General features: G+C 35.0%; 37 protein-coding genes (1 of these 37 cut by a window edge). 23 read left to right on the forward strand and 14 right to left on the reverse strand.

The features are described from left to right. The first annotated feature begins 90 nt into the window (after positions 1-90). Genes AC3IS6_RS02510 through mobB form a run of 3 tightly spaced genes read left to right on the forward strand, consistent with a single transcriptional unit; the run spans position 91 to position 2,055 of the window. On the forward strand, positions 91-306 hold the full coding sequence (locus tag AC3IS6_RS02510) for a hypothetical protein (protein ID WP_489163324.1): 216 nt from the start codon (positions 91-93) through the stop codon (positions 304-306). An 11-nt stretch (positions 307-317) separates the two neighbouring features. After that, complete coding sequence (gene mobA / locus AC3IS6_RS02515; protein WP_068841429.1) at positions 318-755, forward strand: conjugal transfer protein MobA; 438 nt, start codon at positions 318-320, stop codon at positions 753-755. A gap of 1 nt (position 756) precedes the next feature. Further along, positions 757-2,055 carry a conjugal transfer protein MobB gene (gene mobB, locus AC3IS6_RS02520; protein ID WP_489163326.1) on the forward strand — a complete coding sequence of 433 codons (1,299 nt, stop codon included), beginning with the start codon at positions 757-759 and terminating at the stop codon, positions 2,053-2,055. Positions 2,056-2,080: 25 nt separating this feature from the next. On the opposite strand, the gene AC3IS6_RS02525 is transcribed toward mobB, so the two are convergent. Then, positions 2,081-2,638 (reverse strand): hypothetical protein, encoded by a 558-nt coding sequence (locus AC3IS6_RS02525; RefSeq protein WP_073411131.1) that lies wholly within the window; start codon positions 2,636-2,638, stop codon positions 2,081-2,083. A 202-nt stretch (positions 2,639-2,840) separates the two neighbouring features. On the opposite strand from AC3IS6_RS02525, the gene mobC reads away from it, so the two are divergent. Then, complete coding sequence (gene mobC, locus AC3IS6_RS02530) at positions 2,841-4,865, forward strand: conjugal transfer protein MobC (RefSeq protein WP_489163328.1); 2,025 nt, start codon at positions 2,841-2,843, stop codon at positions 4,863-4,865. A gap of 167 nt (positions 4,866-5,032) precedes the next feature. After that, on the forward strand, positions 5,033-7,375 hold the full coding sequence (locus AC3IS6_RS02535) for a hypothetical protein (protein ID WP_489163330.1): 2,343 nt from the start codon (positions 5,033-5,035) through the stop codon (positions 7,373-7,375). A gap of 8 nt (positions 7,376-7,383) precedes the next feature. Here AC3IS6_RS02535 and AC3IS6_RS02540 read toward each other — a convergent pair whose 3' ends face one another. The 3 genes from AC3IS6_RS02540 to AC3IS6_RS02550 all read right to left on the reverse strand — a co-directional run bounded on the left by AC3IS6_RS02540 (position 7,384) and on the right by AC3IS6_RS02550 (position 15,776). Next, entirely contained in the window at positions 7,384-12,711 is a 5,328-nt protein-coding gene (locus tag AC3IS6_RS02540; RefSeq protein ID WP_489163332.1) for an N-6 DNA methylase, read from the reverse strand. Then, positions 12,698-13,132 carry a DUF1896 domain-containing protein gene (locus tag AC3IS6_RS02545; RefSeq protein WP_489163334.1) on the reverse strand — a complete coding sequence of 145 codons (435 nt, stop codon included), beginning with the start codon at positions 13,130-13,132 and terminating at the stop codon, positions 12,698-12,700. The genes AC3IS6_RS02540 and AC3IS6_RS02545 overlap by 14 nt, the downstream gene beginning before the upstream one ends. A 217-nt stretch (positions 13,133-13,349) precedes the next feature. After that, positions 13,350-15,776: an aminotransferase class I/II-fold pyridoxal phosphate-dependent enzyme gene (locus AC3IS6_RS02550; protein ID WP_489163336.1), complete on the reverse strand. Its 2,427-nt coding sequence runs from the start codon at positions 15,774-15,776 to the stop codon at positions 13,350-13,352. Between the two features lie 235 nt (positions 15,777-16,011). On the opposite strand from AC3IS6_RS02550, the gene AC3IS6_RS02555 reads away from it, so the two are divergent. The 4 genes from AC3IS6_RS02555 (at position 16,012) to AC3IS6_RS02570 (ending at position 19,334) form a co-directional block, all read left to right on the forward strand. Beyond that, the gene (locus AC3IS6_RS02555) at positions 16,012-16,392 is read left to right on the forward strand and encodes a DUF7793 family protein (protein ID WP_073411117.1); all 381 of its coding nucleotides are present in this window, start codon (positions 16,012-16,014) and stop codon (positions 16,390-16,392) included. A 27-nt stretch (positions 16,393-16,419) separates the two neighbouring features. Continuing rightward, positions 16,420-17,334: a helix-turn-helix domain-containing protein gene (locus tag AC3IS6_RS02560; protein ID WP_489163337.1), complete on the forward strand. Its 915-nt coding sequence runs from the start codon at positions 16,420-16,422 to the stop codon at positions 17,332-17,334. Between the two features lie 130 nt (positions 17,335-17,464). Beyond that, the gene (locus tag AC3IS6_RS02565; protein ID WP_073411113.1) at positions 17,465-18,949 is read left to right on the forward strand and encodes a MauE/DoxX family redox-associated membrane protein; all 1,485 of its coding nucleotides are present in this window, start codon (positions 17,465-17,467) and stop codon (positions 18,947-18,949) included. A gap of 100 nt (positions 18,950-19,049) precedes the next feature. After that, the gene (locus AC3IS6_RS02570) at positions 19,050-19,334 is read left to right on the forward strand and encodes a DUF6520 family protein (protein ID WP_073411111.1); all 285 of its coding nucleotides are present in this window, start codon (positions 19,050-19,052) and stop codon (positions 19,332-19,334) included. A 62-nt stretch (positions 19,335-19,396) separates the two neighbouring features. Here the strand turns inward: AC3IS6_RS02570 and AC3IS6_RS02575 are convergent, their stop codons facing one another. The 3 genes from AC3IS6_RS02575 to AC3IS6_RS02585 are packed head-to-tail and all read right to left on the reverse strand — an operon-like array spanning position 19,397 to position 26,523. Continuing rightward, on the reverse strand, positions 19,397-22,054 hold the full coding sequence (locus AC3IS6_RS02575) for a S9 family peptidase (protein ID WP_083558732.1): 2,658 nt from the start codon (positions 22,052-22,054) through the stop codon (positions 19,397-19,399). Between the two features lie 10 nt (positions 22,055-22,064). Further along, positions 22,065-23,483 carry a RagB/SusD family nutrient uptake outer membrane protein gene (locus tag AC3IS6_RS02580; RefSeq protein ID WP_489163340.1) on the reverse strand — a complete coding sequence of 473 codons (1,419 nt, stop codon included), beginning with the start codon at positions 23,481-23,483 and terminating at the stop codon, positions 22,065-22,067. 16 nt (positions 23,484-23,499) lie between these two features. Then, positions 23,500-26,523 (reverse strand): SusC/RagA family TonB-linked outer membrane protein, encoded by a 3,024-nt coding sequence (locus tag AC3IS6_RS02585; protein ID WP_489163342.1) that lies wholly within the window; start codon positions 26,521-26,523, stop codon positions 23,500-23,502. A 623-nt stretch (positions 26,524-27,146) separates the two neighbouring features. Between AC3IS6_RS02585 and AC3IS6_RS02590 the strand changes: the two genes are divergently transcribed. After that, positions 27,147-27,578 (forward strand): hypothetical protein, encoded by a 432-nt coding sequence (locus tag AC3IS6_RS02590; RefSeq protein ID WP_489163343.1) that lies wholly within the window; start codon positions 27,147-27,149, stop codon positions 27,576-27,578. A gap of 233 nt (positions 27,579-27,811) precedes the next feature. On the opposite strand, the gene AC3IS6_RS02595 is transcribed toward AC3IS6_RS02590, so the two are convergent. The 6 genes from AC3IS6_RS02595 to AC3IS6_RS02620 all read right to left on the reverse strand — a co-directional run bounded on the left by AC3IS6_RS02595 (position 27,812) and on the right by AC3IS6_RS02620 (position 34,816). Next, complete coding sequence (locus tag AC3IS6_RS02595) at positions 27,812-29,881, reverse strand: type IA DNA topoisomerase (RefSeq protein WP_489163345.1); 2,070 nt, start codon at positions 29,879-29,881, stop codon at positions 27,812-27,814. An 18-nt stretch (positions 29,882-29,899) separates the two neighbouring features. Beyond that, positions 29,900-31,345 carry a DUF3945 domain-containing protein gene (locus tag AC3IS6_RS02600; RefSeq protein WP_073411099.1) on the reverse strand — a complete coding sequence of 482 codons (1,446 nt, stop codon included), beginning with the start codon at positions 31,343-31,345 and terminating at the stop codon, positions 29,900-29,902. Positions 31,346-31,424: 79 nt separating this feature from the next. After that, positions 31,425-31,742 carry a helix-turn-helix domain-containing protein gene (locus AC3IS6_RS02605; protein ID WP_149207351.1) on the reverse strand — a complete coding sequence of 106 codons (318 nt, stop codon included), beginning with the start codon at positions 31,740-31,742 and terminating at the stop codon, positions 31,425-31,427. A gap of 277 nt (positions 31,743-32,019) precedes the next feature. After that, the gene (locus AC3IS6_RS02610; protein ID WP_073411095.1) at positions 32,020-32,868 is read right to left on the reverse strand and encodes an RteC domain-containing protein; all 849 of its coding nucleotides are present in this window, start codon (positions 32,866-32,868) and stop codon (positions 32,020-32,022) included. Positions 32,869-32,907: 39 nt separating this feature from the next. After that, positions 32,908-33,531, reverse strand: a complete 624-nt coding sequence (locus AC3IS6_RS02615) for a helix-turn-helix domain-containing protein (RefSeq protein WP_162268776.1) — start codon at positions 33,529-33,531, stop codon at positions 32,908-32,910. A 574-nt stretch (positions 33,532-34,105) separates the two neighbouring features. Then, positions 34,106-34,816 (reverse strand): hypothetical protein, encoded by a 711-nt coding sequence (locus AC3IS6_RS02620; protein ID WP_073411089.1) that lies wholly within the window; start codon positions 34,814-34,816, stop codon positions 34,106-34,108. Positions 34,817-35,170: 354 nt separating this feature from the next. Here AC3IS6_RS02620 and AC3IS6_RS02625 point away from each other — a divergent pair, with 354 nt between their 5' ends. The 10 genes from AC3IS6_RS02625 (at position 35,171) to AC3IS6_RS02670 (ending at position 54,021) form a co-directional block, all read left to right on the forward strand. Continuing rightward, positions 35,171-36,868 carry an AraC family transcriptional regulator gene (locus tag AC3IS6_RS02625; protein WP_073411079.1) on the forward strand — a complete coding sequence of 566 codons (1,698 nt, stop codon included), beginning with the start codon at positions 35,171-35,173 and terminating at the stop codon, positions 36,866-36,868. Positions 36,869-37,192: 324 nt separating this feature from the next. After that, positions 37,193-37,891: an outer membrane beta-barrel protein gene (locus tag AC3IS6_RS02630; protein ID WP_489163348.1), complete on the forward strand. Its 699-nt coding sequence runs from the start codon at positions 37,193-37,195 to the stop codon at positions 37,889-37,891. A gap of 14 nt (positions 37,892-37,905) precedes the next feature. Beyond that, on the forward strand, positions 37,906-38,637 hold the full coding sequence (locus AC3IS6_RS02635; RefSeq protein WP_489163349.1) for an outer membrane beta-barrel protein: 732 nt from the start codon (positions 37,906-37,908) through the stop codon (positions 38,635-38,637). Between the two features lie 31 nt (positions 38,638-38,668). After that, positions 38,669-40,633 carry a T9SS type A sorting domain-containing protein gene (locus tag AC3IS6_RS02640; protein WP_489163351.1) on the forward strand — a complete coding sequence of 655 codons (1,965 nt, stop codon included), beginning with the start codon at positions 38,669-38,671 and terminating at the stop codon, positions 40,631-40,633. 42 nt (positions 40,634-40,675) lie between these two features. Then, positions 40,676-50,485: a SpvB/TcaC N-terminal domain-containing protein gene (locus AC3IS6_RS02645; RefSeq protein WP_489163353.1), complete on the forward strand. Its 9,810-nt coding sequence runs from the start codon at positions 40,676-40,678 to the stop codon at positions 50,483-50,485. A 25-nt stretch (positions 50,486-50,510) separates the two neighbouring features. Next, on the forward strand, positions 50,511-51,287 hold the full coding sequence (locus AC3IS6_RS02650) for a hypothetical protein (protein WP_489163354.1): 777 nt from the start codon (positions 50,511-50,513) through the stop codon (positions 51,285-51,287). A gap of 258 nt (positions 51,288-51,545) precedes the next feature. Next, positions 51,546-52,163, forward strand: a complete 618-nt coding sequence (locus AC3IS6_RS02655) for a hypothetical protein (RefSeq protein WP_489163355.1) — start codon at positions 51,546-51,548, stop codon at positions 52,161-52,163. An 88-nt stretch (positions 52,164-52,251) separates the two neighbouring features. After that, positions 52,252-52,746, forward strand: coding sequence for a hypothetical protein (locus tag AC3IS6_RS02660; RefSeq protein WP_073410548.1), 495 nt, complete (start codon positions 52,252-52,254; stop codon positions 52,744-52,746). A 131-nt stretch (positions 52,747-52,877) separates the two neighbouring features. Beyond that, on the forward strand, positions 52,878-53,348 hold the full coding sequence (locus tag AC3IS6_RS02665; RefSeq protein WP_489163357.1) for a hypothetical protein: 471 nt from the start codon (positions 52,878-52,880) through the stop codon (positions 53,346-53,348). A gap of 28 nt (positions 53,349-53,376) precedes the next feature. Next, entirely contained in the window at positions 53,377-54,021 is a 645-nt protein-coding gene (locus tag AC3IS6_RS02670; protein WP_489163359.1) for a hypothetical protein, read from the forward strand. 352 nt (positions 54,022-54,373) lie between these two features. On the opposite strand, the gene AC3IS6_RS02675 is transcribed toward AC3IS6_RS02670, so the two are convergent. Further along, positions 54,374-54,640, reverse strand: a complete 267-nt coding sequence (locus AC3IS6_RS02675; RefSeq protein WP_073410545.1) for a hypothetical protein — start codon at positions 54,638-54,640, stop codon at positions 54,374-54,376. 276 nt (positions 54,641-54,916) lie between these two features. Between AC3IS6_RS02675 and AC3IS6_RS02680 the strand changes: the two genes are divergently transcribed. From AC3IS6_RS02680 to AC3IS6_RS02690, 3 genes are all read left to right on the forward strand, one after another. Further along, entirely contained in the window at positions 54,917-55,168 is a 252-nt protein-coding gene (locus AC3IS6_RS02680) for a hypothetical protein (RefSeq protein ID WP_073410544.1), read from the forward strand. A 13-nt stretch (positions 55,169-55,181) separates the two neighbouring features. Continuing rightward, positions 55,182-55,811, forward strand: a complete 630-nt coding sequence (locus AC3IS6_RS02685; protein WP_315242731.1) for a hypothetical protein — start codon at positions 55,182-55,184, stop codon at positions 55,809-55,811. Between the two features lie 116 nt (positions 55,812-55,927). Beyond that, positions 55,928-57,671 carry the 5' portion of a DUF262 domain-containing protein gene (locus AC3IS6_RS02690; RefSeq protein WP_073410542.1) on the forward strand. The gene runs 155 nt beyond the window's last position, so only the first 1,744 of its 1,899 coding nucleotides appear in the window; it begins with the start codon at positions 55,928-55,930; the stop codon falls past the right edge of the window.

Raw genomic sequence — 57,671 nt, forward strand, 5'->3', positions numbered from 1 at the left:
CATTCAAAGGCTGTTTTTGGCACTGCAACACATTGCATTACTCTTATAAAGAGCACTTTACTTTGTAAAATGATTTTCACTAACATGTTTATGAAAAAGCATTATGCCATATCGGGTAAGAAAGTGAACGTCCAAAAGCCGTTTTCCCTGCTTACTTTAATCCGCCTGAAAGAGCGGATTTTCCTTTCACCAGAAAGGAGCAAGTTGTGTTTTGAGCTGCTGGAAATGAATTCCGCTGCTCAAAACAACTTGCCCCGCCGGGGGCTGGAAAACATTCTCCAAAGTCGATGTTTTATAAAATTATAATTGGATTTATTATGGATCAAAATAATAACAGACAACCCCGCAAATCAGGGCGTAATCCTAAAAAGGATCCTGCCATATTTCGCTATTCCATATCATTGAATGCGGAAGAAAACGCCCGTTTTCTTTCTCTTTTTGAACAGTCCCAAATGAATGTAATGGCACATTTTATCACTGCCTGCATCTTTCAGAAGACCATTAAAACAGTCAAAATCGATAAAGCTGCAATGGATTATTATATGCGGTTAACCACTTTGTATGGACAATTCCGGAGCGTTGGAGTGAATTATAACCAAATCGTAAAACTACTTTATCGCAATTTCTCCGAGAAAAAAGCGGCCGCTTATCTTTATAAACTCGAAAAGCATACAGCTGAAATGGCAGTATTATGTCAAAAAATCATTCAGATTACCGGAGAATTTGAAGCAAAATATATTAAAAACAACAAGTAAAATGGTAGCTAAAATTGGCAGAGGACAAAACTTGACAGGCGTACTTAACTATAATCAGCTAAAAGTCGAGAAGGAAAATGGGGAGATTCTCTTTACCCATAAGATGCAGGAAACTCCTGATGGACATTATTCTGTAGCCCAGCTACTGGGTTCTTTTGAACCTTATTTGCTGGCGAATCGTAAAACAGAAAAAATGGTTCTGCATATTTCGCTCAATCCCGATCCTAAAGACAATGTGAGTGATGAAAAATTTAATACCGTTGCACAGGAGTATATGGAAAAAATGGGATACGGCGAGCAGCCCTACGTAGTGTTCAAACATACCGACATTGAACGTACTCATATCCATATCGTTTCGGTTTGTGTAGATGAACAAGGCAGGAAAATATCGGATAGTTATGAACGTAGACGTTCGATGGATATCTGCCGGGAGCTTGAACAAAAACACCAATTAGCCTGCGCTGCTCAAAAAGAGTCCAAACAAGACGAAAAGGCATTTCTTGTCGTGGATTACAAGAGTAATGATCTTAAAGGCCAGATCGCTTCGGTGGTACGGTATCTGCCTAAAAAATATGACTTTCAAAGTTTTGGGGAATACAATGCCTTGTTATCGCTTTTTAATATTACAGCCGAAGAGGTCAAGGGCGAATTACATGGGAAACCCAAACAAGGGCTGGTCTATTTTGTTCTGAATGAAAATGGGGAAAAAGCTAGCAACCCATTTAAAGCATCTCTTTTTGGAAAAAGTGCAGGATACATCGAGCTTCAAAATCATTTTACAGCATCCAAAGTGGCACTTAAAGAAAGTGATGTGAGACCTGCAATTAGAAAAACAATTGAAACAACCCTACGGGCGGCCATTGACGAACAGGACTTTAAAAAACAGCTGACAGAAAAAGGCATTAACGTGATTATTCGTAAAAGCTACACAGATCGTATTTATGGAATTACATTCATAGACCATAATTCCAAATCGGTATGGAACGGTTCGCGTTTGGGAAAAGAATTTTCAGCGAATGTATTTAACGACTGGTGGAATAATGGGCTACAACCGGAAATTAAAAATAGTGAGGATACCAAAACAATTTTAATAAAAACAGTATCGGAAAGTCTACCAGCTGAGAAGCCTCACGATTTATTTGATTTTCTAAGTAATCAAAGTACTATTCAATCTAACAATATCCATAGTAGTATAGAAGGTTTTGGCGGGTTATTGCCGGAAGCTCAGGGAGAAGATTACCAGGAACAGGATTTTGCCAATAAGATGAAAAAGAAAAAGAAACGTAAGAGAGGTCAATAGGTTTGTTATTCGTTATAACTTTCGGTCATAAAGACAATTTCAATCCCCAAGCATAGCTCCAATGCAAAACCTTCGGAACAGTTGGTGTTTTGAACTGATAGATATCATAGACGTATAATGAAAACAGTATAAATGCTGCCCAACTAATCCCTACGCACAGCATACCTTGTCTATCCCTCACATGGAACATACCAGCAACTACTGATTTTACTATAAATGCAGGGACAATACAGCATAACAACACGCACATTACCCACGGTAATATCCATAACTTACGGTTGTTTGCGCGCAATCCGATGATAGTTCCTTTAAAGAAATAAATGATGCAGAAAATAAGATAGGTAAATAATAGAGAGAAAACCCAAAATTTGACTTTGTTAGTTTCTTCTCCCCACAACTTTTGCGACAGCAAGAATCCGGCATAAAAGAACATGCCGAAAATTGCAGCCATTTTTAAGACGAAAATAAAAACCCCGGCAATGCCAAACATTAATCCTGTTGCAGATTTACTTTCTTCAGTTTTCCGCGCCTCATATTCTTGTTCACTTTCACCTGGATCCATATCAGGATTATAGTAATTCATATTATTTTTCTTTAATGTTGATCTGAGATACCCAAAATAATTTTCAGGACTATAAATTTAATAAAAAAAGCGATTTAAAATCTAAGCATGATTGGAACTACTTGAGCGCCAAACACTGCCACGCACTTCCAATGCCTGCCACATTTTTACAGCCATGCCTCAAAGCCTTTAAATTCACGCCCAAACATTTAATAATTAGAAAATGCAGGGAGAAGATGACTTAAGAGGATTAGCCAAAATTATGGAGTTTATGAGAGCAGTCAGTATTTTATTAGTACTGATGCACTGCTATTGGTTTTGTTACGAGTTCTTCAAAGAAGAACAATGGACATTATCTGTCATTGATAAAATATTGGGAAACTTTCAGCGCACAGCAGGACTGTTTTCCCACACGCTGTATACGAAACTATTTGCTTTGGTTCTTCTGGCATTAAGCTGTTTGGGCAGTAAGGGTGTTAAAAATGAAAAGATTACCTGGAGCAAAATCTATATAGCGCTCGTAATAGGCTTTATTTTTTTCTTCCTCAATACGCCATTACTTAGACTGCCCATTGAAATGGCCGCATTTTTATATGTTTTCACCCTGAGTTTGGGGTATATTTCACTGCTGATGGCAGGTGTATGGATGAGCAGGTTACTCAAAAATAACCTTATGGAGGATGTATTTAATAGGGAAAATGAAAGTTTCATGCAGGAAACCCGGTTGCTGCAAAATGAGTATTCCATAAATCTGCCTACTAAATTCTGGTATCGCAAAAAACAGCACAATGGATGGATAAATATTGTAAATCCTTTCCGCGCGACTATCGTATTAGGCACCCCTGGTTCTGGTAAATCCTATGCCATTGTAAACAACTACATTAAACAGCAAATCGAGAAAGGTTTTTCGATGTATATCTATGATTTCAAGTTTGATGACCTTTCTACCATTGCGTACAACCATCTATTACAACATACCGACAAATACAAAGTCAAACCAAAGTTTTACGTCATCAATTTTGATGATCCCAGAAGAAGCCATCGATGCAATCCGATCAATCCTGATTTTATGACTGACATATCTGATGCTTACGAATCAGCCTATACCATTATGCTGAACCTGAACCGTTCGTGGATTCAAAAACAGGGTGATTTCTTTGTCGAAAGCCCGATTATTCTTTTGGCGGCTATCATCTGGTTTTTAAAGATTTATGATAATGGAAAGTATTGTACTTTTCCTCATGCTATTGAACTGCTTAACAAAAAATATGCAGATGTTTTTACCATTTTAACTACCTATTCCGAACTGGAAAATTATCTATCGCCGTTTATGGATGCCTGGCAGGGAGGTGCTCAGGACCAATTACAAGGCCAGATAGCATCAGCAAAAATACCATTGTCACGTATGATATCTCCAAGCCTTTATTGGGTAATGACTGGTGATGATTTTTCATTGGACATCAACAATCCTGCAGCGCCAAAAATCCTTTGCGTGGGCAATAATCCCGACAGGCAGAATATTTATTCCGCTGCATTGGGTTTGTACAATTCACGAATCGTAAAACTCATCAATAAAAAGGGACAGCTCAAAAGTTCGGTAATCATTGACGAGCTTCCCACAATTTACTTCAGGGGCCTGGACAATCTGATTGCTACGGCAAGGAGCAATAAGGTAGCGGTATGTCTGGGATTTCAGGATTACTCCCAATTGACCCGAGATTATGGGGATAAAGAAAGTAAGGTAATTCAGAATACCGTAGGGAATATATTCAGCGGTCAGGTTGTCGGGGAAACAGCTAAAAACCTTTCGGAACGCTTCGGAAAAATACTGCAGCAGCGTCAGAGTATGACCATCAATCGGAATGATAAATCAACTTCTATTTCCACGCAGCTGGAAAGCCTAATTCCCGCTTCCAAAATATCAACCCTTACACAAGGAATGTTTGTTGGGGCAGTTTCCGATAACTTTGAGGAGCGTATCGAACAAAAGATCTTTCATGCGGAGATTGTGGTCGATAATGAGAAAGTGGCTGCTGAAACTAAAACATACCAGAAAATCCCGGAAATACTTTCATTTGTAAATGAAGAAGGAGAAGATAGGATGAAGGCTGAAATTGAGGCCAATTACAAACAAATCAAACTGGATATTGTCTCAATAGTAGCAGATGAACTGGAACGGATTAAGAACGATCCGAAACTGCAGCATTTAATACCAAAAACAACTGATAAAAAAAGTAAAGATGAATAGAATCAAAACCTTTGACATAAAGAATTTTATATTCAATAATTGACTAAATAATTTAATGTTAATTTGTCAAATAATTGCTATTATAAGTTCATCTATGATTCAAAAACTTAAGATTTGTTGATGAATTATTATATATTTAAGCTCTTTTAATATATAATAATTGTACTATGCCAGTAAGCCGTAAGAGAAAGATTGTAAAAAAAAATAAATCTTCTAAGAAAAAATATAAACCTTACGAAGCAGTTACACAAAATCTTTACAGAATTGACAATCCTTTTCAAGAAGAAATAAGTTTTGAGCAAAGAATAAAACCATTTTTAGAGCTAGCTGAAAGATCGACTATTGAATTTGAAATTGAGTTTCAAAAATTGCAAGAGTATTTTAAAGACTATGATCCTCTATACTTATGTTCTTTTTGCGTTTTTTATTTTATTGCTGAAAAAGAAGGAATAGATAAAGAAGCAATTGATGGTAGACTAGATTTTCATATGTTTTATTTAGAGATTCTACAGTGTTATTCCTTATATCAAGAGAGGACTCTTAGTGCAATGCCATTAAATGAAAAAGAAGAGGATTTTAAAAAATTATTACAAGATTTAAATCAACATCAATCGTTTGCCTATTTTAAACTTTCCAATAAAGCAACAACTGAGGAAGAATTTGGTTCTGTGATGTTAAGATTGGAAATGATGCATAATACTCTTGCAGTTCGTAATTGGGCATATGAGGGACAAATGCAAAAAATTGCTTATGAGTTATCAGCTCGTATAAGTGCTAAGTTCGAAGATAAATTAGGATTTAAGCCTGAAGTATTTCTTGATGTTTTATTTGGTCTGGCTGATCTAAGTACCAAAAAACTTAATGCGCATAAGAATAATATCCGCCCGGCAATTATAGCTAAGAACTTTAATGCAGTATTTGATGCATATGAAAATAATATGCCAGGTGTTAGCCCAACTAATGCTCTATCAAGATTGAATTTATGGGAAGAATTCGGAAAGAATCTGCAAATGTTAAAAAGCTTCTTTATAGAGCATTCGGATTTAAAACTTAAAGATATTTTCACTATTGATTTTGAAGAAATTAAAGCCTTAACAAATATTTCGCTGAGCAACGAAGATATAAGCCGAATTTTTGATCCGCTGGCATATCGTTTTGGGGACTTATCTAACGAAGACAAAAACCATGTTTTTTTAAATAATCCAATTCATTCAAAACCTTTTATCAGGCTTGATGAGAATAAGTATTTTTCTGCAGTGCCTTTTTTATTCTCGCATCTGGGAATTGATTTACTTGAAGGTTTTATTATGAAAGAGAAAACCCTTAAAGATGTTTATATTAAGGAAAAAGGAAAATACCTGGAAGAAAAGATAGAGAAACTTTTTAAAGATGCATTTCCTGATGCAAAAATTTTTAGTGGAAGTTTATGGACTTGCCCAACAACTAACAAAATATTTGAGAATGATCTGATTGTGTTAATTGAAGATTTCGCTATAATTGTTGAAGCTAAATCCGGAACGGTAAGTAATCCGGCAAAACGTGGTGCGCCTGAACGATTATTTCAAACACTGAAGGATTTAGTGGTGGCACCATCTGAGCAAGCTATAAGGTTTAAGAATTACCTGCAGAATAATAAAAAATTACATATTTTTAAGACCAAATCGGGCGCGAAAAATGAGCTTGATTCCAATCTGATAAATTACTATGTTCCACTTGGAGTGACCCTGTCTAATTTAGGATCAATTGGATGTAATTTAAAGAAACTTATTGAAGCAAAAGTGGTCACACATAAATTAGAAGAATTAGCACCATCAATAAGTTTCACAGATCTTGAAGTTATCTTTGATATCCTTCCTTTACAAAGTGAGAAAGTACATTATCTTTCAAGAAGAAGGGAGTTTGAAGCCCATGTTAACTTTCAAGGTGATGAGCTTGATTTATTTGGTTTTTATTTAAAAAATGGTTTTAATATAGGGGAAGATGAGTACAATAACTCCACCTATTTGAATCTTACTTTATTATCAAAAGAGCTCGACCCCTATATGATCGGAAAAGGAAGAGGAATACAGGTAAAAAAACCTTTTTTGCAAAAAACACAGTATTGGTCAGACACTCTTAATTATATCAACAGCAATGGTAATAATTGGCTGGTGGCATCCTTTATTTTATTAAACTTACCAAAACAAGATCAAGCACTATTTGAAAAGAAATTAAATGAATTGAAAAGTAGCATAGTAAGAGGCAAAATGAGTAAACCTCATAATTGGGTAAGCCTTACCTGCGGGCCCGAAAGAAGACAGTATACAATAGTTGGGTATCCTTATAAAGATATTGATACTGCCACCAGGAATAATGTGTTAGACCAGATATTAGAACTGGAAAGTAAAAATAATTTACGTGGAGTCGTTGTCTTAGGTTATAATCTTAATAATCCAAATTACCCCTATTCCTTTATTGCAGGAAATTTAGAAACGAATTTGTTTGATAAACTGGATCTGGCAGATAATTAGTACTGCAATCAGGAGAATTTAAGTTTCTGAGAAGGCTGTGATGTCTGATCTTCTTGTAGTTTTTGTTCAGGATCTTCTACTTGTTGTTCCTGAGTAATTGATAATTGTATTGACCGTTCCAGTGTTGCCAATTCATTTTTTAGTTCGGCAAGTATATTCTCTTTGGTCCAAATGCTGTTTACTACTTCATGAAGTACAGGGATATCTTTTTCAATGGCATTAATCTTTTTCTTTTCCTGTTCTATTAATGCTGGTATTTTCTCCAGCGCATTTAAAAAGTTCATGGCTGCCAGTTTAGGATCGGTCGCCATCTGCCCGTTGTTATAGGTGTATTTTATATTTCCTTCTCCCTGAATAAAAAAACGGTTATCCCTGATGCTAATTCCTTCTTTTTGCGAAACCTCTGTTTTTACCAAAAGTGTAAATCCGTACAATGTACCAATTTCCTCATACTGTCCCTCTGTACGTGATTTATCAGCAAGCAGGTTGAGCTTTTGACCAATCTGCTTTGTATCGGCGTCCCCAGATAATCCAATGAGCTTCACAGGATTCGTTACTGTACCGTCCTTATTTTTCTGAATGCGTTTTTCAATATTCTGCCAATCAATTGATATTCTTTCCAATAATGATTTTGCTGATTCAAGGGTTGCCGTACTACTTTCCAGTTTATATCTTGACATAGACTTGGAACGGGTGAAAGCCTGTTTTTCGCTTTCCAAAGAAGTAATCTTTTTTTCCAGTTTGGCTTTTTCAAGCAAATCGGTATTACCGGAAAGAATGGCGACATATTCCGAGAAATTCATTCCGGATTTTTCATCCATACCACCTTCGTCAATGGTACGTTTACCAAGACTATTGTTTTTGAGCTGATCGATAAATAATTGTTTATTGTGCAACAGATTAAATTTGTAGCTGTCCAAAGATTTTTCAACTGCGTAGATGATAACGTCTACTTTGTTATCTGCAAAAAATTTGGCAATTTCATTTCCTTTGCGAATGGCTCTGCCATCCCGTTGAGCTAAATCACTCGGTCTCCAAGGCGTGTCTAAATGATGTACCGCAACTGCACGTTTCTGGGCATTGACTCCCGTTCCCAGCATATCAGTTGACCCAAATAATATTCTGATTTTCCCTTCGTTCATAGCGCTGATGAACTCTTTGCGCATCTTGTCGGTTTTTGCCTCCTGGATAAAGCGTATTTCATGTGCAGGAATTCCGTGATCCTCCACCAGTTTGCGTTTGATTTCCGAATACACATTCCACTCAGTTGGTTTGTAGGTACCTAAATCAGAGAATACAAACTGGGTTCCTTTTTGAGCATTAAAACGATTGTAATATAGTTCCAGTTTTGCTGCGCAATGGGAGGCTTTACTATCGGGATGGTCCTCATACTTCTGACTGATCATGCGCATATCTAACGACATCTTACGGGCATAGTCGGTAGCTATTAACATTTTTGCTTTTTCTTCGGAGGCAGACAGTTTTGCTCTTCCAAGAAGCGAAGCATCTCCCGTTTTGGCAAACTCCATTAGTTTCTGGATGAATATTTCCTGCTCAGGGGTTGGTGGAATATTGTGCAGTATTTCATTCTTCTGAGGACGGTCTATACCAATATCTTTTGCTGTGCGGTAATCCGTAATCTCCGAGTAAAACTGAGCCAGTTCCGGTACTTTGATAAAATATCGGAAACGTTCTTTCTGAACAATATTGTTGGCTACTGAGAACTCATAGTCGGTAGTCTTTCGCGCATAAATAGCTGCCCACGCATCAAAGCAGTTGATGCCTTGTTTTTCCAATGCCTGAGGGCGAAGGTATTTGAACAAAAGATATAATTCTGTAAGCGAATTACTAATGGTGGTCCCAGAAAGAAAAGTAGCCCCTAAATCTTTTCCGTTTCGCTCCTGAATGGTTCGAATGGCAAACAGCAGGTTTAACGCTTTCTGGCTTCCCTGCATATTACCGAGTCCTGCAACTCGGTCATGGCGGGTGTTGAACATCAGGTTCTTGAAGCGGTGACTTTCATCGACCAATAAGTGGTCAATACCCATCATCTTAAAGTCGACTATATCATCCTTGCGGTTTTCGATATCATGCTGAATTGTTTTGAGTTTAACTTCCAGATTTTGTTTTCGTATGATAACTCCTTTGAGCATTGCCCGAGATATTTCTTTTCCTTGTGACTGCAATGCCTCAAGGTTTTCTTCAACACTATCGAGCTCTGCCTGTAAGATCTCTTTTTGCATTTCCGGTGATTGTGGAATCATCCCGAATTGGTCATGGGTCAGGATAATGCAATCCCAATTGTTGTTTTTAATCTCTCCGAAAATACGCAGACGTTTTTGAGGGGTAAAATCCTCTTTCCCTGGATATAATATTTTAGCATGCGGATACGCTATGCGGTAATTTTCGGCTATTTCGTGAACATTGGCTTTCAGACCAATAATCATTGGTTTATGCGCTAATCCCAAGCGTTTCATTTCCTGGGCGGCAATACACATAATGAGTGTTTTCCCCGCGCCAACTTCATGATCGCATATTGCTCCGCCGTTTAGCTTGATCATCCATACTGCATCCTTCTGGCTGGAATACAGGTCTTCAATCCCCAGCGCTTTTCTGTCCAGTCCGGGAAAGTCTTGATGGCTGCCGTCATATTGTGGACGGACAAAACAGTTAAAGGTATCGTTGTATTTATCCGTAAGACGTTTCTTAAATTCATCGTTTTGAGCATAGAGCCACTGGGAAAATGCTTTTCTGATTTCATCGATCTTGGTATTGGCCATCTGGATGGCTTCCATATCACGCACCTTTATTTCCTGATCGCCATGCATTACTTTTTTGGTAATGTCAGGTGTGGTATTGACCAGACCATGTTTAAGCAATGCAATTCCGTCATAAATACGGCTTTGAGATTTTATAGCATACTTCTCCGTTATACGGATATTTTTGGTATCACAATTAATTGAAAAATCATCCGTATTTTCCGTGTAATGAATCCGTACATCTGTATCAAACAAATGAGAGGCAAAATGGTTGTAAATATTAGTGGGTATCCATCGTTCGCCTAAATTAAAATCCAGTTCTTCAAATTCAATGCGTCTGGGAAAAGCCTGCTGCAGAGCGGAAAAACTATCCCGGGCTTGCAGATCTTCGGGATTTTGTTCTAAATAGTTATTTATAGTGTGGGCTTTTTCCACGACATTTCCTGAAATCCACCGCTCTGCTATTTCATATTCATTTTCCAAAGGATTATAGAAAATACGCCCTTGTAGGCTCTCTTTGAGATTGTCAACTGATAACCCGCTGATTTGTGACATATAATCCAAATCGACAGTCCCATACTTGTTGAGTGATGCGGCTAATGACTCATCAGGATTATTGACTGTCAGCGTACTGACTGAAAAACTCACTGGATGGTAGAAGATATCGGATTTATGAACCACACCGCCAACCACACGTTCCAGATAAGGAATCTCGTTTCCGCCACTATCGGTTTTGATAAGTTGGATATTTTCTGCGCTGTTTAGGTTCCCAAATCTTTTGACAAAGGCATCATACAGACGGTTTAATGTTTCCCTTTCAGATTTGTGTTCGGTTTGTTGTTCGGCTTCTTTCAGATACAATTCCAGATAGGCATCACGTATCTGAATATAGGACTCCGCACGCATTTTTTGCATTGGAGGAAGTGGCAACGGCTCAAATTCCGCTTTTTGTTCTTCGGGATCTACAGCGGTAAGATAGCCGACATAGCCTTTGTAGGTCACCAGACAATCCTTTCGGTAAAAAGACTGTATTTTGTCCGTATAAATACGTAATTCCGCAGTGGTTACATTTTGTGGCTCGGCATTATCTGAGAATAAATCTCCCAATACGGGCTTAATTTCTTTATCGAGCTTTTTTGTAAGCGATGGCATTACATCATTTTGCCTGATGGGTATATCGAACAAATTTCCCTGCTGAATGGGTGACATTGTTTTTCGCTTCGATTGATGAACCGTTTTCTTTTTTGGAGGTTTGTATTTTATCTCAGACGTATTCTCATATAAACCAAACAGACTTAATTGTGAAGCTGCTGAAAGATTCACTTCAACTATTGATTTATCGGTAGCAGATTCCTCTTTTTTAATGGCAATTACAGGTGTAATGGACTTAGCTATAGAATCTTCAGAAATAATTTCTGTGGTATTATGTCCATTATATAAGTCGGAATCCAAATGACTGGAGATATCGTCGGACAATATTCTTTTTAAATCTTTTGCTATTCCTTCAATGCCTCCTTCATGTTCATAAATCAAGGCGGGCTTGCCATACATATCGGTTGCTTGGTATGATGTGGTCTGCACTATATGCTGAACGTTTTCAAATAACATACTGTTTGAAGTATTGTCAGAAGTGGTATAGGTGCTACAGAACTGCTGCTCCCTTTGGGAAAGTCCTGATTTGGCATTGTTTTTTTGCAGTACAATCAAATCGCTCCCCACTTCGGTTCCGGCATAATCGGTAAACAAATTATTGGGTAAGCGTATGGCAGAAACCAGATTGCAGTTTTGTATCAAAGCCTGACGTATGGGTTCATTTTTGGCACTGTTCAAAACTCCCTGTGAGGTGATAAATGCCAATAGACCGCCGTTCCGAAGCATGTCTATGGATTTTAGAAAGAAGTAATTATGAATACTTCGGGCAGCTTGTACGCGAACCGGATCTTTGCTGCGTATATAAGAAAGGTCAAATATTGATGCATCTCCAAATGGAATATTGCTGGCAATTACATCATAGTTTTCTTTGTCCTTATCCGGGATTTCTTCAAATCCGGCAACCCGGATGTTGTTATCAGGATAAAGCTGTTTTAATAGTTGTCCTGTGAGGAATTCCTTTTCGTATGCCGTTATATGTGATAGACTTTCATTCCTGAATGCTTCTATAAATGATCCTGTTCCGGCGGATGGTTCCAGAAAGCGTTCGATATTTATTTGATTTTCCTGAAAGGAATCTGCAATGGCTCCAATGACTGAAGGCGGGGTGTAAAAGGCTGTCAGGACAGAAGCTTTTATACTGTCTACATAACGATAGTATTGTTTTTCGTCCTGTGCATTTTCCCGTAATAGGTGGTGAAGTTCCTGAGTCATTGCAAATAAATCCTGTTCGGATTTTACCCATCGGTCAATATCATTGGCTTTATCAGCTGGATTGAGTACAAATTTAAGACCACCAAAACCACTATATTTCATGAGCAATTGCCTCTCGGTTTCAGTAGCTTGGCGTTTTTCTTTTTCCAGCAGGAAAACTAGCTGCAACGCCTCGATATTCTTTTTTAAATGTTCTCTTTTATTGTAGCCCATTATCTTCTATCCAGATTTGAATAGTTCCGGTAAGTTCAGTGTAGAGCAATTCAAATTCCTGGCTGTCGGCAAAGTCATCCGTAATTCGGTATTGCTCAAATACAGGGATGCTGACAGCCATCATTTTTAAGGCAAATGGGCGCAATTCCTCGTCAGCCATGATCGTTTCGAACTCGTTGCAGACGATTTTAAATATAGTATCGAATTTTGAAAAGTGTAATCCTTCAAATAATACATATTGCGCAATCTCATTGCATTGCTCAATTGTATTGCCGGCCATAAAGGCATCATTGTACACTTTAGCAGCTGATTGCCCGCGTTGTTCAATGAATTTTTTGTCCCCTGATAACTCAGGAAAGCTGCTGTTGAGCAATTCCTTTAATAGTAATGAATAATAGGATATTTTATTCTCTGAAGCCATAAGTATATCATTAGAGGATTATATTTTACTTTACTAAGCAAAGTAAAAATATAAAGAAGTATGTTACTGAATAGTTTTCAGGCATTATTTGGCTTCAAACGGCTTTGATTGGCTTTTGCTAGTAGTATTAACACCAGTAACATATTCAAAACATACAGTAAACTCTACAAAACGATTTTAATCCCACTAAATTATATCGGTGTTAAAAGAATTCAGCTCATAAAGGTACTTTATTTTCAATTTGCATCGTACTTAGCAATTCCATTGAAAAATTATCTTTAGCCTGCAGGTAAGCAAATTTTGAAATTAGCTGTGCACCCAGTTTTCTTTTTTCAAATGTGGCTGTAATTCCAAGTTCTAATCTTTTATAATGCAGTTCCTGTGCCCGTTTAATTCCCTGGAATAAGAGTTGGCGGTATAAATTGTATTTTCTGGATACTGTATAATCCATTCCTATTAGCGAAGGTACATAAGTGTGTGCACAATTCTTATAACAAAAAAGCACTCCAACAGGCTCCTGATCTGTATCTTCCTTAAGATAAAGCAGGATAAATTCCCAAAATGGATGGGCTGCCATTTTTTGAAAGACAGCAATGGGATACGTGAAGGTATTTACGGCATAATTGTTATTTTTTACATTTTTATACAAGCTGTATGCGTGCGCAACTTCATTATCAGTTAACCGGTCTTTGATAATAACCCGGAACATTTTTTCATATGGCAATACTTCTCTGGTAAAGTGCTTTTTAGAGCGCGGGGAAAGAATTGCAGCAAATTCCTGATTGTTATTCCAGTTAATATCCGTGATAACACAGGTTTGTGGCATTGCTATTTTTATAAAACCCAGATTATGAAACAGATCACTAAGCCATTGGTTTTCTTCGAAATCCCGTAACACCAGCATATCGGCATTTAAGTCCTGATACAGCATTTCTGCCTTTTCCAAAAGAAGCAGTAAAGCCTCTTTGGATAAGGAATGCTTTTTATTTATATAGCAATGATTCCCTTCAGTAAAAAGTGATCCCATCCCCAGCACTTTGGAGGTTATGTAAAATGGGTTCTTCATTCTTTTTTCTTCAAGCTGTAGAGAAACGGACACTGGTGCAAGCATATCGTCTTTCCAGAGTCCAAAAGTAAAAAAAGTGGCCACTATTGGATTACCAAAATTATCACTGATGATAAAATAGTGAAATTCCCAATTATTTTGAATTTCACTGCAGTTTGTAAATGCATCCTCCAAAAAACACAGTCCATCCCAGTCAAATATATTCTGTTTATCAATGAGCTTATTCCATAACGCTGCATCAATTTGTTTGATACTCGTTTTATACTGGTAATTCAATGCCGGCTTTATAGTATTTTCTTTTTCCTGAGGGTCAGGCTGTGGAATTCCAAATGCCATTGAAACCTTATTAAGGGTATTGGAAGTTTCTTCGAGTGCTAAAGGATAGTGGTATTCTAAAGCTTCTGTGAGCCCTTTAATTTGTTCATCACCATTGTTTCTCGATATCGTAATGCGAATACCGGTGTTTTTTACCGGAACTGCCGGATACAATCCAGGATTGACAAAATAACCTTCATTAAAAAGACGCTGTACTAATTTATAGGCAGTCAGGGGCATTGCAGTACCCAAAAAGAAAACTGGTGAATTATTTGGGGTTATTACAGGCAGGGTGCTTTTGGTGATCAGCTCAATGAAAAGGGATATTTTTTGTTCCAATTCCTGTTGTAATATTGTAATTTCATCTGAAAGATGGATGTCTGCCGAAGCGCAGGCAGCAGCGACTGAGGCCGGTTCCAGCTGGGCAGAGAACGTCAATGGTCCTCCAAAATTTTTAATCCTGTCGTATAGTTTTTTATCGGGACAAAAAAAAGCAGCACCGCTCGCTCCAAATGATTTACTGAGCGTACTCATTAAAAAAACATTTTCAGGCAGCTCTTTTAAAATATCCAGTACGAATCCTGTACCATTTTTTCCTCTCCAGCTCATTCCATGAACATCATCAAAATAAAGCTGCAGCTGCGGATATTTTTTGCTCAATGCAAGCAGTTCGTTTACCGGTGCGAAATCACCAAACATGGAATACACACCGTCTGCCATATACCATATTTTATTGCATTTTGCAGACAAGTCTTTTATCTTGTCTTCCAGCATTTGGAGGTTATTGTGACGAATCATCTCCACTGGAATGTTTCTTAGTTTCAAAGGGAGGCTGGCATTCTGAACGCTCCAATGTACCTGATGATCCAAAATTATTCCTTCCTCATCTTTTATCAGATTTGGTATTACGCCCAGATGTCCAAGTGTACTGTTTTTAGTTACAATTGCAGGCATACCATACATGGTTTCAATCTTGCTTTCAAGCTGCTGATATACCGGATGCGAAATATATGTTTTGGAAAGCGGAAATTGTGTTCCGTATTTTGTTATGGCGGCAATGGCCGCATTTTTCAGCCTATGGTCATATTCAAGCCCCAGGTAGCTGGTAGTGGCAAAGTGGAACAGGTTCCTGCCATTAATTTTTATGGTTCGTCCATCGAGTACGGTATCTTCAGCATAAAGATGGATGGTGCCTTGCTGCTTTGCCCCGGAAAGGATTTCATCTATAGTCTGAATAAAATCATTGTGCTTAATTTTTGCCATTACTATTGGATTAAAGTTGATGAATTTGTCTTGTTTTTTGAAAAAAGGATTATAAAGTTCCGAATTTAAATTAGTGGTATTACTGGATTTTAGTTAAAAATTCCGAATTGACAAACAATACTCCTGAATTGATAAGCCTCAGTAAAAATGATTGCTTACTATTGCTTTTTGCCTTGTTTTTGCAACAATCCTTTGCTGGGTATTTGCTAATTTGCCAGGTCCTAAAAGCATAAGTATGGAACGCTATTTTGAAAACGAATTTGCCGTATTCTGGATCAGTGAAAAGATTCTTTTTTTTAACTACAAGCCTAATGTGGTCATTGATCTGTTGTCAGCCCAGCAGATTGTAGCGGACCGTATAGAAATTCAAGATGGAACAGCATATCCTGTTCTTTGTGACATCCGTGGAATTATCGATTCGGACAAAGCGGCCAGAAACTATCTGGCACAACACGGTTCAATCTTAGCTAAAGCGGTTGGAATTATTGCCTCGGATCAGAAAAGTGTGTCTTTTTTTATGATTTCATTTTACATGAAAATCAGCAGGCCTCAGATTCCCACCAAAGTATTTACCGACAGATCATCTGCACTAGAATTTCTAAAACCTTTTGTTTAATATTTAAATGCACAAATAATAAAGTATATGCATCAAGAAATCAATCAACAGCGCGTAAAAAACATTAATGAAATGCTTCTGGAAATGGCGGCCGGAAATTTTTTCTACCGCATACCCAGAACAGGAAATGATGATGAGCTTGAGGTTCTGACTGTTTTAATCAATTGGCTGGCCCAGGAGATAAAGGAAGGGGTATTCCATCTGGGCTACATCAATCCTCATGCTGCCTATCATTATGTGGTGCAAACTACCTTACTATTAGACTTAGATTTTACTATAATGGATTTTAGTAGTGATATTCCAAATCTTTTGGGCTCAGAGCCAAACAAAATACTTGGACAGGATTTTGATAAAATTCTGGCACCGGAATCGGTACAGGTTTGGAGGATCATAGCAGATAAAATGCAACAGGGAGCGTTGCATTACACCACGCTGCCGCTTATATTTCTAACATCTGATAAATTAATTATTGACACTTTTTGCAGCGTGTCGAAGCTTTTTCCATCCGGACTGGTAATAGTCAACTCATTTAAGGCTGCCCCGGTAGAACAAAAAAACATCATTGGGCAGGAAAAAGTAACATATAATGAACTGGATGTACAATTAATACAGGCCGTTTACGATTATGTCCTAGAATATAATGGTGCATCCTTTCCAACATTGCAGGAACTCGCCAGAATTTTTGGCACCAATGAAAATAAATTAAAAGTTGGTTTCAGATACCTGTTTAAAACCTCGATTTATCAATTGTATAATAATCAAAGGCTCGAACGCTCTTTACATTTGATTCAGCACACCAAGATACCTTTAAAAAATATTGCACTCCTGATCGGATTTTCTACACATTCAAGTTTTTCGAGGGCTTTCAAAATTAAATACGGATGTCCACCCACTCATTTTGAAAGGAAATCTTCCTCGAAAAGTGACAATCCAGTGCTATAACAATTTAATAGAGGTTTTGTAGAGGCTGAATGTAAATAATTCCGAATTGACAAATCAATCTCCTGATTGGATAACAGTTATGTAAAACTGTTTTGAGAATTTTACATCACCAATTTTCAATCACCCTGCCATGAAATTTAGCCAGCGTCATAAGTATATTTTTGTAGAAGTAGTTTGTTTTCTGTATATACTATTATTTGTTTATGCAGCTTTAAGTAAACTCTTGGATTTTCAAAATTTTCAAACACAATTAGGACAGTCACCGCTCCTAAGTGCATTTACATCCTATATCTCTTTTGGTGTACTGCTGATGGAAATCATGATTTCGATTTTACTTGGTATACCTAGATTCCGACTGACGGCATTATTTCTGGCCGTTGGATTGATGACAATGTTCACTGCTTATATTATCATTATTTTAAATTATAGTTCTTTTATTCCCTGTTCATGCGGCGGCATTCTGGAAAAGTTAGGATGGCACGAACATCTTGTATTTAATTGTGTCTTTATTCTGTTGGGCGCAAGTGCAATACTATTATTAAACCATGGAAAGAGAACCTTATGGGTACTTTTCACTACTAATATAACCGCGATTGGAATCTTGATTGTATTATTCTTTACATCCGAAGATATTATGGCCAGGGAAAATCCATTTATCAGACGTTTTGACCAATATGCCATAAAAAAAATTGATCAGACCAGTTTACAAAACCCCTCATTTTATATGGCAGGTTCTGATAATGGAAAAATATATTTAGGAAATTTTGCTGCCCCTTTACAAATACAAGTTTTTGATACCGTTTTAAAAAACAAAAAGCAGTATACAATACAATTAGATCGCGATGATTTTCCTTTTCGTTCAGCGGAAGTAAAAATACATACCCCTTATTTTTACCTGTATGATGGTATGGTTCCTGTAATTTATAAAGGTAAAATATCAGACTGGAAGGCGGAGGTAATTTACAATGGAAAACATTTTTTTACCAAAGCAGCCGTAATTGATACCAATAGGATTGCAATCCGTGGCCAGCAAAAAAATACCGGGGAGAATTTGATGGGAACCCTATACTTTAATAACAACGTCAGCATTAAATACAATCCAGATATTCTGGAAAAACAAATAGACGGGATATTCGATACTGACGGAACTTTTGAGTATAGTAACGGACTTAAACGTTTTGTTTATACCTACTACTACAGGAACCAATATATTGTTACTGATGATAAATTGGATGTATACTACAGAGGCAATACAATAGATACAACGACAAAAGCTAAATTAAAAGTAATAAAAATAAAGCTGTCAGGTGATACCAAATTAGGAGCGCCACCTTATATGGTTAATAAAAACACGGCTGTTTGTAATAATTTACTTTTTGTGAATTCCTCCCTTAAAGGGAGATTTGAAAGTGAAGAAGTTTGGGATCAGGCTTCCGTAATTGATGTTTATGACATCTCTAAAAATGAGTATGTTTCCAGTTTTTACATTTACAATATTGGAAAATCAAAGATGAAATATTTCTTAGTTACTGATTCCAATCTATATGCCATTTCAGGTCAGGTCCTGCAAAGGTTTTCGTTGGGAAACACCATTAAAAAAGCGATTAAAAAATAAAAAAAAATCAATTAATTGATTCATTGATACCGGGCCGGTAACAGGGGTAAGATCGAAAACCTGTAAAAAAGAGTAGATCATTAATTTAAATATTAATATTATGAGAACTATTGTAAAAGCTTTAGTATTGCCAATTGCAGCATTTGCTTTGGCAAGCGCAGGTGCTGTAAGCACAAATGTGTCAAAGGAAAGCAAAACGGACACAGTATTAATTTCGGGTTACATTCATAATCCACAACCAAACAGCTGTCAGGAAGTACAGGTCGACTGTACAACCAATCCGGGTCCTACCTGTATGTACAACAACGGAACCAGTAACTTTCAGGTCTACAGAAAAGTATCTGAATCTGCACCGTGTAACCTTCAATTGTTTAGAAATCAATAATTTTCAAGTAAATTGAAATGTAATGCAGTTCCGGTTGTTGGAACTGCATTATATTTATTATTTTATTGCGTTGTTGTACCAACTCTTATCCATGAAGCGGAAGGCTGCTTTTTTAAATAATGATCAAACCATTGTTGTATTCGTGTTGTTAAGTCCTTTTGATTCTCTCTTTTATAAATGGCATGGATTTCGTCAGGATATACCAGCATCATGTGTTCTTTTCCCAATCTGCGTAATGCCACATAAAAAGCCTTACTTTGTTCCCAACAAACCGTTGAGTCATCTTTACCAGTCCATTGGAGTAGAGGGGTTTTTATATTTACTGCATTTAATATCGGGGAATTAGCAAAGTAACTTTGCTGATCTTCATAGAAAGGTTTATCCATACGAAATATTTGGTTTTCAAATCTCCAGGCTTGCGGTGCTTCCACATCATTTCCAATACTAAAATACCATGATACGGTATCACTTATTCCCGAGCCTGATATTGCCGATGCAAAAATGTCCGTTTGTGTAATAATAAAATCTGTTTCATATCCTCCAAAAGAGTGTCCAATCAAGCCTATCTTTTCAGGATCTACAAATCCTAAATCAGTTACTTTTTTAACTGCGGCAACAACACATTCTGTAGCTGAGGGACCAGGATTTCCTAATTCATATACAATATCCGGCAGCAAAACAAAATAGCCGTTCAGCGTATAGTTGGTGGGATTGAAACCTTCCTCACTGTACTGTGAAGGAGCTGTATACTCGTGCAGTGCGCCTGATTTGGTTTGATAAATATGGACGACCATTGGATATTTTTTTTCCTTAACATAATCGCTCGGATACAATAATACGCCCTTGAGCTGCTGGTTCTTTTTATTGCTATATTGAATTAGTTCTGATTTACCCCAATAGTACTGTTGCTGCTGCGGATTACTGGCAAACACTGCTGTACTTTCTGCACTTTTATTAGGTTTAAATAACAAAACAGGTGACTTATCAAATTTCTGCTCCATAAAGGCATAAGAGCCATTTTTTGATCTCCGTACCTGATTAATAGCACTATCGTTAAAAGCCAGTGGTTTTTCACCTTCTCTGATATTCCAGATAAAGTAACCGGTCGAACAGTCATCCTGATCGGCAGCTTCCAGAATTAGATCTTTTGCCAAATCAAATATCGCAGTACTTTTTGCATGATACTTTGCTGAAAATATATTAGAAAATTCAAACTGGCTTATTCTGAAAACAATATTTTTTTCTCTGCCATGGGTAATTCTTTTACAAGCAGTTCCGGTAAGGTCTGTCATCCACAGGTCATAAGTATCGTAAAGCAGCAAGTACTTTCCATCTGAACTCCATCCGGGACAATTATAAGGAGATATCGGGGGTGCCCGATTATCATCTCTTGAATCCCAAATTGTTGCAATACCCTTGGTAAGATTTATATGTTTGTTTTTATCAGGATCATACAGCCACCAGTTATTGTCACGATAGTAGGCAATTTGATTGGTATAGGGAGAAAGAATAAGATTGGTCTGATCGGTAGGCTGCTGCTTTAAAAAAAGCGAACTCGTGTTATTTTTTAGATCAGTAAGGTAATAATCAACATCACCATCCAGTTTATAATGTGGAGCATAGGATTTGGGATTTGAATTAAGTGCATAATCCTGTTTTCCTGTTAACTGTACGTATGGCAGATCTTTTGAGGATATTGGAAAACAACTGTTACTATTCACAAACCAAACCCAGAGTTTGGTACTGTCTTCAAAGTTTCCAATACTTTTTTCCAAAGGATAAACAAAGGGAGCATTGCCATTCCATATTTCTACTTTTTCATCCTTTGCAGAAGACATTAACGCCTTATTTCTAATGCCAAAAAAAACTTTTGATCCATCATCAGAGATATTTAATCCCAAATCTTTTACAATATTCAGTTGTGCTATTTCTTTAAAATTCTGCTGTCTCAATTTGATAAGTTTTCGGTGCGGCAACCGATGTAAATACAGAGTATTACTTTTTGTTATGCTGTCTGTTTCATTAAGGAAAGCTATTGCAATTCCATTTTTTTGCCATGTTAGTGTGTGAAAACGGTGCTGCTTTTCAGAAATGACAGTATATCTGGCATATTTTTTTAAATCTATAAGCCCCACGCTGTGATTATCCGATACTTCACTACTATAAGACAATCCATCTCCTTTAGTATTTAGACAGTACTCCCAAACACCATTTATACTATCTAGTACCTTTCCATTTTCATCCCTGATTTTAAGGTTGCTTTTCAGACCATAAGTCTGGTTTAGTGTAATAATATACTTTCCGTAATAAGCTGTCTCATATCGGGCTGCATCTGGTATTTTTATTTTTCTCCCAGAATTAAGGTCTACAATATTCAATTTTCGGTCAGGTGTGATACAGGTAAAAACACCTGCTTTTAGAAACTTCCCATTTGTACCGTTTGGGAATGAATATATCCTATCTAAAGCTGTACTTTTAACAAAGAGAGTATCTGTATTATTTTCATAGTTTATGCTGTAAATAACCCAGTTTCCTGTTTCACATAGTGCTGCAACACTTAAGTTACCCCACTTATAATATTCATTTTCACTCAGATGTTTTTTTAGCATCTCCTGTGCTATTGCTATTGAAGTACTGCAAATCAAAAAAAAGATGCAGACAATAATTTCCCAAATGCTTAAATGAGCATTTTTCCGATTTATTATGTTCGTTTCTTTCATGTCAAATGAATTAATAGCCCGGATTTTGTGGATTTAAATTTGGATTGGCCTGTAACTCTTGTGCAGGCAGAGGCCAAAGGGCATCATTATGTGACCATCCGGGTTTTAAAGCTAATGCGGTGTCAAGACTACCAGCCCTTTTTAAATCAAAAAAACGGTGTCCAAATTCGGTAAAGAATTCGAAACGACGCTCATTAAGTACTGCAGCTGTAATTTCTGATGAAGAAAGAGCATCTGTATCAGGTAGTCCTGCAGTATTGCGTATTTTATTCAAGTCTTCTTTTGCCCCAATAAGATCACCTTGTCTTGCTCGTGCCTCTGCACGTATGAGATACTGCTCTGCAAGACGAAAAACAACCGAGTATTCACTGGAGATTCCTGCACCTGCATCGAGCTTGTATTTATAGGCATGATACCACGTTGAATTTCCGTCAGTAATTGCTCTGGCCCAATGCGTCTTTCTCTGATCGTTATTTTCAAATGAGCTTATCAGATTACTATTTAATGCCACGGTCGCAGGTGGCCCTGAGTTAAAAATAAACAGGTTACCCTCAGCAGAATTAGCCGTATCACTATCGGGCATAAATTGCCAAATAGTTGTTTTCGATCCTTTAAGGAAAATTTTGTCTAAATCAGGTTCCCAAGTATAAAGTGGGTTATTTAAAACAGCAGAAGCACTATTGGCAGCTTCCGGCCACAATCCCATAAACAGATATACCCGGGCTAACAAGGCATGAGCAGCTGCTTTGTTGGGACGAACCCGTTCTGAGGTTATATAATCTTCAGGCAATAATAAAATAGCTTCAGATACATCATTTACTATTTGGTTATACAATTCCGAGGCTGGGATTTTATGCACTTTACTGTTTTGAGCATAGTCTGTTGTTTTTATATAAGGGATCTCACCGTATAAATTAAGCAGGTAAAAGTGAATAAGTGTTCGGACAAAAAGAGCCTCTCCTTTAAGTTGATCCTTATCATTTTTAGACAGTAATTGTGAGGCTGAAACACCTTCAATTATAGCATTAGCCGCATAAATCGCATTATAGCTTTGGTTCCATAAATCCTGTATTCCGGATTCGGCAGAAAAAAGGGAGTTTGTATAGAAGTAATTGGGGTCATTAGCCTGATAATAATCCAATTCATCACTATACAATCCTAATCTGCACGATAAACCCGTAGACCGACCGGTCAATAATCCTGTATCACGAAGTTTCGTATACACACCGGCCATCGCTGCATTAGCAGTAGTTACATCTTCAAATACAGTTTCACCAATAAGCTGTGAACCCGGAAGATCTACTTCTACAAAATTATCGCAGGCGTTTGTTAGGATAAATACAACTAGCAAAGCCAAAATTGAAATAATATTAATTCTTATCCGCTTTCCATTTAAAAAAGACCGAAATATTTTATATGTAGTTTTCATCTTTAGAAGTATTATGTTAAAAAGTCAATTGAACACCAACGGTATACATTTTTAATGGTGGTAAATACCCTGCATATTTAAACTCGGGATCACCGCCTTTATAAGGAGTAAATGTCATAAGGTTCTGTCCTTGAAAAAAAAGTTTACACTTTAGGCTTTTATCCATCATTAATGGTAAATCATAGCTGAGGGAAATGTTTTTCAAGCGTATATAAGATCCGTCAACAATCACAGCATCACTTGACCTGTAATTGTAAAATGCTGTTACGGCTTCACCATTTGTACCGGTTGTGTTCTGTTGATAGGGAGTGTTGTCACCTGACTGCTGCCATGAATTTGTCATAGCTGCCATTTGGTTGTAAAAAGAACCTGCAGGTACATTAGCGATATAATCGTAGTTTTTTTGTTTCACAAATTGGAAAAGAAAATCCAGCTGTAAATTCTTAAACTGAAATTGATTTTGTATCCCGCCAAAATATTTTGGCGTTAAATCTGCTACTGTCTTTCTATCCTTGTCAGCTGTAATAAGACCATCTCCATTTACGTCTTCAAATTCATAGATCCCTGTCTGTGTGTTGAGTCCGGTATAGTGAAATACTTTCGTTATGTTCAAGGAACTTCCAATAACATAATTATTAGCATAGGTGGAAGTTTCCAATCCGGGAAATGAAATCAATTTATTTTTTGACGCTGATATGTTGAAGTTTGTTGTCCAATTAAAATTTTTACGATCAATATTCAGCGTTCGTAGTGTCAATTCTATTCCTGTATTTTCTACAGTAGCATCCAGATTTGCATTTACTGATGAAAAGCCCGTGGTTCCTGGCAATGGTATACCTACGAGCTGATTAGAGGATCTATTGAGGTACCATGCCGTAGTTAAAAAAATACGATCCTGAAAAAAACCGGTTTCAAGGGCTGCTTCAAACTTTTTATTAATCTCCCAGCCAAAATCTGGATTAAACAGCCTTACAGGATTTAATCCTATGGTTCCCTGATAGGGTGTTCCTGCCGATGTATAGGTATTTAAAAATTGATAGTCACCAATTTGATCATTCCCTGTCGTTCCATAGCTGGCACGTAGTTTTCCAAAGCTTAGGATACTAGTATTCTCTTTTAAGAATTTTTCGTTAGAAAATAACCATGCTGCTCCAACGGCCCCAAAAACAGCGAACTGTTTACCGGGACCAAAACGGCTTGATCCATCGCGTCGTCCTGTTAAATTTACAATAAACCGTTTTTGCCAATTGTAATTTATCCTTCCGAAAAAAGCCTGGTATTTATAAACAGTCTCATCACTAGTGAATGTAAAAACAGAATTTGCTGAAGATAGGTCATTTATCAGGCTGTTACTTGCAAATCCATATCCCATTTGATACAGTCTATTGCTCTTTTGCTGTTGTGCAGTAGCGCCAAGCAGGATATCTATTTTGCCATTGGTAAATGTTCGGCTCCAATGCAGTTGTGGCTCAATTATCCATGATTGTCTTAACGTTGTATTAGTGAGTAGTATTGATTCACTGCTGCCTATCCCATAAGCAGGATTGTACATTGTGGAAGGCATCACACGCACTTCATTATTCTTAAGATCGGTAAAACCCAAATTTGTCTTGAATTCAAAACCGGGAATAATCTCATAGCTGAGTACTGCATTAGCCAGAAGATCGTTTGTTTTAATTACTCCTTTACTCTGCAGCGAAGCGAGAGGATTTTCGAATGTATTGTTTTCCCAGTTTAAATTTCCATCAATATCATACAAAGCTGGGGCATTGGGCACCAATGTTCGTGATATACCAGTAAGGTCTGTGGAGGGCTGGTTATTTTTTTGAGAGGTGTAACCTCCTGAAATTGTTAATTTAAATTTTTTATCATCAGATACGTGGTTCATACTGAAATGAACTGCTCCCTTGTTATATCCAAAATTTCCCGGAAATACGGTTGTTTCTGTTCGGTAATTTCCACTTAAGAGGTATTGTGTTGAATTGGAACCTCCTGCGATTGCTAGTTGGGTGTTGTTCACCTGCGCTGTGCCGCCGATGAGTTCCTTCTGCCAATCAGTATAACGATTTTGATCCCATGTTCCGTTGATGTCATATGCTGAATTTGGATAAACTGTGATACCATCGTTCACGAACGCTTGTCGACGCATTTCCAAATATTGTGCTGTGTTCATCAAATCTAGCATCTTTGTTACTTTACCAATACCTGACGAAGCTGTAATAGTTACTGTTGTTTTGCCAGCTTTCCCTTTTTTGGTACTAATAAGTACTACACCATTTGCACCTCGGGAACCGTAAATTGCGGTGGCATCAGCATCTTTAAGAACTTCAATACTTTCAATATCTGCTGGGTTAATACTGTTAAGTGGGCTTGTTTGGCTAGCGGTTGTAGTAGACGTTTCGGTGGAACCTATTGTCTCGGAGGAATAAGGAACCCCATCAATAATGTAGAGTGGACTATTACCATCTGTACGCAGACTGTTTTGCCCTCTTATTTTTATTTGGAAAGCGCCGCCTGCAGTACCACCATCCTGGATTATTTCAACTCCAGCCATTCGGCCCTGCATGGTGGCTAGTACATTTGTTACAGGTTGTTTTTCAATATCCTTCGAAGTGATTTTGGCAATACTTCCAGTGCGTTCACTATTTTTAACAGAGTAGTAACCAGCATTAACGGTGACTTCTTGTAATGAGGTAGTGTTATCAAGCATTTTTACATCGATAATTTTTCGGTTACCTACGGTAATTTCGAGGGTTTTATAACCGAGGTAGGAAAAGATAAGCACATCAGTAGTGTTAGCAGTAATGGAATACTTTCCATCGTAATCACTAACAGTACCTTTAGTGTTCCCTTTTACTTTTACAGTAACACCAGTAAGAGGTATCGTCCCGTTTGTAATGATTCCTGTAATTTGTTTCTGCTGGTTAGGCAGTTTTAGCAAGGTTGGGTTGGCTCTTAAAGTATTATTAAACAGATAAATTGTTAAAATAAGCGTATAGCAAAGAAGCATCCAACCCTTGTAAAATGAAAAATTTTTCATAATATTGAATAAGGTTAAATTAAAACGAAAGTTTGTTTAATCAGGCTCTCTATTCTTGCGTCAACAGTGGATAGAGGGCCTTTTTTTGTTTAGTTTCAGCAGTAAACCTTGTTGAAACCGAGAAAGTAGTGTAAGATTTAAAAGCCCATACTGTCTTACTAATTCAAATAAAATTTAAACAGTACAGGCAGTAAATATCACAAAGGTTTATTTCATAGGCAGGCAAGTAATTAATTGTTAGACAAAAAATGTTGATGCGATACTATGAAATGAAGAATTGCTAAGAATAAAGCAGAGAAAAATTAAAACCTAAAAAAAGGCGCGGAACTCAGCTTATCGAACAGAGGTACTGGTATACCCACACAACAATAAGAGAGCCCACGCCAATAAAGCGTGAGCATCATACTTATCATCTCGCGTGTTAAAAATTACCAGTTTTCTGTTCGAGATTCAAAGCGAATGCTTCAAATATTTTTATATGAAGAATCGCAAAATTAAACAATCATATTCAGATTTTCTCATTGAATGATTATTTAATTTTCAAATATAATAAAAAAATACACACATCCACCTGTGGATGTGTGTATTTTTAAAAAAAGGTATTTCTTTCATCTTTTATAACTATGGAAGAAGAAGTAATAGAAATAGTAATTTCCCAATTAGATTTTTATTTAATTGAAAAAGTCAGAGATATGAGAATTAATTCAATTCCTTATATTTCTCAAGTAGCTTTGTCGCAAAAATTAGATTTATCAGAAGGATTTGTAAGTAAAGTAGAAAACTTCAAACAAAGGGCAAGGTATAATATTCGTCTTGTTAACAGAATTGTCGACATATTTAACTTACAAACTTATGGAGATTTGTTCCCAGCAGAAATTATTAAGAATGATATCGTTAGAATAAAATTGTTTAAAAATACAAAGTCTAATTCCAAAAAAGTTGATGAAGAAATTTCAAAAAAGAAATATCAAGTAATTTCTACAATCCCATTAAGTGAGCAAGAATTTTTACTATGGAAATCAGATAAATTAGAATACCTGACCATTATAGAGTAAGACAATTATCTGTACTTGAATATATCTCAAAAAATAAGGTTTTCTAAAAATTACTTTCAGAAAACCTTATTTTTTTTAAAACGATTTCAAATATTATTTTAATACTTCTAAATCCATTATCCTATAAATAATGGCGACATTAATTGCTCTTTTCCCCATATTTTTAAATCCTATGATATAAGATCTATGTTACTAATTTCTAATCCATTAAATTAAAAATTTGATAACACTATTTATTTATTAAACTCAAAAATAGTTTTCCCATCATTAGTAAGTACAATATACGCATCGAATTTCTTTCCAGACTTACTCATCATACCTTTTATAAGAGAGGTACTTCCTTTATTGACTAAATTTTCTATGTTTTGTATACTTAGCTGAATTCCGCAAACATTACGAAACTGAATCCATTTGCAACTATCATCAGGGCATTTAACAAGCATATCTTTGATAAGCAATTCCTTGTTTCTACATCTGGGACAAATCAGGGCTGGCAAACCTTGAATTAATATGGAAGTATTAAGAAGTTCTTGAGTAATAGAAATCGCATAGGCTTCAATTTCTTTTTGAAATACATCAGAATCAATTTGATTATGTTCTATTTTTTCTAAAGCTAATTCCCATTCGCCAGTCATTTCTACATTTGCAATTTTCTTGTCTTTTACAATAGTATATACTTGTAACCCTTTTTCAGTTGGTATCAGGGATTTTTTTTGCCGTTGAATATACTTTCTGCTAAAAAGTATTTCTATGATAGCAGCTCTTGTCGCTGGCGTGCCTATTCCAATATTTTGTAACGCTTTTCGAGTGTCTTCACTTTCAATTTCCTTTCCGGCTGTTTCCATAGCCGATAAAAGCCCTGCTTCTGTGTATAATAAAGGAGGCTTCGTTTTTCTTTCCACTACAACTGTTTCTTGGATTTTAATTTCATCGCCAACTTTTAGTTCTGGCAGCTCCTGAATGTGTTCAATTTCATCGTCAAAAAAACTTCCTCTAATTGCACGCCATCCTGCCTGCATAATCTTGTTACAGCCTTTCAAAGAAAAATCATGATGTAAAACATGTAACGTTATATCAGTAATTTCTTTTATACTAGCCTCCGAAACCGCTTCTAATAACCGTAGCGCAATCATATCATAAATCGCATTTTCCTTAGCCGGTAATGCCGATGGGATTTTCTCTGTAATAAGCAGACCATGATGATCGGTTACTTTCAGGTCATTAACTATACGTTTATTTAATCGTCCACATTTTATTTTGGTAAAAGCTTCTTTACAAGTATCTCTGTTTTCCAATGCTCTGACCAAATTAGAAATTTCATCCCAAAGATCTTCCGGGATATATTTACTACCGGTTCTTGGATAGCTAATGAATCGCTTTTCGTACAGGCTTTGGGCAATAAAAAGGGTTTCTTCTGCTGAAAAGTTCAGCTTCTTATTGGCTTCTTTTTGCAGCCCGGTTAAATCAAAAAGAAGAGGTGGCTGTTCTGTAATTGTTTTGTTTTCTATGCTAGAAACATTGGCAGTTTTGCTTCGCTGAATGGATTTAAAAATAGAATCAGCTTGTTTTTTATCATCCCATTTCTTTTTGGAGAGGCTTATAAATTTAACAAACTCTTTTTGATGACTAAGCTCTATCTGCCAGTACTTCTTGATTTCAAAACTTTTGTTTTCCAAATATCGTTTACAGATTAACGCCAGCGTAGGTGTTTGTACTCTTCCTAATGTATAAATACTGCTGCCTGCAGAAATACTAAGTGCTTGTGAGGCATTGATACCTACAAGCCAATCGGCACGGCTTCTGGCTTGTGCAGCCAGATATAAACCATCAAAATCACTGCCTGGTTTTAGATTCTCAAATCCATGTTTTATGGCTTTATCAGTGAGAGAGCTAATCCACAATCGTTCAAAAGTTTTTTTACATTGCAGATATTCATAGATGTAACGGAAAATCAATTCTCCTTCACGTCCAGCATCGGTAGCTACAATGATACTGTCACAATTTTTTATTACCTGTCCGATGATTTTAAGCTGTTTTGCCGCACCAGCATCAGTAACATAGTTTTTCTCTTTTTTTATTTTTCTTACTTTCAACAAAAAAGGATTAGGTAATATGGGCAGGGCCTCCTTCTGAAAACCCGAAATTCCATAATCTTCCGGCATAGCCAACCCTACCAAATGACCCAAAGCCCAAGTTACCATATAACCATTTCCTGTAAAGAAACCATTTTCCTTATTTGTTGCACCTAATAATAGGGCTATTTCACGGGCCACACTCGGTTTCTCGGCGATTACTGCTTTCATATCTCAATGTTTTTATGTTTACATTTTTCTGCCTTTGCTCTTGGCTTGTGTGTTGTCTTGCTCTTGTTCTTCCTGTTGTTTCTTGCTGTCAGGCTCTTTTTGTCCTGATTTTAGCGGTTCAGTAATATTTTTGGTAGCCTCATTAGTTTTACCTTCTGAATTGACAGCTGTTTGGGTTTTATGTTCTTCAGCTGGCTGAACTTTCACACTGTTAGGATTGCTAAATGAAAAACCTGCTTTGCCTGTATCTTTATTGAAAGTCAGATACCCTTTGTATTCTTTACCTTGTTTATCTACCAATCCGTCTACATAAATGGTTTTCCCTGCTGCAAATTGTTCGTACTGTTGCTCACTGAGTTCTTTCCCTCTTATGGTTTTTGGAACTTCCTGATTTTGCTGTTGCTGATTGTTTTGGGTTTGACCAGTGATATGGGTTCTGTCAAATTGGAATTCGACATATCGTTTATCGGCGTTAAACTGTACAGTAGCATTAAATGGTTCTCCTTTTTTAGAGATCATACCTTCTATGTAAAGCGGTTTTCCTTCCAATAAGGTTTGTTTTTGCCCTTCATTAAGTTTGATTCCTTTAATTTCATCCGGAATTTTTATCTTCTCAACATGAAGAGCTACTAATTCATTGGTAAGTCTGTCTACACTAATGATTGAGGGAACAGGTTCTCCTGTTTTGAGATTAGTAAGGTCTACAACGCGCCCCATATTTCCGGTTTTAAGCAGGTTGTCCTTATCTTCTTTACTGAATTCATGACCGAAAAACGGAAAATTTAATGTTGGCTCTTTCCTTATACCGTGAATGGCAACCACAACCTGTCCTTCTTCATTTGATTGTAATGACAGCCTGGCATCCATTCGTGTGATAGCAGTTCCTAAATTAAGGCTGATTGGAACCAGCTCATTTGACTTGTACCCTTTAAGTAATGGTTCTAGCAGGTTCATTTTTTCGAGTTTTTCTTTGCTGAGTCCCAGATTGTTCATGGTATCCCAATCGATTTGTTCCGGTTTGAAACGATACTCGTTTGTTTCTGGTGTTGTTTGTGTTGTTTCCATGTTTTTTTGATTTTCTAATTTGTTATCTTTTTGTAATTCCATTTTAACTTCATGTTCGTTCATTAGCTTTTTACCTTCTGGTGTTGGATTATCAATCTGTTTTTGCATTTCTGCCGCAATATCAACAGCCAGAAGTTGTGGCACTTTGAAAAAATTGAAATGGGTCGGATTTTTTAGTTGGCTAATGAAATTGGAAAAGAAGTTGGAGAGGATATCTCCTTGTTTATCAACCCGCATAAATTGATTTTGATTTTTTTTATCAGCGGGAACTGTTTCCAATTCTCCATTTTTATCAATTCCTTTTACAGCCACAATTTTCATTTTTTCCTTGTCCAGAACCAGGAGAATATCACTTATCTGTTCCGGTCCTTCTTGTTTGGTTTTCTCTTGTTCGCTCATAATATATTTAGTATTGTTAAAGTGTGGTCGAAAGTAAACTAAGATTGAACAGGTCGGCACATCAGTTCTCCGACAGGCTTTATTTGTCCGGGATTGTCCTAATTTGTTTTCTCAGTGGAGCCGAAAAACTATCGCGGATGAATTGGTTTACATCTGATAATTTATAATAAAGTTTACCACTAATAGTGTAATATGGAAGCTTACCTGAGGATCGGTAACGCTGTAAAGAGCGAGAACTGACCTTGAGCATCATAAACAGATCCTGACTGTCCAGTAATTCTTCCCCATCAATAGCACTCTTTTGTTTCTGGGCATTTTCAAAGTGTTCACCTAGTATATCGAAGCGCTCCATTATACGCTCCATCCATGTCATAAATTCCATTCTGTCGATATTCATAATAGCTATATTTTGTCAATTACTAATTTTCGATTAATGATCTATGCAAAATTGGAACGCATTTACGGCATTTCCTGCCAAGCTTCGCCAATTGAAAAGTATGTTTTTGTAAATTTCTAGAAAATAAATAATTATCTGTTTATCAGTACTTTGTTGATTTTACAGCTCGGATTCTAATACTGTAGAAGTAATTATGCCAATGGGTAGAGATGGGCAAGTCCAATAAAAAAAGCAGTGTTTTGTTAACACTGCCTAAGCTTAAAATAACGTATGACCATTATAAATCTTTATCCATATACTGATCTAAAGAAGACTTGAGCTGGTCTAAAAATAAGGTGCGATCACCTGCACGTTCTTTCATACGGTGAAAGGCATGGTGAATATCCCCTAGTTGGATACGAAACACCATTTGAAAGATTAAGCTAATTTTGCGAATTCCAGTTTTTCCATTAGAAATTGCCCCGGATGTATAAAGTGCATAAATCAATTCTATCAGTGCATTTTTCGATTCTGTCCAGAAAACATCTTTTGTAGATTCAGCATTCTGCAAAACTATATCCGGCTTATCTACAGGATTAATTTTGATAATCAGGTAATTGTAGAGCAGTTCATCAGCTATGATACGGGAAACTTTGTAATCATAGTAAGTGGAAAATTGTGTATCAACTTCAAAAATAAAACTGTTTAGTCCAGTGTTTAGATTTATTCTTCCTAATTTAAAAAAATCATGGTCTCTATCTGTTCTCCCAGACCGATAGTACCGATAAAAATCAGAATTGCAAATATGTTCTTTGTATTCATTTTTCAAATGCTGCAACTCACCGGAAAAATATTTATAATACATTTTTCCTCCATTTACCGGGCAGGATGTTTCTATCCGGTAAACTTTATTATAGTAAATCAATTTTCCAAGTATTTGTGGCTTAATAATTCTGAAGAATTCGATTTCTTCATTTGATTCTTTAAAATGATGTTCCAAAACTTGCTTTTTCATACCTGATAATAAATCCTGCAGGAAAATAATCATACGATAGGACTCGTCTATTACATGCACGGATTCCAAACTGATTTCCTGTTCTTTCTTTACGATACTGTAAAGGACATCTTTGTAAGGGGATTGTATCATATTAATAGTATTAAGCAAACAATAATTCCACCCTTAGGCTCACTCAGTTCTTAGCCTTAAACGATATTCTGAGGGCGACATGAAAGTTGATTTTCTAAAAAAATTGCTAAAAGATGAGGAATTACAAAAATGTAATTCCTCAATAATCTGCAAAATGGTCAAGTCATCATTTTGAAGTAAAATTTTAGCTTCCAAAATAAGTGCCTCTTCGATAAACTGCTTAACGGTCTTATTGGTGACCTGCTGTACGGTTTTACTAAGGTGTCCTTTTGTTATTAATAATGCATCAGCATAAAACTTAACACTATGTTCCTGGGCACAGTGAAGCTCCACGAGTTCTAAAAATTGGAATACCAGCTTTTCCTTTCTGGTATGTTTTTCTTTTACATTACACGAATCTTTGCTGTATATTGAAGCAAGTACGTACAACAAAAGATTGAAACTAAGGGACAGTACTTCGTTATAAAATGGATATTCACTTGTTTTGTATCTTTTGTTTCCTGTCAAAGCGAACAAATCATTCAGTAAAAGAGAATCCTCATCCTTAAGATTTATTTTCGATGGACATTTTGCAATAAAAAATTCAAAGAAACCTATGTTTGGTTTTCGAATCGTATTCTTAAAGATAAAGCCTGGTGTAAAAGAAAGTAGGGAAATCTCCATTGTTTCACTCATCAATACAATCACGCAAGAAGTTCTAACCGGTATTACAAGCAGCTCACTTGGACACAAACAATACTCCACATGATTTGCCTGCAAAGTTATACATCCTGAATTTATCAAAATTATAATGAAGTAACTGCTATTAAAATATTGTTCCAGTGCAGCTTTCGAGGAAAACCTTTCAAACGTAAAGACCTTTAAGTCTGAATTCCGGTATAATAAACTTTTTTTTATCAAAACATTAATTTTAAACATTTGCTATGATAAACCCTGAAGAAAATTTTGGATCATTTTGTATCATGAGTCTTGACCGAACTATCGGACATTAATATCCACATCAAGGAAACGGACACAAATAATAAATTGGCAAGATTATCTGTAAAAAACAGAAAAGCCAGTGGTCGTATATTGCGGGTTTTAATCTCATTTATGGATGGGTAACCGATCATTTCATCAAACTTCGACATCTCATAAATGAAATAAAGCTCGATAAGATTAAAAATGATTAGAAACACACAAAAAATAGTTACGATCCTTTTTTCATTTTTTGGTGATATATACATGATTTTTCTTTTTATAAATTATTTTGAATAATTCCGGACAGCAAAGCCATTCTCACCGTTTTAAAAGTAACTTGATCAGTAGGAATAAAATCATCAACCTTGTTACCAACTGCTGTGTCCCAATCTTTATCCCCGCGCTTTTTTTCGTAAAAAAGGGAAGAACCTGCAATCGAAGATATAGCGAGTATGACACACTTATCTTCCGATGTATAGGAATTATCATTGTTAATGTTAGATTGATAAAGTGCTATTGACTGGAGCATACTTTCATAATCACCATTATTGAATTGCATAATGTTTTCAATAAAGTTTGACAGACTGGATTTCCCTGCTACTGTCATAGAAGGATTATCGACGTTTAATTCAAATAGTCCCTGTGATTGGTTTACTACATTTCTGATTACATCGATTGATGAATTGGTCAGGTTTAAATTACCCGTAGCCAATGATACTGTTGTATTGCCAGTGGGATGAATCGCCTGATTAATTGAAAGAATTGATTCAGCATCGAAATTACTTTGATCATAAAATTGTGATAGCAGCTGATCGATTTGCAGAGTAAGTGAATTTTTAGCGAAACTGGATACATTGGATTTACTCAGCTTAGAACTTGAACTCTCAAGGGAATTAATTTCTTTTAATTCGCTGTCAGCTGTAAAATCATTTGTACAGGAAATCGATAGAATTGTAATGGTAAGTACCCATAATGATAAATTTTTCATGATTAAATTTGTTAAATGTGAACGGCTACTTTTTTTTTCGCCAGTTCATTTCCCCGGGAAGCAGAACTTTTATTTAGCACGATGCCAAACATTTTTGCTTTTGAATTCGGGACAAAGCTAGAGGCTGGATTTCAGTCTCACAAAACATGTATTGTTGATTTTCGGAAAATCGCATATTGATTTTCCGAAAATAAATACCCTATTTTTTAAAAATATTCACCTCATTATCAATTGTTTATATTATATTTGATGTTCTTTTTTTTAGAAAAATTGCTCAAGAACATTTCTGAAAGACAAAACCCCTTTCTTTAGAAATTATCTTACAAGAAAATAGTATACACTTTATCTAAACCTATGATTAAAAAATATCTACTCATTTTTTTCCTATGCCTGGGAGATCAAATTACGGCACAAGAAAGTGCCTTTAAAATTCCGGACTCACTTTTAAATAGAGATTATGACTATCTCTATGACAGGATTGAGCAATTACAAGGTGATACTATCAAGCAGTCCTTGTATTTAAAATCGTTTTTATTAAAGTCGAAATCTGAAAAAAATTTCAAGGAAATCGTCAATGGATACAAAAATTACCTTCATCATTCACCTGATAAGTTAAAGCTTGTTTACGCTGACAGTATGATATTCAGTGCTAAGCAGTCTAAAAAGAACAATCTCATCGGTTCAGCTTATTTATCCAAAGGAATAGTTTACTATGGCTTGAAACAACATGATCAAGCCTTGGACAATTACCTCATTGCGAATGATTTTATTTCAAAGACTACAGACAACTATTTAATTTATAAAGTAAAGTATACGATAGGCCATATAAAATATTATTTAGGTTTTTATGATGAAGCCATATCGTTATTTCGGGAATGTGTTGCTTTTTTTGAAAAAGAAGATCCCAGAGGTTATCTAAACTCACTTCATTCACTTGGATTGTGCTACAACAGAATTGGGAATTATGGCTTATGTTCGGAAACAAATAAAAAGGGTTTGTTAGAAGGAAAAAGGTTGGGCCTCACTACGATGGATTCTTATTTTATTCATTCTGAAGGAATTAATCAATATGCGCTCAAAAATTATAGGGATGCTATCAAGCAAATCAACTATTCTTTAGCTGTTATAAAAGAAAAGAAGGACTTTGCAAACCAGGCTGTTGGTTATTTTTATATTGGTAAAAGTTATTGGCAGTTGAATGAACATGAAACAGCGTTGTCTTACTTTAAAAAAGTTATTCAGATTATTGAAGCTAAAAATTATATTAGGCCTGATCTTCGTGAGAATTATGAGTTGATAATAAGTTACTATAAGTCTAAAGACGATTTAAACAACCAGCTTTATTACATACAAAAGTTACTAAAAGTAGACAGGATCTTAGAAAGCAGGTATCGATATCTATCCAACAAGATTCATAAAGAGTATGACACCAAAAAGCTGTTGACAGATAAACAAAGTATAGAAAGTCTTCTTGCCAGAAGAAAGCACAATGATTTGATTCTGGGTTTGGTTATTGCTTTCTTATTTTTTTTACTAGTCTTTTTGTTATACAGGAATATTAACAATAAGCGTATTTATCGACAAAAATACGAAGAACTAATGACCAAAGGTAAATCCGCCAGAGTTGAAGAGAGACAAATAACCAGCGTAATTGCTGATATAAATCAGGATAAAATAAAATCACTGTTGAAGCAATTGGAAAAATTTGAAAAGGACGACAAATTCCTTGAGAAAGACTTGACTTCTAACAAATTAGCTGTAGTCTTTGGAACAAATGCAAAGTATCTATCAAAAATAATTTATCACTATAGAGGAAAAAAGTTCGTCGATTACATTAATGACCTCAAAGTAGATTATTTAATTTCTCTACTGCAAAATGATAAAGCGGTTAGAAAGTATTCCAATAAAGCTTTGGCTGAGGAAGTGGGATTCAGCAGTACACAAAGGTTCACCAACGCTTTCTTTGCGAGAACCGGAATGCCAGTTTCCTTTTTTATTCAGGAAATTAAAAAAGATGAAATGACTGATATAGATGAAAATATCGGATTTTAATTTGAAATCCTATAAAGCAATTTAATTAGGAGTTATTAAAAACTTTTTAAACCATTAAAATTGAAACTTCTTAAACATAATTAAACTTATTGTTGAATTTTCTTTATTATATTTTCACAGAACAATTAGAGCATCTTACTTTTAGAGTAATAACCTACATTATTATAGTTGTTAAACTTAAAAAATAGATGAATTCATAATTTTATAGCACATTTTATTATTTAACTCAAAAAATAGCCTTCAACAGATTAATCTGCTGTTTTATCGATTATTGAAATCATTTTTTTTGAATATTAATACATATATTCGCAAAAATTTTTGTGAATGAAAGTACTATTACACTTATTAATATTTTGCTCTTTTTTTAACGCTGCTCATGCACAAAATGAGACTAATATCACCTACGGATTAAAACTCGGAGGAATTTATTCTAAAATCAGTAATTTACCCGAAAGTATTAAAGGACGAGATAACACTTTTGATAATAGTGTTATGAAAAGCAAAGGTGGCTACGGAATCGAAGGTGGCTTCTTTTTAAACTGCAAACTTTACGATACACGTGTTGCCATTCAGCCTGAACTTTTATTCAGACAGTCTTCTCAAACTGTCAATTATCACGATACTACAGGCAAAGAATTTGAGTTAGGATTAAATTATTCCTATTTGCAGATTGGGGCTTTATATAAAGTATATCCTTACGAAGGTTTAAATTTAGGATTTGGTGCTTTCTACGGCATCAGTTTATCTCCTAACAATATTACTTATAAATCTAACGAAGCTGGCGGAATGTATGATGTTGCCACCAGGCAGTTCTATCAGGATGGTCTTGACGGCACAGACGATTTTTCATTGTGCTTTGCATTAGGTTACGAACTGCACGAAAGTATTCACTTCGATTTACGCTATTATCTAGGGGTCAAAGATGTGGTAAAAAGTAATGCATCTTCTTTTCAGTTTATCGAAAATCAAAACAAAAGTGGGGTATTTAGTTTTTCTTTAGGCTACAGTTTTCATCAATGGTAATTTCAATAAAAAACATGAAAAAAATTATTTTGCTAGTACTATTAGTAAGCACAAAATCGCTGTTTGCACAAGGTGACAGAGAGATAACATATGGTCTTTTTGGTGGCGGTATTTATTCTAAAATGTCAAATCTTCCCGATGTGATAGTACCGAAAGGTGTCTATGAGGGCTATACTTTAGAAGAAAAGGGTAAATTTGGAGGAACGGGAGGGGTCTTCATTAATTGGAAATATCCTTACGCCAAAGTGAGTATCCAGACCGAAATATCCTATTCGGGACAAAGTACAGATTTGAATTATGAAGATATCAAAGGATTAAAATACAAAATGACTTTTGGATACAGTTATATCAATGTCGGTGCACAATTTAAATACTATCCTGTTGAAGGGCTGTATGTAGGTTTTGGACCATACGTTAGTTTTAATATTGCGAGCGATAATATAAAATACACTTCTAATGCCCAGGAGATATTTGCTGATTCAGGCACTTATTTTGAACCGGATGCCAATGTGCAAAAAGTACTAAAAGAATCTCTTACCGGTAAAAATTATTTCTCTGGAATATTCTCTTTGGGCTATGAATTTAATTCGAATCTTTCCGTAGGAGCCCGCTACACTTTAGGTATTACAGATGCTTTAACAACGGAAGAAAATGGGCATCGTTACAGCGAAAATAAAAACAAAATCAATAGTATTTCATTAATTATTGGTTACTCATTTGACTTTGATGATCTGGCCAATTTCTAGGAATCGATTTCATTTTAAAACATAGAGAATTATGTATAGAAAGATTTTTTCAGCATTGGTTTTTATAAGTTTATCGGCAAGTAACCTGGTCTTTTCACAGCAAAAGGTATTGCCCGGAGCAGTCGAAGAACCATCTTTTTGGATTAAAACCCGAAACAACGCAGATGCCTATTACTGGGAAAGCCTTACTAAAAAGGAAGGGAAAATATCCCAAAAAAAACATTCTGGAGCCGCTTTTAATTTTAACCCGAGTATTGTTTTTGATACTGCTCAGGATTCCCTGATCCTGCCTTTGGGCATAGAAAGTAAAAGACGTCAGACCTTATTTATGGTTTACAAAGTAAAAGACAGTTTGAAAGAGCAATTTTTATGGACGATAAACGATCCTCAAAAAACACTTTCAGTTGCGACCAATAAACGTTTGGTGGATCTAAAAAAGTACTCCTATCAATCCTATCAGGAAAAAATAAAACCTCATAAAGCTAACATTCATTTTTTTCAACAGAATGTAACGGATAGTGTTGCAAAGTTATCGTCGTTAACGATTGGGCAAAAGTCTAAACATGAGAAATTACCTCCCGAAGAGTTTAAAGGAAATATAAGTGAAATTCTCGTTTACGAAAGGGTTTTATCAGGCAAAGAAAGCCAAAAAGTAGCGAGTTACCTCGGAATCAAATATGGAATTTCGCTCTCGCAATTTGAAAGTAAAAACTACCTCAACAGTCACGGAGAAACTATTTGGGATATCGACCATCATAAGAATTTTGATTCCTCCATTACCGGAGTTGGAAGAGATGATGCAAGCGGTTTGCTGCAGCTAAAGAGCAGCAACATGATCGAAGAAGGATTGTTGACGCTGGAGCTGAAAAGTAAATCGGGTACAATACCTAATAACTACTTTGCTTTTTGGAGTGATAACGGAAAAAATCTCTTGGTCAAAAAACAGGAACAGGGAGAGCCAATTGGTATTACAAGACAATGGCAATTGGATTTCACAAATCCAACAGACCTTAGTCTTGACTGGTCTTTTAACCCTGCCTTTATAAAAGGCACTTTACCCAAAGACACCTATTACTGGTTGTTGGTTGATTATTCCGGTAAAGGAACCTATGACGAAAAAGATTCAGAATATGTTCGTTTGGCAAGCACGTCAAGTACAGAAAAATTGGTTCTAAAAGATTTTAACTGGGACAAACAAAAATCAGGCAAAGCCAAATTTACGCTAAAGGTCGCGCCGGAAATGTTTAGCAGGGTCTGGATAACGGAAGCTACTTGTGGCGTATCAGGATCCGGTCAGTTAAATTATAGCATTGAAGGTGGCGAAGCTCCCTTTACCGTTACCGTTAAAAAAGACGGAAGCGATGTGGTTGTAAAGCAATGGAATCAGGCTGCAAAAAGCACTACAGGATTACAGCTTTCATCTGGAACTTATGATTATATTGTTCGTGACGCAAAAGGAAATTTATACTCGGAAACCGTTTTTGTAGCTGATAAGCAAGGAACATTCCCCAATTTAAAATCAGATTATTTATTGACAGGTGGAAATGCCATAACCCTTGATGCAAGTGCAGGTTTACCAGCAGGAAATTATGAATACCAATGGTTTTATGAAGGCGATTTTATAGACAATAATCCTAAAATTATAGTCGATCAGCCGGGTAATTACGAACTACGATTGGTAAATGGACAGGAATGTAAAACGGCTACCAAAATTGCCATCGCTTCTGATGGAAAAGAAATTACCGATTCGAGTATTATTATTTTATATCCTAATCCAACTACAGACGGTCATTTTTCTGTAGCTATGCAATACCCACAAAAGACCGATGTAAATATTAGTATTTACTCTCTAACAGGAGCTATTATAAAACAAAAACAACTTACTCAAATAGAAACTTATTTATATGATGATACGATCAATAGTTCATCAGGAATGTATCTAGTGTCTGTTAGTTCAGAATTTGGCACAAAAACTTTTAAAGTTATTGTGAAATAATTTAAACATAAACGATTTCCCCATAATCGATTAACCTGCTGTATGAAAAATAAAATTATAATACTGATATTTTTAATAGGTTCTTTTTTGTTTGCCGCCAATTTTGGAGGATATAACTTCAACTCTTTATTTTCTCAAAATACTTCGGAAAAAGAAACTGTCCTTTCCAAAACAGATTCGACAGGCATTATTAGAAACGAAATTAAAAATACAAAAACATTTTCGGCAGATATTGCAGAAGGAATCATTGGTGTTGCTAATGCTTCTGATGTGGATGATGCTTATGATAACGTTTTTCATCTTAAAGTAAATGCTTTACCTGAAAATGGAGAAAGTGCTTATCTTGAATATGAATTATACGGATATGATCAGGCCGCTTCGATTTCTAGAAGTTTAAACAATCAGCCCAGTATTGGAGGGCAATTTTTATCGGTAAATAAAAACTGGACCAAACAATCGGAGTTGCTTTCTGAAAAAGCATTGCGCTCCGGCGATAACGTTTTGTTGTTTACGGCTCCGGAAGGTATTTCGAATTCTTATAAAATCAAGAATGTTAGAATTGTATATAAATCGGCAATTTCTTCTACTGATTTTACCTTATTGAAATCGGAAAACAAACTATATATCAAAGGAACCAATTTCCCTTCTCAAATAAAAAAGATGACTATTGGCGGAATTGCAATTGATGTCAATCAGCCTGAATTTGAATTGGTTTTGGATGCTGCAACAGTTGGAAATTCAATTGTGGTTACGAAAGAAACTGCGACCGGACTTATCACCAATGAAAAATTAGATTTGAAGCATTTTTCAAAAGTAGACAGTTTCAGACCTATAGAAAATGCAAAAGAGCGCATTTTCAAAACACTTAATTTTCAAACTGAAAACAAATTAACATACAAAGATTTTTTAGCTGCTTTTCCGGTTGGAGCTTTAAAAAACAATGTAACGGTATCGATTAGCGGTTTACGTAAAATAGACATAGCACCGCTAAACTCAGCAATGGTCAATGTTACCGGAACCAATGCAGGTTTCAGGTTATTGCCACACGGAACTATCTTCGAGAAAGCCGTAACCTTATCATTGCCATACGACAAAAAAACAATCCCGGAAGGTTACACAGAAAAAGACATCAATGTTTTTTATTTTGATGAAAACAAAAGATTATGGCAAGAAGTAACCAAGGATTCACTGGACATCAAACAGGGAATCATTAAGGCGAAAACCACTCATTTTACTGATTTTATTGCCGGAATTATAAAAATGCCGGAATCTCCCGAGACTTCCGGTTATACGCCAACAAGCATAAAAGATTTAAAAGCGGCAAGTCCGTTAGTGGGAATTCAGTCTATAGCACCACCTTCTGCCAACGGAAGAGGAACTGCAAGTACTGGGTTTTCAATAGTGATACCAAACGGACGTAGCGGTATGCAGCCATCATTCAACCTGCAATACGACAGTGATGGCGGGCACAGCTGGGCTGGTATAGGCTGGGATATTTCGGCTCCGGCAGTAAGTATTGATACCCGTTGGGGAGCTCCTCGTTATGATGCAGCACAGGAAACCGAAACATATACCATTGGCGGAGAACAATTAATCCCTAATTCCCACAGAGCGGAATGGGTTGCCAGAACAACTGACAAACAATTTTATCCGAGACGTGAAGGTGCTTTTCAGCAGATTATCCGCAAAGGATCCTCTCCAAAAAATTATTATTGGGTCGTAAGGGATAAAAGCGGTGTTGCAAGTTATTACGGAGGAACTGCTTCAGGTCTTGCAGCGAATGGAATTTTACAAGACGGATCTGGAAACATCGGGCATTGGGCACTATGTTTTCAAATCGATTTAAAAGGAAATACTGTTGAATACGAATACGATAAGAAAGACGGGGAACTCTATCTTAAAAAAGTCTATTACACCGGTTTTGGTAGTACAAAAGGGAATTACAATGTTACTTTTATAAAAAATAGTGATTTAGGTGAAGCCAACCGCCCTGATGTTCAGGTTTCTGCCCGATTAGGTTTCAGACAATTGAATAATCAGTTGTTACGGAAAATCGAAGTACGCTACAAAAGCGATATGGTTCGCAGTTATGAACTGAATTATAAAGAAGGGGCTTTTAAAAAGACCTTATTGAAATCAATTTCAGAATACGATTCTGAATCCAAATTATTCTATACCAATACAATGGATTATTTTGATGATGTACGTGATACATCCGGGAAATACAATCCGTTTGGACCAGAGCAAAACTGGAGCGTGCCGGGAGATAATCTGGTCAATACTGCTATTCCATCATATAATGATATTTTATTTTCAGGACATCATTCCTTAGTGAGCAGTTCTGAAGGGTCTAATATTGGTATCAATTATCGTATTGGAGTTGGATTTGTCGGGCAAACCGGTAATCTAAAACCTTTTACTGTTGGAGGTCATGGTGGAAATGGATGGGGAACATCAGACACAGCCGTGCTCATGGAAGATCTAGATGGAGATGGTCTGCCTGATAAAGTATTCAAAAATAAAAATGGGGTTTTTTACCGAAAAAATTTATCTGCAAGCGGTCAGAATTCTTTTGGAGAGATGCAGGAAATCAATATTAGTGATGTTGGATATTCTAAATCTACATCATTTAATTGGGGTGTCGATTTGAATTTAAAGTTTGCCAATATCGGATATGATCAGCAACGTTCTACCAGTAAAACAAAAATCTATTTTATGGATTTTAATGGTGACGGACTAATAGATTACGTGCGCAACGGACAGGTTTATTACAATAGATTGGTAAACGGAGTTCCAACTTTTAAACCTAGCAGTTCGGGAACGCCATCACCTGTTTCAGGAGGCGGAAACGTTACAATTTCAGGAACAACAACACTGTCGATAGAAGAAATAGAAAAACAAAATCCGCTACATGATGTAGTCCGTATGTGGGAGGCTCCTGTAAAGGGAATAATTTCAGTTTCACATGAATACCAGTTAATCAAAGAAACTACTCCCGAACAAATTAAAGCACGTGCAGAATATGTAAATAATGCAGGAGATGACAAAGCAGATGGTGTACGTCTATATTTTCAAAAAGGAACGCAATTACTATGGGATGAGGCTATAATTGCAACAGATCATGACATTAAAACGAAACAGAATAACGCAATTTCTGTAGAAAAGGGAGAACGTTTATATTTTAGGGTAAGTGCTGTAAAAGATGGAAATTTTGATACGGTTATCTGGGATCCGATTATTACTTATTCTCTAGTAAAACAGTTCGACAGAGATAGCAATAATAATTTAGTTACAACCGATTTTAATGTTCCTGTAACTTTAAAAGATGCCAACTTATATTCGTTGTCAGCCTATAAAGCAAGTACAGATTTTTTTAGCAGTAATAACACATCAAAAGTAATTCCGGTAGCAGGAACAGTTTCCTTTAAAGGAATCCTAAATAAACCTGTTACATCGGATCATATTCGACTGGTAATTACCAAAACCTATTTGGGGCAAACGAATCCGCCTGTAATTGTATACCAAAAAAACTTTTGGGCAAATGATGTTGCGACTTTTGATTTAGCGTCTGTAAACCTGCCTTCCTTTGAAGCAGATACGCAAGTAACATTATCTTTAGAAACAGATACGAACATCAACTGGCAGACCATTTCATTTGCACCGACTATTACCATTCCCTCTTACCCGGGTACACCAATCGAAGAAGTACCAATGGAAGTGAATCATTTATTATATAATAAAAGAGAAGGAAATTACAATATACCAGGCGTTACTTCAACAGTTAATGGAAAAGTGAAACTGAATATATTGCCTCAGGATTTGATTTTGGCATCTGCATTTCCTCCGGGACCAGTTAATAGTTATAATGGAGAAGTGATTATTTCAGCAAAACAAAACAATGTTTTGTTGGCACGTAAACGTTATCAGCTTACATCAGGAACGCTAATAGAAGTTATCAATGCTTTTGATAATGCAGTAGTATATCCCGATGCAGCAGCAGGAATTCCAATTCAGTTAGAAACTACAGTTTCAAATCCACTGTCTGTAAATATTCTGAGAAATTATCCAAAAGTAAATGCACTTAATATTCAGGTTCAGGTGACAGACTTAAAAGATGTGACAGATCTTACAGATGACGTCATATGGAATGCTGTTACAGATGATTTTGCTGTTTACAGCCTTTTAAATCCTGATGAAAGAACTTTAGGATTGTACCATAGAAATTGGGGTGGATTTGTAATTAACGGAACCCTCGCTTCGAATATTATAGATCAGACCAAACTAAAACAATCTGACGCATATGCTACAGAGCCGGATGTAAATAACACCGATCCAGAAAATTATGATGGCAAAGGGTATGAAGTTTCAGAGAACTATTTTGTATCTCTAAACCCATCTTATACAAAAGTAAAATGGGAAGGTCTGGAAGAAACGATTTATATAAAAGGAGCAGTAATAGGAACTTCAAGGCTTGGAGAAGATGATATTGCAGATTATACTGATTTTTCTTTACCTAAATTAGACGGAGGAAGTACATCGGCACTGGACATGATTAGCGAAAGTAAAAGTAAAAGTATTGCTGCCGGAGTTAATGCAGGCCCTGCTAATATGGGATTTAGTAAATCTATCGATGGAGATTCCTATGTAACCCAAACCATGGGGGATTTTAACGGGGACCGATTTCCGGATTATATCAGGGGAAGCAATGTGCAATTAACCAAACCCGCAGGAAGTATTTCTCCTGAAGTACTAGATCTGGGAGATAATTTCAGCCATGCCGAAACAACATCAGAGGGACCGAGTTTTGGAGGAGGTTACAGTCACGGTCAAGCCCAAACTTCTGGAGCTCTGGTAATAGGAAAAGAAGCAACCTTAAGAAGAAATGCGCAATCTGCAGCTGATAAAGAAGCAGATAAAGCAAAGAATATGCTTTCTGTAAGTGCCTCTCAGGGTTATGGTACAGATAAAGCAAAAATGATCCATGCTGATATTAATGGTGATGGACTACCAGATAAAATAACGGATGAAGGAACAGTATTATTGAATACCGGATATGGTTTTTTATCAGCAGAAAATTGGAACAACAACGGACTTAATGCAGGAACTTCTACCGACTGGAGCGTAGGTTTAGGTTATAATTTTAATGCAGGTTCTATTACTGCCGGAGGGAATTATGCACGTTCAACCGCAAATGGTAATAAGTCCTTTATGGATATTAATGGTGACGGACTCCCTGATAAAATTGAGTATGTACTGGATAAAATGATCGTATCCTTAAATTTAGGAGGATCTTTTGATACGCCTATCACATATCCTACATATTCTGAAATGAACCAGAATAAAAGTGTGAGTTATGGTTTTAATGCAGGTTATTCTTATGACATTCCTATTTGGTTACTGCGTCTTACGCCATCATTAGGAGCCAGTAAAGGATGGAGTACTTCTCGTTCCGAAGCTACTTTTATGGATATCGACGGAGATGGAAATACTGATTATGTCATCTCTACAGACGAAGATAATTTGAAAGTACGCCTGTCCAACATAAAAAGAACTAACAAACTAAAAAGCGTAACTAATGGTGCTGGAAACAGCTATGTATTAGATTATTATCTTACTAAGCCAAGTTATGAAAATCCTTCAGCTAAATGGGTCTTACAGTCTTTAGATGTTTTTGACGGACATATTGGCGACGGTATCGATCATTCGATTGCCAAATTCAGATACGAAGAGGGTTATCAGGATCGTCGTGAAAGGGAGTTTTATGGTTTTGGGAAAGTAATTCAGGAACAGATTGATGCAGCTGATAATTCGGTCTTTTCAACTATAGTTCAGGAATTTTACAATCAGGACTATTTCAGAAAAACCCTTTTGAGACATTCTTATTCGTTGGATAAAAACAACAAAATACGTCAGGAGTCAGAAAACAAATATAGTTTTATTGATGTCGCTAGTCAGACAAATGTTCCCGTATCAGAGTTGAATTTACCTTCATGCGATGCCAAACGCATTTTTGTAGGCTTGATTCATACCAATCAAAAAATTTATGAAGGTGGTAGTGATTATCTAGAAACCAACACCTTTAATAAATATGATGCCAACGGAAATATAATTCAGTACGAAGATTTAGGAAATGGTACTGCTGTTGATAAAATAACCGCAAAAATAACTTATTACGAAAGTACAACTCCTTATTTTGGCGGAATTCCAAAACAACTCGAAGTTTTTACTACCGAAGGCTTAAGACGTAAAAGAGCCACAACAATAAATACCACAACAGCCGAAGTTACCCAGATTAAAAATTATAGTGCAGCAGATAAAATTGCAATTACTGACATTACTTATGATGCGTATGGAAACATACAGAAAATTACAGGTCCTGCCAATCATAAAGCACAGCGTATGACTTTGGAATATGTTTTTGATGCAGAAAATCATCAATACATGACCGAAATCAAAGATGCTTTTGGGTATCAAAATAAAATGGAATATAATTATCGTTTTGGTGTTCCGGTAAAAACGACAGACCGTAACGACCAGAGTAATATTATGACACTTGATGCGAAAGGACGTGTTGCAACTTTAAAAGGACCTTATGAAATTGCTTCGGGTAAACCATATACCATTGCGTACGACTATTTTCCGACAGCAAAAGTACCGTATGCCAAAACAAGAAATTACGATCCTGAACTCGATAAAGACATCGAAATTTATACGTATACAGACGGACTAGGAAGAACTTTGCAAGTTAAAAAAACAGCGAGTTTATTTACTACAGCCGGAAGCCCGGATAAGGAATCACATATTGTATCAGGAAAAGTAATTTACGATGGATTAGGAAGATCAACAATCAGTTATTACCCGACCACAACAACTACTATAGATGCAGATTTTAGTACGGCTATATCAACAGTGGCACCAACTAAAACAGAATATGATGAGGTAGGGCGTGCGGTAAAAGTTACTTTGTCGGATGGAAGTACCAATACCACAACTTTCGCTTTAGGCGATTATGACGGAGTCCCTGCATTGCATACGACACAAACAGACGCTTTAAACAAAACAAGCCAGACTTATACTGATGCAACAGGACAAAACATGGCCAGTTTGCGAAATGATTTGCTAACCAAGTTTGAAACCAACGCATTGGGTGAAATGATTAAAGTAACCGATGCCATGAATCATATTACCAAAAGCAGTTACGACTTGCTTGGTAGGCGTGTTGAGTTTACGCACCCAGATGCAGGAACAACTACTATGCAATATGATTTGGCAGGCAACTTAATCTCTAGAATTACACAAGATATTAAAAATACGGTACCAAATGGAGGATCGATACAATACGAATACAATTTTAATAGACTAGAGTCTGTAAAATATCCTAAAAACCCACAAAATAATGTACAGTACAATTATGGCAAAGCCGATGGAACAGTAGCGCGCCGAGGCAGATTGTGGTTTGTACAGGATGCTAGTGGCGGACAGGAATTCTTTTACGGAAAATTAGGCGAGATCGAAAAAGAAATTCGAACGCTTCGTATTACGCCAACCGATATTCAGACCTATATTTCGCAGTACGAGTACGATACCTGGAACAGAATTCAGAAAATGACCTATCCTGATGGTGAGGTGGTGGAATATACCTATAACCGCGCTGGAAATCTGCAAAGTATGCAGGGTAAGAAAGAAAGTCATACCTACGATTACATCAAACAGTTAAGTTATGATGAGTTTGAACAGCGTAAATATTTAAAATACGGTAACGGTACCGAAACCAATTATATCTATGACGATGTAACACGCAGATTACAACAATTGCAGGTAAAAAGCGGTACAAGACAGGTAATGAATAACAGTTATAGTTATGATTTGGTTGGAAATGTTCTAGGTATAAAAAACATTGCTCCAATCGTAAACAATACATTGGGTGGAACATCAAATCATGAATACCAATACGATGATTTCTACCGATTAAAATCGGCTAAAGCAACCTATCAGGGGGAGTTTACCAAGGCAAGTTATGAGCTGAATATGAGCTATAACAAAATGCATAATATTACTAAGAAAGATTTAGTTCACACGGTAAACAACGAGCAAAAAGGTTATGTACTAGATTATAATTACGATAACGAACTGCATCCTAACGCTCCAAACAGAATTGCTGAAACAGGAAAAACCGAACCAAGAGAATACGTGTACGACGGAAATGGAAATCCAACGAGTTATACGGAAGAAAAGGGTTTCAGAAAAATGACCTGGGATGAAGAAAACCGTTTGTCAGGAATTAATGATAACGGAAGAATTCACCAATTTACATATGATGCCTCAGGAGAACGTGTAATCAAAAGTTCTGGCGATTCTCAAAATGTTGCCATCAATGGTGAAACGGCAGCCACGATAGTACATACCGATGATTATACAGGTTATGTATCTACTTATTTTGTAATAAGCAAAGGAAAGTTTACCAAGCATTATTTCGAAGGAGCAGGAAGAATCGTAAGCAAATTAGGGAATGGATCATTTGCCCAGCCACTAAAATTGACTGCAGGTGGAGTAAATTACGGGAAATTAACTGCCGAACAGCAGAAGGCCTTAGATAATTACGTTAAAGGTTTAGGCGTTCCACCGGGACCACCAACACAACAAGGAATATATGCAACACCAGAATTTACAGGCGATCCTTACCCGAGTGAAGCACTTAAACCAGTAGAGGAAAATCAGGAACCACCGGAAGGCTGGCCGCGAAATCCTATTTTTAATGAACCGGGCGATGTGCCGGGACCGCCTGTACAATTTGGCCCTCCCGTTGAACCTGAAATTGTAAAATCCGGAGAAGGATTTACGGGAATTGGCTTGCCGGAAAATGATATTTTTTATTTTCATCCTGATCATTTGGGAAGTACTTCGTATATTACAACTAAAAACGGAAGCATAAGCCAACATGTTGAATACATTGCTTTTGGGGAGGTTTTGTTTGAGGAGCATAGTTCGTCATTTAGTTCACCTTATTTATTTAATGGAAAGGAACTCGATAGGGAGACCAATCTGAGTTACTATGGGGCGAGGTATTTGGATATGAAGAGTTCGCTTTGGCTGAATGTAGATCCTCTTGCAACATATAATCCTATATTTGAAAACGAGTTTTATTTTGATGGAGATCATAACGGAGGGATTTATAACAATAGTAATTTAAATAGTTACGCATATTGTTATCAAAATCCTATAAAATATGTTGATCCCAATGGAAAGCAAAATGAAACAGTAGATCAATTTAGAACAACTAGGTCTGAAACAGAAAGATTAGTAAATAGGACTTATGTTGACGTAGAATCAACACCAAGAGGATTTAAATTTAATAGAAGTCCAATCGTTAATGTCATTAGAGTGCTTGTTGAAGCATTTAATATAGCTCAAAATCAGTCACCGCTTGATAGAATGGAATCGCTCCAACTGTTGGCTAAACCTAATTATGCAACAACAAAGCATTATCAATTATCTAGTGCATTTGGTATTTCTAACGAATCATTAACTGAATTAAAAAATAAATCAAAAAATAAATCTCCAGACGGTTCGTATACTATCATTTACGAAAATGGAAAAAAATATCATGGTAAAGGACCAATAAGTAGAATGGCAGAATCCGCATTACGATATACTACAAGTGATAATGAAGTCAAATCTTTGGATTGGAAACCTGCCAAAAATGCAAGAGAAGCTTTTAAAGATGAACATACCAGAATGCAAACAGATAAGAATGATATTAATCCACAAGGTTATACAAACCCGGTTAATTATAACATTAGACAATCTCCGGGTTATAATTATAAATTACAAGATGGAGAAAGCGTAGAATAGAATAATTTAATAAAATAATTTGAAAATGAATTTTAATATATACAAATGCAGCTTTAAGGGAGACACTTTTATTAAAGTAACATCTGATCAATTTATTGAGCATAAATTGCAACAAAATCATAGAAAAAAAAGTGATTTAGAGATTGATTTACAGAAAGATGATCCAAAGGGTTATAACGATTATTTAGCAGAGTTATATGATCCTAATAAACATTTAGAAGTTTTTTATGAGACAATATCCTATGACGGAACATTAAAAGAAGATATATCTGTTTTTAATCATAAAATAGCGCATTTAAATTTTTATAATGTGTCTTTTATGGATGCAAAACTTGATGCGGTCTATTTTTCCAATTTGTATTTAGTTAAACAAATGTATGTGAATGGTGTGTCTAAAGGAAATATAGATTTTTTAAAATTTATTAATTTAGAAGCTGTTTCTATTCTAAAATGGAATGAAAAAATAAAGCTAGTAAATAATAGTTCTAATTTAAAATCTTTAATTGTTTGGTATTATAATCCAAAAAGCAAATCTTTAAATGATTTATTAGGAGAACTAAATAGTATAGAATATTTAGAACTTAACTTAACGAATATTGAAAGTTTGGATGGAATAGAAAAACTGCAAAACCTTAAAATTATTAAAATTAATTATGGAAGGAATCTGAAATCCGTAAAGGCTTTAAATTCCAACAAGAAGTTAGAATTAATTTATTTAAACAATTGTAAAAAAATGGAAGACTTTGATTCTTTAGATGAAAGAGAAGGATTAAAAATTCAAAATTTAAAATTACCAGGATAAAAATTGGGGAGGTATTTACCCATACTATGGCTTGGATTGAAAAGATTTAAACACTAATAAAGGCAATCAAATTGATTGTCTTTATTATATTAATTTGAAAAATGAATTTTAATATATATAAATGCCAAGCTCAAAATCGTAAATATTAGTATTGAAACTGATGAATCTATTGAAAGTTTTTTAGAACAAAATACTAGAAAAAAAAGTGATTTAGAAATACATTTACAGAAAGATGACCCAAAGGGTTACAATGATTATTTGGCAGAATTATATGATCCTAATAAACATTTAGAAATTTTTTATGAGACAATATCCTATGACGGAGCATTAAAAGAAGATATATCTGTTTTTAATCATAAAATAGCGCATTTAAATTTTTATAATGTGTCTTTTGTGGATGCAAAACTTGATGTGGTCTATTTTTCTAATTTATACTTAGTTAAACAAATGTATGTGAATGGTGTGTCTAAAGGAAATATAGATTTTTTAAAATTTACTAATTTAGAAGCTGTTTCTATTTTAAGATGGAATGAAAAAATAAAGCTAGTAAATAATAACTCTAATTTAAAATCACTAATTGTTTGGTACTATAATCCAAAAAGTAAATCTTTAATCGATTTATTAGGAGAACTAAAGAATATAGAATATTTAGAACTTAACTTAACAAATCTTGAAAGTTTGGATGGAATTGAAAAGTTGCAAAACCTCAAAACTATTAAAATTAATTATGGCAGGAATCTGAAATCCGTAAAGGCTTTAAATTCCAACAAGAAGTTAGAATTAATTTACTTAAACAATTGTAAAAAAATGGAAGACTTTGATTCGTTAGATAAAAGAGAAGGACTAAAAATTCAAAATTTAAAATTACCAGGATAAAAATTGATTACATATTATATTCATGATATATACTTACTATTTGTCCAGCAAACGGTTAATATGCTTAGTGTAAAGCGAAATCTAAATAATGAAAAATAAACTATTCCGCAGAAGCAAGATTCTCTATATATTATTGAATGTTATTTTTTGGGGATGTTCAAAGGATAATAATTCGTTTTATGATAAAGTAGTATACTATCATAGTAATTTTTATATGTTGCCTGGGCCACCCGATAATAGTGAAAGATTTGAGGTTTACTATTCTGATTTTGTAAAAGAAAAAGATAAAACTAATTATAAAAAACTCTCTCAATTTGGATTTATAAAAAGAAAAATTGACAGTGATTTTTCTGATAAGATAGATGTTTTTTTTACAGATCAAAACCCTGGAAGATATTATCCTGATTATAAATGTTTAAATTGTTACCAAGATGTTTTACTTTTTTATAAAAATAATGAATTAGTTGGTATTGCTAAGTTTGACTTTAAATGTGATAAATATTGTTATACCAACTTTGGGTCAAATAAAGATAGATATTTAAGGAAAGATTGTCTACAGTATAATTATCTCTTTAAAAAATAAGGTTTTTCAGGATGTAATACTAACATTTTAGAAACAACAATTATATCCCTGATTATTAATCAACAAAATAAAGAAGTATCTAATTAAATCCGAGTTTGTATCGGATTAACTAATATTTAAAAAAGTCTTAAATGATATTGCATACAAAAGAAACATTCCGGAAAGTTTTTTTTCAAAGAATTCATGTGGTTGTTATTTCATTTCTTTTTTTATTCCTATCATGTAAAAATAAAGATGAAGAAATTGGAAAACCTGACCCTTATATATTAACAGAAAATCATATTTCAGAAGATTGTGGTGCTTATCAAATGCGTTTTAAGGATGGAAAATACATTTTTAATTTTGCACTATCAGGAACTTGTAAAAAAATAAAATCCGAAGACTATATAAAAGAATATTCTAGATATTTAAATTTTTATAATGATAGTTTAGTAAATAGAAGAGGATATATCTTACTTCAATATTATGGGATTAATACTAATATAAAATATTTTCAGGAATCTATAATGAACATCACAAAAAGAAATTTCAAAACTCATGTTACTTTAGTAGAATCTGATGATAAGCATTTTACAATTAAAGTTGGAGATATACCTCTATAAAACTAAATCATTCTTTAAATAATTAAATATGAAAAAAACAATATTACTTATAACTATACTTTTATTCTCAACAACCGGACATGCTAAATTCATTAAAGCTGTTTTATACATGGAAGACGGATCAATAAAAAAAGGAATTGCTGAAATGGTAGAAAGTGATGATTCGAAAGTCTATTTCAAAACAGATGAAGAAGCTAAAAAAGAAAAAATTGAAAGCATCAACATCAAAAAAATTGAATATGCAGATGCCGAAAGTAATAAATATATTGCGGAACGACTATACGCCACAACAGCTAATATACTAACAGGCAAATTTTCGAGATCCAAGAAAAAACTTTGGTTTTACATCGTTTATGATAGAAATGTAAAAATAGGTGGTATTGCATCAGAAGGTGGCAGTCGTCCAAATGCAGGTGGAACAAGTACTGTAGTTACGTTTGCGAACACATCTTATTTTTTTGGTAAAAAAAATAGTGAAGAATTAGTATTTGGTTATGCTACGACAGCATCAAATGGTTTCGCGATAGGAACAGATTCACTCATCAGAAAAATGTCAAGAGAAGCTTTTGCAGATTGTCCAAAACTTATTGATGCAATTTCGAAAGAAGATTTTAAATCCGGATCTGTCATGGATCAATTAAAAACTATTTTTGAGAAAACAAAATGCAAATAAACATTTTATTAATTGGTACTATCTACTTACATCACTGTAAAAACGGAGTAAATTTAAATTCAGTCAATTTATTATAAATAAAACGTGTGTTACGGAAATCCGTAATAATATTTTTGGAAAGTTTAATATATTTGAAATATGAATGATAGATATCAAGATATAATCGACCAGGAACAAGCCAAATTAAATTTAAAATTAGCTGAAATTAATCGTAGCTATAAACGTACTATGTTTACTATCTACGCAACTTTTTTAATTGTTTTAATTTGTTTGATTAGTTTTTTTACCCCAGTTTTATATTAATATCGTAGAAAATATTAACACTCCATTTTTTTGATTTAAAGTTTTGCCATCAGAAGTTATTATTTATAGTGCTAATCAAAGTAATAGTCTCACTTAAATTATTTACCGATATGTAATCTAAAATAAAATCGTCTGCTTCTTTTTTGTTTTCAGGAGAAGTGGAAAAAGAGTTAAGATAAAAATTCTCATTTTCATCCTCAATGTGAATAATTTCGGTAAATCCTTTAGTAATTAAACTACCTTTTAATTTTAATACTTTAAACTCACTATTTCTGTCTATTTCCTTTTTCACTCGGAGTTTTATAGTTTTAGTCATTTTATTAGTTTTTTTTTGTAAAGTTATAAAGTAAAAAATTAATATTTAAATAGCTATATTTCATTTTTATAACTACTAAGTGCGGAAATCAGAATTGATAAGATTATTTTAAATTTCATTAAATTATATTTTTATGGTTTCATCATTTTTTGTAATACTGCCCAAATTTTTAGTGTTTTGAAATGGCGCGTGACAACCTTTCAATTTTCGGCTTTAGCAAAAAGATGAAAGAAACTATTTTAATAGCTTTTTCATTTTTCCAAATTATCCTTCAGAATGAAAAAAATTAAAAAACTCAATTGTGAAAAGATAATATACATTTTCACTTTAATCTCTTTTATATTATTTCTAGTTTTCTTTATTAATAATTATAAGAAGACTGTCATACTAGAAAAAGAGCGTATTAGAATAAATAGAGAAATCTATCTAAAACAAGTGATTTCAAAAAAGAAAGAGCAAGATTTTATTGAAGAAGAGCAAGAAAAAAAAATTATAGAAAAAAAACAAAAATGTACGGAAGTAAGATAATTAAAAACTGATTATGAACCTTAGTGAAGCCATGAACATCGTTAAAATTTTTAAAAACGAAAGTGTCAAAGAAACCCTTAATGGTTTACAAAAATTAGAAAAGACAATTTCTATTTCTAATTTCGAAACCATTTATTTGGCAGCCAAAATAATCAAAGAAGCTTCATCACAAATTGATGAAATAGTTCATGCATCGGGTATCATGATAGCAAAAGAAGTTTGGCTAAATGAAGATGAGAAAGTAGAATATTTGTCACTTGGTGCTGGAAATCATAAAGAACGTTTTGATATGGAAACCAATTTGAGAATCGCTGAATTCAAATTTGGTAAATGGAATGAAAAAAGTGCAAATGGTATAAGACGTCGAGGTTATTTTGGTAATTATGTTAGTCTTTTAGCGGCAAATGACCCTCGCATTAAATATTTTGTTGTTGAAGACAAAGTAGCATTCATAAAGTTTATGAGTGGAAAAGCAACGTGGAGAAACGTATTGAATAAAAATCCATCAGGTTTTAAAAAGCTGGAAAAATTTATAATTGAGAATAAAAAAGAATATTTAGTTACAGTTGGTGAAATTTATAAAGAATTTGAAGGACGGGTAACCATAATCGAGTTTAATCAAATAATTGAAAACGCAAATTAATGTCAAATTTTAAAAACTTAAAAGAATACTTCAGCGATTTCATAAAATTTATAATATATTAATTATCAAAGAGTTTACGATTAGAGTTTACAAAAAAACAAGTAAAAAGTATCAAAATGAATAACGAAATATGCTTAAAATCAATAAGCGAATTATTAGAGGAAAGCTTTTATATATCAGCATATCAGAGAGGATATAGATGGACTGAACAACAAATTTTTGATCTATTAAATGATATCTATTCATTTGCTAAAAAGAAAAACAAATCTCAAAAAGAGTTTTATTGCTTACAACCTATTATAGTAAAAAAACATTCCTGGGTTAGAACCAGCAATGATAAGGAAGAAACAATAGTTGGATGGGATGTTGTAGATGGTCAACAAAGACTAACAACAATTAGAATACTTTTCAAATATCTTTTAAATGAGTTTTTAACTGGCCGTAGTTTGAAGCAACGGTATAACAAAGACTTATTTACAATAGAATATCAAACTAGACCAGAATTCTATGAATTTCTGGATAATCCTGAAAAGGAGGATCATTCTAATATAGATTTTTATCATATTAGTGAGGCATACAACTTTATAGCAAAATGGTTTAATCAAAAAGTTGAAAGTGATGGTTTGATGTTTGATGATTTATGTGATTCAATTACAAAATTATTGGTTTACAACAAAACTAATCAGAAAGAAGAAGGTGTGGTTCAAGTAATTTGGTATCAATTGGTAGATGAAAAGGTAAATCAAATAGCAACTTTTATCAGAATTAATTTAGGAAAAATATCACTTACTAATTCAGAACTTATTAAGGCATTATTTCTGCAAGAAAGAAATTTTGGAGTTGGAGATGGCGCAAAGTTAAAACAATTACAAATAGCTCATGAATGGGATCAAATTGAGAATTTTCTACAAGATGAAGATTTTTGGTGGTTTCTCAATAAATCGAATAATGAAGCCTCTTCTCATATTGAATTCATCTTTGACATGATGTGTAAAATTGCCGTAAAAAATGATGAGAATATTACAAAATTACTAGGTAATGATAAGTTTGTTACTTTTAGATATTTCAATTTACTTTTTGGTGAGGAAATAGATTATGAGACTATAAAGTACAATTGGGATACCATAAAAAAATATTTTGAAACTTTTGTTGAATGGTATGAAAATCCAATTTGGTATCATTATATAGGTTTTTTGGTTTATTGTGGAGAAAGTGTTTTAGATATATTCAATCTCCTTACAGTTCCTGAAATTGAAACTAAAGAAGATGTAACTAATGCTTTAGTTCAGCGAATAAAAAATAAACATCTCAAAGGAATTAGCTGGATAGAGAAAATTGATGATAATAATGAAAAAGTATTTGCACTTAATCTAGGCTACTTTAGTGATAAGCACTTACTACGTAAAGCACTTTTATTATTTAATTTAGAATACATTGTTAAAAAAACTAACCAACAAAATCTAATTTATAAATTCCCTTTCAAGGCATTTAAAGCAAATAAAAATAATAACGATATAAATACTGCTTGGGATATTGAACATATTGATTCTGCAACAGAAAATAGTTTAACTAAAAATGATGATCAAAATATCTGGCTTAAGAATGCACTGATAGATGTTCTAGAGATTAATATGGATAAAGTCCTATTTGCAGAGATAAATAATTTCATAACTAGTCAAAAAGGAGATTTTGATCAGCTGTTTAAAAAAGTACAAGCACTTTCAAATGAGGAACAATTGACTGATGAACTTAAAAACAGTTTAGGAAATCTAACACTTTTAGATGCTGGAACAAATAGGGGTTATGGCAATGCTTTATTTGTTACCAAAAGAAGGATAATTATAGAAAAGGATAAAAAAG

The organism is Flavobacterium sp. KH_035, from assembly GCF_057839565.1.

Bases quoted from the DNA above. Each gene is read 5' to 3' on its own strand.
- AC3IS6_RS02510 (WP_489163324.1), top strand. From the start codon at position 91: ATGAAAAAGCATTATGCCATATCGGGTAAGAAAGTGAACGTCCAAAAG.
- mobA (WP_068841429.1), top strand. From the start codon at position 318: ATGGATCAAAATAATAACAGACAACCCCGCAAATCAGGGCGTAATCCT.
- mobB (WP_489163326.1), top strand. From the start codon at position 757: ATGGTAGCTAAAATTGGCAGAGGACAAAACTTGACAGGCGTACTTAAC.
- AC3IS6_RS02525 (WP_073411131.1), bottom strand. From the start codon at position 2,638: ATGAATTACTATAATCCTGATATGGATCCAGGTGAAAGTGAACAAGAA.
- mobC (WP_489163328.1), top strand. From the start codon at position 2,841: ATGCAGGGAGAAGATGACTTAAGAGGATTAGCCAAAATTATGGAGTTT.
- AC3IS6_RS02535 (WP_489163330.1), top strand. From the start codon at position 5,033: ATGCCAGTAAGCCGTAAGAGAAAGATTGTAAAAAAAAATAAATCTTCT.
- AC3IS6_RS02540 (WP_489163332.1), bottom strand. From the start codon at position 12,711: ATGGGCTACAATAAAAGAGAACATTTAAAAAAGAATATCGAGGCGTTG.
- AC3IS6_RS02545 (WP_489163334.1), bottom strand. From the start codon at position 13,132: ATGGCTTCAGAGAATAAAATATCCTATTATTCATTACTATTAAAGGAA.
- AC3IS6_RS02550 (WP_489163336.1), bottom strand. From the start codon at position 15,776: ATGGCAAAAATTAAGCACAATGATTTTATTCAGACTATAGATGAAATC.
- AC3IS6_RS02555 (WP_073411117.1), top strand. From the start codon at position 16,012: ATGGAACGCTATTTTGAAAACGAATTTGCCGTATTCTGGATCAGTGAA.
- AC3IS6_RS02560 (WP_489163337.1), top strand. From the start codon at position 16,420: ATGCATCAAGAAATCAATCAACAGCGCGTAAAAAACATTAATGAAATG.
- AC3IS6_RS02565 (WP_073411113.1), top strand. From the start codon at position 17,465: ATGAAATTTAGCCAGCGTCATAAGTATATTTTTGTAGAAGTAGTTTGT.
- AC3IS6_RS02570 (WP_073411111.1), top strand. From the start codon at position 19,050: ATGAGAACTATTGTAAAAGCTTTAGTATTGCCAATTGCAGCATTTGCT.
- AC3IS6_RS02575 (WP_083558732.1), bottom strand. From the start codon at position 22,054: ATGAAAGAAACGAACATAATAAATCGGAAAAATGCTCATTTAAGCATT.
- AC3IS6_RS02580 (WP_489163340.1), bottom strand. From the start codon at position 23,483: ATGAAAACTACATATAAAATATTTCGGTCTTTTTTAAATGGAAAGCGG.
- AC3IS6_RS02585 (WP_489163342.1), bottom strand. From the start codon at position 26,523: ATGAAAAATTTTTCATTTTACAAGGGTTGGATGCTTCTTTGCTATACG.
- AC3IS6_RS02590 (WP_489163343.1), top strand. From the start codon at position 27,147: ATGGAAGAAGAAGTAATAGAAATAGTAATTTCCCAATTAGATTTTTAT.
- AC3IS6_RS02595 (WP_489163345.1), bottom strand. From the start codon at position 29,881: ATGAAAGCAGTAATCGCCGAGAAACCGAGTGTGGCCCGTGAAATAGCC.
- AC3IS6_RS02600 (WP_073411099.1), bottom strand. From the start codon at position 31,345: ATGAGCGAACAAGAGAAAACCAAACAAGAAGGACCGGAACAGATAAGT.
- AC3IS6_RS02605 (WP_149207351.1), bottom strand. From the start codon at position 31,742: ATGAATATCGACAGAATGGAATTTATGACATGGATGGAGCGTATAATG.
- AC3IS6_RS02610 (WP_073411095.1), bottom strand. From the start codon at position 32,868: ATGATACAATCCCCTTACAAAGATGTCCTTTACAGTATCGTAAAGAAA.
- AC3IS6_RS02615 (WP_162268776.1), bottom strand. From the start codon at position 33,531: ATGGAGATTTCCCTACTTTCTTTTACACCAGGCTTTATCTTTAAGAAT.
- AC3IS6_RS02620 (WP_073411089.1), bottom strand. From the start codon at position 34,816: ATGAAAAATTTATCATTATGGGTACTTACCATTACAATTCTATCGATT.
- AC3IS6_RS02625 (WP_073411079.1), top strand. From the start codon at position 35,171: ATGATTAAAAAATATCTACTCATTTTTTTCCTATGCCTGGGAGATCAA.
- AC3IS6_RS02630 (WP_489163348.1), top strand. From the start codon at position 37,193: ATGAAAGTACTATTACACTTATTAATATTTTGCTCTTTTTTTAACGCT.
- AC3IS6_RS02635 (WP_489163349.1), top strand. From the start codon at position 37,906: ATGAAAAAAATTATTTTGCTAGTACTATTAGTAAGCACAAAATCGCTG.
- AC3IS6_RS02640 (WP_489163351.1), top strand. From the start codon at position 38,669: ATGTATAGAAAGATTTTTTCAGCATTGGTTTTTATAAGTTTATCGGCA.
- AC3IS6_RS02645 (WP_489163353.1), top strand. From the start codon at position 40,676: ATGAAAAATAAAATTATAATACTGATATTTTTAATAGGTTCTTTTTTG.
- AC3IS6_RS02650 (WP_489163354.1), top strand. From the start codon at position 50,511: ATGAATTTTAATATATACAAATGCAGCTTTAAGGGAGACACTTTTATT.
- AC3IS6_RS02660 (WP_073410548.1), top strand. From the start codon at position 52,252: ATGAAAAATAAACTATTCCGCAGAAGCAAGATTCTCTATATATTATTG.
- AC3IS6_RS02665 (WP_489163357.1), top strand. From the start codon at position 52,878: ATGATATTGCATACAAAAGAAACATTCCGGAAAGTTTTTTTTCAAAGA.
- AC3IS6_RS02670 (WP_489163359.1), top strand. From the start codon at position 53,377: ATGAAAAAAACAATATTACTTATAACTATACTTTTATTCTCAACAACC.
- AC3IS6_RS02675 (WP_073410545.1), bottom strand. From the start codon at position 54,640: ATGACTAAAACTATAAAACTCCGAGTGAAAAAGGAAATAGACAGAAAT.
- AC3IS6_RS02680 (WP_073410544.1), top strand. From the start codon at position 54,917: ATGAAAAAAATTAAAAAACTCAATTGTGAAAAGATAATATACATTTTC.
- AC3IS6_RS02685 (WP_315242731.1), top strand. From the start codon at position 55,182: ATGAACCTTAGTGAAGCCATGAACATCGTTAAAATTTTTAAAAACGAA.